General features: G+C 72.2%; 53 protein-coding genes, 1 pseudogene and 1 riboswitch (2 of these 55 running past the window's edge). Of the genes and pseudogenes, 27 read left to right on the plus strand and 27 right to left on the minus strand.

Annotated elements, in window-relative coordinates; all coding sequences use genetic code 11:
- The 3 genes from IAG44_RS31005 to IAG44_RS31015 form a co-directional block, all read left to right on the plus strand.
- Positions 1 to 75 carry the final stretch of a pectinesterase family protein gene (locus tag IAG44_RS31005; protein WP_187750382.1) on the plus strand. The gene continues 954 nt to the left of window position 1, outside the view, so 75 of the gene's 1,029 nt are visible here — the last part of the coding sequence; its start codon lies beyond the left edge, outside the window; its stop codon occupies positions 73 to 75.
- Positions 76 to 138: 63 nt separating this feature from the next.
- Positions 139 to 1,260, plus strand: coding sequence for a right-handed parallel beta-helix repeat-containing protein (locus IAG44_RS31010; RefSeq protein WP_187750383.1), 1,122 nt, complete (start codon positions 139 to 141; stop codon positions 1,258 to 1,260).
- 137 nt (positions 1,261 to 1,397) lie between these two features.
- Positions 1,398 to 2,297 carry a right-handed parallel beta-helix repeat-containing protein gene (locus IAG44_RS31015; RefSeq protein WP_187750384.1) on the plus strand — a complete coding sequence of 300 codons (900 nt, stop codon included), beginning with the start codon at positions 1,398 to 1,400 and terminating at the stop codon, positions 2,295 to 2,297.
- Here IAG44_RS31015 and IAG44_RS31020 read toward each other — a convergent pair.
- The 3 genes from IAG44_RS31020 to IAG44_RS31030 form a co-directional block, all read right to left on the minus strand.
- Positions 2,286 to 3,947: a rhamnogalacturonan lyase B N-terminal domain-containing protein gene (locus IAG44_RS31020; protein ID WP_187750385.1), complete on the minus strand. Its 1,662-nt coding sequence runs from the start codon at positions 3,945 to 3,947 to the stop codon at positions 2,286 to 2,288. The two genes, IAG44_RS31015 and IAG44_RS31020, sit on opposite strands and share 12 nt — an antisense overlap.
- Positions 3,948 to 4,078: 131 nt before the next feature.
- Positions 4,079 to 4,936, minus strand: coding sequence for a hypothetical protein (locus IAG44_RS31025; protein WP_187750386.1), 858 nt, complete (start codon positions 4,934 to 4,936; stop codon positions 4,079 to 4,081).
- Positions 4,933 to 5,499, minus strand: coding sequence for a SigE family RNA polymerase sigma factor (locus IAG44_RS31030; protein ID WP_187750387.1), 567 nt, complete (start codon positions 5,497 to 5,499; stop codon positions 4,933 to 4,935). Before IAG44_RS31030 ends, IAG44_RS31025 begins: the two co-directional genes overlap by 4 nt.
- A 247-nt stretch (positions 5,500 to 5,746) precedes the next feature.
- On the opposite strand from IAG44_RS31030, the gene IAG44_RS31035 reads away from it, so the two are divergent.
- A complete protein-coding gene (locus IAG44_RS31035; protein ID WP_187750388.1) occupies positions 5,747 to 7,204 on the plus strand; it encodes an NCS2 family permease in 1,458 nt (485 codons plus the stop codon).
- Between the two features lie 2 nt (positions 7,205 to 7,206).
- On the opposite strand, the gene IAG44_RS31040 is transcribed toward IAG44_RS31035, so the two are convergent.
- The gene (locus tag IAG44_RS31040) at positions 7,207 to 8,655 is read right to left on the minus strand and encodes a peptidoglycan D,D-transpeptidase FtsI family protein (RefSeq protein WP_187750389.1); all 1,449 of its coding nucleotides are present in this window, start codon (positions 8,653 to 8,655) and stop codon (positions 7,207 to 7,209) included.
- Between the two features lie 89 nt (positions 8,656 to 8,744).
- Positions 8,745 to 9,518, minus strand: coding sequence for an IclR family transcriptional regulator (locus IAG44_RS31045; protein WP_187750390.1), 774 nt, complete (start codon positions 9,516 to 9,518; stop codon positions 8,745 to 8,747).
- Between the two features lie 140 nt (positions 9,519 to 9,658).
- On the opposite strand from IAG44_RS31045, the gene IAG44_RS31050 reads away from it, so the two are divergent.
- From IAG44_RS31050 to IAG44_RS31065, 5 genes are all read left to right on the plus strand, one after another.
- Entirely contained in the window at positions 9,659 to 11,188 is a 1,530-nt protein-coding gene (locus IAG44_RS31050) for an aldehyde dehydrogenase (NADP(+)) (protein WP_187750391.1), read from the plus strand.
- Positions 11,189 to 11,259: 71 nt separating this feature from the next.
- Positions 11,260 to 11,868: a DUF1349 domain-containing protein gene (locus IAG44_RS43820; RefSeq protein WP_246562185.1), complete on the plus strand. Its 609-nt coding sequence runs from the start codon at positions 11,260 to 11,262 to the stop codon at positions 11,866 to 11,868.
- Complete coding sequence (locus IAG44_RS43825; RefSeq protein ID WP_246562186.1) at positions 11,865 to 12,335, plus strand: GNAT family N-acetyltransferase; 471 nt, start codon at positions 11,865 to 11,867, stop codon at positions 12,333 to 12,335. Before IAG44_RS43820 ends, IAG44_RS43825 begins: the two co-directional genes overlap by 4 nt.
- Before the next feature lie 118 nt (positions 12,336 to 12,453).
- Positions 12,454 to 13,176 (plus strand): DsbA family oxidoreductase, encoded by a 723-nt coding sequence (locus IAG44_RS31060; RefSeq protein WP_187750392.1) that lies wholly within the window; start codon positions 12,454 to 12,456, stop codon positions 13,174 to 13,176.
- An 85-nt stretch (positions 13,177 to 13,261) separates the two neighbouring features.
- On the plus strand, positions 13,262 to 14,314 hold the full coding sequence (locus IAG44_RS31065; protein ID WP_187752923.1) for an aminotransferase class V-fold PLP-dependent enzyme: 1,053 nt from the start codon (positions 13,262 to 13,264) through the stop codon (positions 14,312 to 14,314).
- A gap of 37 nt (positions 14,315 to 14,351) precedes the next feature.
- Here IAG44_RS31065 and IAG44_RS31070 read toward each other — a convergent pair whose 3' ends face one another.
- Positions 14,352 to 14,912, minus strand: a complete 561-nt coding sequence (locus IAG44_RS31070; protein WP_187750393.1) for a MarR family winged helix-turn-helix transcriptional regulator — start codon at positions 14,910 to 14,912, stop codon at positions 14,352 to 14,354.
- Positions 14,913 to 15,057: 145 nt separating this feature from the next.
- On the opposite strand from IAG44_RS31070, the gene IAG44_RS31075 reads away from it, so the two are divergent.
- Entirely contained in the window at positions 15,058 to 16,122 is a 1,065-nt protein-coding gene (locus IAG44_RS31075; protein ID WP_187750394.1) for an alkene reductase, read from the plus strand.
- A 215-nt stretch (positions 16,123 to 16,337) separates the two neighbouring features.
- On the opposite strand, the gene IAG44_RS31080 is transcribed toward IAG44_RS31075, so the two are convergent.
- Together IAG44_RS31080 and IAG44_RS31085 are read right to left on the minus strand one after the other, a co-directional pair.
- Positions 16,338 to 16,904 carry a DinB family protein gene (locus IAG44_RS31080; protein ID WP_187750395.1) on the minus strand — a complete coding sequence of 189 codons (567 nt, stop codon included), beginning with the start codon at positions 16,902 to 16,904 and terminating at the stop codon, positions 16,338 to 16,340.
- Positions 16,905 to 17,011: 107 nt separating this feature from the next.
- Positions 17,012 to 18,190, minus strand: coding sequence for a pyridoxal-phosphate-dependent aminotransferase family protein (locus IAG44_RS31085; RefSeq protein ID WP_246562189.1), 1,179 nt, complete (start codon positions 18,188 to 18,190; stop codon positions 17,012 to 17,014).
- Between the two features lie 226 nt (positions 18,191 to 18,416).
- Between IAG44_RS31085 and IAG44_RS31090 the strand changes: the two genes are divergently transcribed.
- The 5 genes from IAG44_RS31090 to IAG44_RS31110 all read left to right on the plus strand — a co-directional run bounded on the left by IAG44_RS31090 (position 18,417) and on the right by IAG44_RS31110 (position 23,038).
- On the plus strand, positions 18,417 to 19,313 hold the full coding sequence (locus IAG44_RS31090; protein ID WP_187750397.1) for an ABC transporter substrate-binding protein: 897 nt from the start codon (positions 18,417 to 18,419) through the stop codon (positions 19,311 to 19,313).
- On the plus strand, positions 19,310 to 20,113 hold the full coding sequence (locus tag IAG44_RS31095; protein ID WP_187750398.1) for an amino acid ABC transporter permease: 804 nt from the start codon (positions 19,310 to 19,312) through the stop codon (positions 20,111 to 20,113). Before IAG44_RS31090 ends, IAG44_RS31095 begins: the two co-directional genes overlap by 4 nt.
- Positions 20,110 to 20,892, plus strand: coding sequence for an amino acid ABC transporter ATP-binding protein (locus IAG44_RS31100; RefSeq protein WP_187750399.1), 783 nt, complete (start codon positions 20,110 to 20,112; stop codon positions 20,890 to 20,892). The genes IAG44_RS31095 and IAG44_RS31100 overlap by 4 nt, the downstream gene beginning before the upstream one ends.
- A 10-nt stretch (positions 20,893 to 20,902) precedes the next feature.
- Positions 20,903 to 21,994 carry an amidohydrolase family protein gene (locus tag IAG44_RS31105; RefSeq protein WP_187750400.1) on the plus strand — a complete coding sequence of 364 codons (1,092 nt, stop codon included), beginning with the start codon at positions 20,903 to 20,905 and terminating at the stop codon, positions 21,992 to 21,994.
- A 126-nt stretch (positions 21,995 to 22,120) separates the two neighbouring features.
- Positions 22,121 to 23,038: an SCO1860 family LAETG-anchored protein gene (locus tag IAG44_RS31110; RefSeq protein WP_187750401.1), complete on the plus strand. Its 918-nt coding sequence runs from the start codon at positions 22,121 to 22,123 to the stop codon at positions 23,036 to 23,038.
- Positions 23,039 to 23,166: 128 nt separating this feature from the next.
- Here IAG44_RS31110 and cobC read toward each other — a convergent pair whose 3' ends face one another.
- From cobC to cobM, 6 genes are read right to left on the minus strand one after another with little or no spacing between them, the layout of a single operon-like run.
- On the minus strand, positions 23,167 to 24,225 hold the full coding sequence (gene cobC / locus IAG44_RS31115) for an Rv2231c family histidinol phosphate aminotransferase CobC (protein WP_187750402.1): 1,059 nt from the start codon (positions 24,223 to 24,225) through the stop codon (positions 23,167 to 23,169).
- Positions 24,215 to 25,141, minus strand: a complete 927-nt coding sequence (locus IAG44_RS31120) for a sirohydrochlorin chelatase (RefSeq protein ID WP_187750403.1) — start codon at positions 25,139 to 25,141, stop codon at positions 24,215 to 24,217. Before IAG44_RS31120 ends, cobC begins: the two co-directional genes overlap by 11 nt.
- Positions 25,138 to 25,728, minus strand: a complete 591-nt coding sequence (locus tag IAG44_RS31125) for a precorrin-8X methylmutase (RefSeq protein ID WP_187750404.1) — start codon at positions 25,726 to 25,728, stop codon at positions 25,138 to 25,140. Before IAG44_RS31125 ends, IAG44_RS31120 begins: the two co-directional genes overlap by 4 nt.
- The gene (cobJ, locus tag IAG44_RS31130; RefSeq protein WP_187750405.1) at positions 25,725 to 27,413 is read right to left on the minus strand and encodes a precorrin-3B C(17)-methyltransferase; all 1,689 of its coding nucleotides are present in this window, start codon (positions 27,411 to 27,413) and stop codon (positions 25,725 to 25,727) included. Before cobJ ends, IAG44_RS31125 begins: the two co-directional genes overlap by 4 nt.
- Positions 27,410 to 28,645 carry a precorrin-6y C5,15-methyltransferase (decarboxylating) subunit CbiE gene (cbiE, locus tag IAG44_RS31135; RefSeq protein WP_187750406.1) on the minus strand — a complete coding sequence of 412 codons (1,236 nt, stop codon included), beginning with the start codon at positions 28,643 to 28,645 and terminating at the stop codon, positions 27,410 to 27,412. Before cbiE ends, cobJ begins: the two co-directional genes overlap by 4 nt.
- Positions 28,642 to 29,463, minus strand: a complete 822-nt coding sequence (cobM, locus tag IAG44_RS31140) for a precorrin-4 C(11)-methyltransferase (protein WP_187750407.1) — start codon at positions 29,461 to 29,463, stop codon at positions 28,642 to 28,644. Before cobM ends, cbiE begins: the two co-directional genes overlap by 4 nt.
- 148 nt (positions 29,464 to 29,611) lie before the next feature.
- On the opposite strand from cobM, the gene IAG44_RS31145 reads away from it, so the two are divergent.
- The gene (locus IAG44_RS31145) at positions 29,612 to 30,340 is read left to right on the plus strand and encodes a ZIP family metal transporter (RefSeq protein WP_187750408.1); all 729 of its coding nucleotides are present in this window, start codon (positions 29,612 to 29,614) and stop codon (positions 30,338 to 30,340) included.
- 68 nt (positions 30,341 to 30,408) lie between these two features.
- On the opposite strand, the gene cobI is transcribed toward IAG44_RS31145, so the two are convergent.
- The 9 genes and pseudogenes from cobI to IAG44_RS31190 form a co-directional block, all read right to left on the minus strand.
- On the minus strand, positions 30,409 to 31,140 hold the full coding sequence (gene cobI / locus IAG44_RS31150) for a precorrin-2 C(20)-methyltransferase (RefSeq protein WP_187750409.1): 732 nt from the start codon (positions 31,138 to 31,140) through the stop codon (positions 30,409 to 30,411).
- Positions 31,137 to 32,639 carry a cobyrinic acid a,c-diamide synthase CobB gene (locus tag IAG44_RS31155; RefSeq protein ID WP_187750410.1) on the minus strand — a complete coding sequence of 501 codons (1,503 nt, stop codon included), beginning with the start codon at positions 32,637 to 32,639 and terminating at the stop codon, positions 31,137 to 31,139. Before IAG44_RS31155 ends, cobI begins: the two co-directional genes overlap by 4 nt.
- Positions 32,633 to 33,232, minus strand: coding sequence for a cob(I)yrinic acid a,c-diamide adenosyltransferase (gene cobO, locus IAG44_RS31160; protein WP_187750411.1), 600 nt, complete (start codon positions 33,230 to 33,232; stop codon positions 32,633 to 32,635). Before cobO ends, IAG44_RS31155 begins: the two co-directional genes overlap by 7 nt.
- Positions 33,232 to 35,217 (minus strand): putative cobaltochelatase, encoded by a 1,986-nt coding sequence (locus IAG44_RS31165; RefSeq protein WP_187750412.1) that lies wholly within the window; start codon positions 35,215 to 35,217, stop codon positions 33,232 to 33,234. The genes cobO and IAG44_RS31165 overlap by 1 nt, the downstream gene beginning before the upstream one ends.
- Complete coding sequence (cobN, locus tag IAG44_RS31170; RefSeq protein WP_187750413.1) at positions 35,214 to 38,864, minus strand: cobaltochelatase subunit CobN; 3,651 nt, start codon at positions 38,862 to 38,864, stop codon at positions 35,214 to 35,216. The genes IAG44_RS31165 and cobN overlap by 4 nt, the downstream gene beginning before the upstream one ends.
- Positions 38,861 to 40,369: a cobyric acid synthase gene (locus IAG44_RS31175; RefSeq protein WP_187750414.1), complete on the minus strand. Its 1,509-nt coding sequence runs from the start codon at positions 40,367 to 40,369 to the stop codon at positions 38,861 to 38,863. The genes cobN and IAG44_RS31175 overlap by 4 nt, the downstream gene beginning before the upstream one ends.
- Before the next feature lie 215 nt (positions 40,370 to 40,584).
- A pseudogene (locus tag IAG44_RS31180) lies at positions 40,585 to 41,538 on the minus strand (cobalamin biosynthesis protein); the annotation flags it as partial.
- Between the two features lie 101 nt (positions 41,539 to 41,639).
- Positions 41,640 to 41,780, minus strand: a riboswitch (cobalamin riboswitch).
- Between the two features lie 101 nt (positions 41,781 to 41,881).
- Positions 41,882 to 42,103: a hypothetical protein gene (locus tag IAG44_RS31185; protein ID WP_055723602.1), complete on the minus strand. Its 222-nt coding sequence runs from the start codon at positions 42,101 to 42,103 to the stop codon at positions 41,882 to 41,884.
- 20 nt (positions 42,104 to 42,123) lie between these two features.
- The gene (locus IAG44_RS31190; RefSeq protein WP_187750416.1) at positions 42,124 to 43,347 is read right to left on the minus strand and encodes an inorganic phosphate transporter; all 1,224 of its coding nucleotides are present in this window, start codon (positions 43,345 to 43,347) and stop codon (positions 42,124 to 42,126) included.
- Positions 43,348 to 43,486: 139 nt separating this feature from the next.
- On the opposite strand from IAG44_RS31190, the gene IAG44_RS31195 reads away from it, so the two are divergent.
- From IAG44_RS31195 to IAG44_RS31205, 3 genes are all read left to right on the plus strand, one after another.
- Positions 43,487 to 44,158, plus strand: coding sequence for a class II aldolase/adducin family protein (locus tag IAG44_RS31195; protein WP_187750417.1), 672 nt, complete (start codon positions 43,487 to 43,489; stop codon positions 44,156 to 44,158).
- Between the two features lie 52 nt (positions 44,159 to 44,210).
- On the plus strand, positions 44,211 to 45,335 hold the full coding sequence (locus IAG44_RS31200) for an alpha/beta hydrolase (RefSeq protein WP_187750418.1): 1,125 nt from the start codon (positions 44,211 to 44,213) through the stop codon (positions 45,333 to 45,335).
- Positions 45,336 to 45,744: 409 nt separating this feature from the next.
- Entirely contained in the window at positions 45,745 to 47,196 is a 1,452-nt protein-coding gene (locus IAG44_RS31205; protein ID WP_187750419.1) for a hypothetical protein, read from the plus strand.
- Between the two features lie 10 nt (positions 47,197 to 47,206).
- Here IAG44_RS31205 and ypfJ read toward each other — a convergent pair whose 3' ends face one another.
- Positions 47,207 to 48,097 (minus strand): KPN_02809 family neutral zinc metallopeptidase, encoded by an 891-nt coding sequence (ypfJ, locus tag IAG44_RS31210; RefSeq protein ID WP_187750420.1) that lies wholly within the window; start codon positions 48,095 to 48,097, stop codon positions 47,207 to 47,209.
- Positions 48,098 to 48,285: 188 nt separating this feature from the next.
- Here ypfJ and IAG44_RS31215 point away from each other — a divergent pair, with 188 nt between their 5' ends.
- From IAG44_RS31215 to IAG44_RS31225, 3 genes are all read left to right on the plus strand, one after another.
- Entirely contained in the window at positions 48,286 to 49,884 is a 1,599-nt protein-coding gene (locus IAG44_RS31215) for an ABC-F family ATP-binding cassette domain-containing protein (RefSeq protein ID WP_187750421.1), read from the plus strand.
- A gap of 345 nt (positions 49,885 to 50,229) precedes the next feature.
- On the plus strand, positions 50,230 to 50,451 hold the full coding sequence (locus IAG44_RS31220) for a helix-turn-helix domain-containing protein (protein ID WP_004002281.1): 222 nt from the start codon (positions 50,230 to 50,232) through the stop codon (positions 50,449 to 50,451).
- A gap of 118 nt (positions 50,452 to 50,569) precedes the next feature.
- A complete protein-coding gene (locus tag IAG44_RS31225) occupies positions 50,570 to 51,361 on the plus strand; it encodes an enoyl-CoA hydratase/isomerase family protein (protein ID WP_187750422.1) in 792 nt (263 codons plus the stop codon).
- Between the two features lie 42 nt (positions 51,362 to 51,403).
- Here IAG44_RS31225 and IAG44_RS31230 read toward each other — a convergent pair whose 3' ends face one another.
- On the minus strand, positions 51,404 to 52,087 hold the full coding sequence (locus IAG44_RS31230; RefSeq protein WP_187750423.1) for a nucleopolyhedrovirus P10 family protein: 684 nt from the start codon (positions 52,085 to 52,087) through the stop codon (positions 51,404 to 51,406).
- A gap of 93 nt (positions 52,088 to 52,180) precedes the next feature.
- On the opposite strand from IAG44_RS31230, the gene IAG44_RS31235 reads away from it, so the two are divergent.
- The 5 genes from IAG44_RS31235 to amaP are packed head-to-tail and all read left to right on the plus strand — an operon-like array spanning position 52,181 to position 54,434.
- Positions 52,181 to 52,645: an Asp23/Gls24 family envelope stress response protein gene (locus IAG44_RS31235; protein WP_187750424.1), complete on the plus strand. Its 465-nt coding sequence runs from the start codon at positions 52,181 to 52,183 to the stop codon at positions 52,643 to 52,645.
- 25 nt (positions 52,646 to 52,670) lie between these two features.
- A complete protein-coding gene (locus tag IAG44_RS31240; protein WP_055722138.1) occupies positions 52,671 to 52,856 on the plus strand; it encodes a hypothetical protein in 186 nt (61 codons plus the stop codon).
- The gene (locus IAG44_RS31245; RefSeq protein ID WP_187750425.1) at positions 52,853 to 53,197 is read left to right on the plus strand and encodes an Asp23/Gls24 family envelope stress response protein; all 345 of its coding nucleotides are present in this window, start codon (positions 52,853 to 52,855) and stop codon (positions 53,195 to 53,197) included. The genes IAG44_RS31240 and IAG44_RS31245 overlap by 4 nt, the downstream gene beginning before the upstream one ends.
- Positions 53,194 to 53,850: a DUF6286 domain-containing protein gene (locus tag IAG44_RS31250; protein ID WP_187750426.1), complete on the plus strand. Its 657-nt coding sequence runs from the start codon at positions 53,194 to 53,196 to the stop codon at positions 53,848 to 53,850. The genes IAG44_RS31245 and IAG44_RS31250 overlap by 4 nt, the downstream gene beginning before the upstream one ends.
- 5 nt (positions 53,851 to 53,855) lie before the next feature.
- On the plus strand, positions 53,856 to 54,434 hold the full coding sequence (gene amaP, locus IAG44_RS31255) for an alkaline shock response membrane anchor protein AmaP (protein WP_187750427.1): 579 nt from the start codon (positions 53,856 to 53,858) through the stop codon (positions 54,432 to 54,434).
- Positions 54,435 to 54,467: 33 nt separating this feature from the next.
- On the opposite strand, the gene IAG44_RS31260 is transcribed toward amaP, so the two are convergent.
- Both IAG44_RS31260 and IAG44_RS31265 read right to left on the minus strand, forming a co-directional pair.
- Positions 54,468 to 55,223, minus strand: coding sequence for an SDR family oxidoreductase (locus tag IAG44_RS31260; protein ID WP_187750428.1), 756 nt, complete (start codon positions 55,221 to 55,223; stop codon positions 54,468 to 54,470).
- A 5-nt stretch (positions 55,224 to 55,228) separates the two neighbouring features.
- Positions 55,229 to 56,420, minus strand: the 3' portion of a protein-coding gene (locus IAG44_RS31265) for a glycoside hydrolase family 15 protein (RefSeq protein WP_187750429.1). The gene runs 596 nt beyond the window's last position; 1,192 of the gene's 1,788 nt are visible here — the last part of the coding sequence; its start codon lies beyond the right edge, outside the window; its stop codon occupies positions 55,229 to 55,231.

Here is a 56,420-nt window from a genome sequence, read left to right on the forward strand (position 1 = left end):
CTGACGGACGCGGAGGCGGCCGTCCACACCCCGCGCACCTACCTCGGCGACTGGCGTCCCCGAGCGCACCACTAGCACCACCGCGCAAGAGGCACCACCCAACTCCCCATCCCCCCACGGCGAAAGGGACCGCACTCCATGTCTCGTCGTACCGTTCTCACCCCCCTCACCGCACTCGCCGCCCTGACCCTCGGGGCCGGCGTCGCCGTCCTCCCCACCCAGGCCCAGGCCGCGACGGTGGTCGTCAGCAACGCCACCGACCTCGCCAACGCCGTCAAGAACGCCACCGCCGGCACCGTCATACAGGTCCGCGGCGGCACCTACTCCCCGGCGGCCACGCTCCAGTCGACGGCCAACGGCACCTCCTCCGCGCCGATCACGCTCACCGCGTACGGCTCCGAGACCGTGAAGATCGACGGGTCGGCGATGCCGGCGGGCTCCTGGATCTTCAAGCTGACGGCCGACTACTGGAACGTCTCCAACCTCACCTTCCAGAACGCCCGGGACAGCGCCGTCGTCTGCCAGTCCTGCACCGGCACCAACTGGAACAACGTCAAGACCATCAACGGCGGCGACTCCGGCTTCACGCTCACCGGGGACGGCACGGTCGACAACACCGTGCGCAACCTCGACTCCTACGGGCACTACGACGCCGCGAACCACGGCGAGAACGCGGACGGGATCGCCGTCAAGTTCGGTTCGGGCAGCGGAAATCTGATCACCGGGGCCCGTCTCTACAACAACTCGGATGACGGGATCGACCTCTGGTCCTTCTCCTCGCCCGTCACCGTGGAGCACACCTGGGCGTTCGGCAACGGCGTCAACCGCTGGGGCGACTCGGCGTTCGCGGGCGACGGCAACGGCTACAAGCTGGGCGGTGACGGCGAGGCCGTCGCCCACGTCGTCAACAACTCGGCGGCCTGGGGCAACGCGGGCAACGGCTTCACCGAGAACAGCAACACCGGCGCGATCGTCATCAACCGCACCACCGCGTACGCCAACAGCAAGTGGGGCTACTACTTCGCGACCGGCTCCGCGAAGCTCGGCAGGAACCTCGCCGTCGGCAACGGCGGCGGCGCGGTCAACAAGGGCTCCCGGGTGACCTCCGCCGGCAACAACTGGGACTCCGGCGTGAGCACACCGCCCTTCCGCTCCACGGACGCGTCCTCGACGTACAACTCCCGTAGCTCCAGCGGGACTCTGCCGGCGACGACGTTCCTGACGACGGGCTCGACGACCATCGGCGCGACGATGAACTGAGCCCCCCAGCCTCCCGGGAAGCCCGCGACCATCGCCGTCCCCGCGAAACGTGCGACTCTTTTCGCGGGGACGGCAACCTTTTCCCACCGCCGCGACGACTCGTTTCCGGTCCCGTACCCGAGGAAAGGAAACACCCCGTGCGGCTCAGCCCCGGACGCCATCGCCGGACCCGTACCCTCTCGATCGCGGCGGCGATTTCCCTCTCCGCCGGCGTCGGCGGTTTCTGTCTCGGCCTCTCCGACGACGGCGCCGAAGCCGCCGCCAGCACCGTCACCGTATCCGACACCGCCCACCTCGAATCCGCCGTCAAGAACGCCGTGCCCGGCACGACCATTCTCGTGCGCGGCGGAATCTACGCCCCGACGGCCACCCTCACCGCCACGGCCGACGGCACGAATTCCGCCCCCATCACCCTCAAGGCGTACGGAAAGGAAAAGGTGCGGATCGACGGCTCGAAACTCCCCGCCGGCGCCTGGCTCGCCCATGTCCACGGCAGCCACTGGACCGTGGAGAACCTCACCTTCCAGAACTCCCCGGCGCAGGGCCTGGTCGTCACCTCCTCCACCGGCGGCGTCTTCAAGGACCTGGTCACCGCCCACAACGGCGACACCGGCCTCACCCTGCGGGGCGACGGCACCGTGGACAACCTCGTCCAGAACCTGGACAGTCACGGAAACGCCGACGGAATCGCCGTCAAATTCGGCTCCGGAACCGGAAACAGGGTGACCGGCGCCCGCCTGTACGACAACACGGGCGGCGGCCTCGACCTGTGGCAGTTCTCGTCCCCGGTCACCGTCGAGAAAAGCCGCGCCTACCGCAATGGGAACGGTTTCGAACTCGGCGGCGGGGGAGTGTCCGTGGCGCATTCCGTCAACGACAACATCGCCTACGAGAACGCGCTCGACGGATTCACCGAGGACGCCAACACCGGCGCGATCCAGCTGAACCACAACACGGCCTACGGGAACAAGGGAGAAGATTTCCACTTCCCCGGCAAAAAGGCCCGGCTCACCGGAAACACGCAATCACGCCAGTAGATCGACGCAGTCGAACGACGTCCCCGGGCTCAGAAATGTCTCGCCGCTCGACCCGCTGACGATGTTCAGCGTCAGCACGTTGTCCGCCGCCAGCGCCGTCGCCGGAATCGTGTACGTGAAGGTGTGGTTGTTGCCCCGGTAGGAACCAGTCGTCAGGGACCGCGTCGACGGCTGCGCGGGCGCCGCCGGGATCGCCGACGTCCAGCCGTTCACCGTCACCCGGGGCCGCCCGCCCGCGAACGCGTCCGTCACCCCGATCCGCAACGTCCGTGCAGCGGAAGCCTGTTGAGGCGTCAGCTTGAAGTGGATCCGCACCCCGTCGTTGACGGCCTTCCACAGGTACGCCGGGAACGACGCCGCGTCCCCGGCGCCGATCGTCACATCGCCCGTCCACTTCGCCGCCCGGCCGTCGGAGGGGTGCGCGTACGTCATCAGCGTCGCGTTCTTGAACCCGTCCGGCGTCCCGTTCCAGTCCCCGAGCCGCCAGATGGTCCGTGCGACGGACGGATCACCGCTGACCGTCAGGGAGTTGAGCGCGGTCGTCGCCCCCGCCGTCACCTTCACGGACGTCCGATGCACGGCCAACTCGCCCTTGTAGACGGTCAGTTCGTACGTCCCCGGCAGCATCCCCGGGCAGGAGAACGCGCCGGTCCCGCTCGCCGCCTCCGTCCAGTACTGCGCGTCCGCGTTGGCGAAGCCCACGGTGTACGGGTGCGCCGCCGACATCCCCTTGAGCCCGACGCCCGCGACCTTGCCGCGCCCCTTCTTCCCGACCCAGCCGGTGATGCCGAGCCCGTCGACCCAGGACGTGTCGAGGTTCGCGTGGAACAGCGACGACGAGGGCGCGCCGCCGTCGGTGAACGCGAGGACGTACGGGCCCTGGAGCCCGAACCGCTCCGGCTCCGTCTGGGCCTGGTCGTAGTGCAGGATCTCGTACAGCCCGGCGCCGAGCTCGTTGGAGTGCCGCAGCAGCGAGCGGTAGAACGGGCCGCCCGACGCCTTCTCGTGGTTCGAACGCACCAGCCACAGCGCCGAGTTCGCGCCCTTGAAGCCGATGTAGTCGTAGTCGGCGACCCGCTTGCCCGAGTAGTGCTTGGAGCGGGTCGTACCGTCGGCGCGCCGCCAGACGTCACCGGCTTCGATGACCTTGTCCGACGCCTCGATCCAGGAGTCCGACCCCCCGCCCGGGAAGACACCGGGCCTCAGGCGGACGATGAAGCGGGTCGCCGTGAACGACGCGTCGGCCTTGTCCGTCCACAGGTACACGTTGTCCTGGCCGGCGCGCGCCGCGTACCACTGGGTGATCGGGCCGCGCACCGCCTTGACGAGGATCGTCGAGCCGGACTGCTTCACGGTGACGGCCGCGCTGCCGAGGCCCGACTCGACGTGCGAGTGCCGGCCCCCGTACCCCTCGTACTCCTTGCCCCGGTAGACCAGCGACGTGATGTCGCCGGTCGACTTGGACACCTTGAAGACCAGCGACGCACCCGTGGTGACCACGTAGTTCCTGCCGTCGTCGGCATACCCGAAGGCCGCTGCCGCCGCCGACGAGACGTACCCGGCGACCCCGGCCGCGCCCGCCGCGGCGACGCCGATCGCGGACGCGCCGAGGATCCGGCGCCGGGAGAGGTGCTTCCTGTGCGTGCTCAAGGGGGGTGCTCCGTCGTTCAGGGAGTGGTGCCGTCCCTGAAGTGGTCACCCGGGGCAGAAAGGTTGCCGTCGTTCCGGAAATTTTTCCGGAACCCCAGGAACCCCAGGAACCCCGGAAAATCCCAGGAACTTCAGGACCCGCCCTGGCCCGTCGCCGCGAAGTCCCCGCCCACGGCCCGCTCCTGGCCGTCCGCCGTCCCGACGGCGACGTACGTGTCCTTGCGCGCGTCGCGCCCGCCCCGGTCGTGGTCGTACTGCCCGGCGAAGACCCACTCCCCGGCAGGGACCTTCCGCCCGTCCTTGAGGACCCACGTGTAGACGAGGAACCCGTCCTTCTCGACGACCGTGGCCGTGAAGTCGCCCTCGGGCAGCGACCGCCAGGCACCCGTGTTCGTGACCCCGCCGGTCTGCGCGACCCTCAACTGCACGGTCAGCGCGGTGAGTTCCTTCGACGTCTTGAGCGTGATGTTGCTCTGCGCCCAGAACTCGTTGCTGTGCGGATCGACCGACCCGTCGGACCACACCGGCCCGTCCTCCTGGACGCCCACCGAAGGCAACGCGCTCACCCCGGGCGACGGCGAGGACGCCGCCGGAGGGGTCGGCGTCGGGCTCGGTTCGGTCTCCTTCGGCGCCCCGCCGCCCGAACCGGGGCTCGGCGTCGGGGAGTTCGGCGGACGGCTGGTCGCGTCCGGCGACTTCACCGGCGAGGGGGAGACCGCGACCGTCTGCTCGGCCGGCGGTTCGCTCTTCACCGCCGACGCCACCGCGTACCCGCCGACCGCGAGCATCCCGGCGACCGCCGCCGTCGCGCCCACGATCCGCGCCCAGCCGAGCACCGGCCGCGTCGCGCGGTGGCTCTGCCGGTCCGGCTCGGCCATCATGCCGCGCTCCACCCGGGCCAGGATGCGCGCGCGGTCGGGTTCGTGCTGCCCGGCCGCCTCGTGCAGCCGGGCGCGCAAGTCGTCGTGCACGTCCCGCCGCATCGTCATCGGTCCCTTCCTGCGGACTCTGTGGTGCGCGCCATGCCGACGCGCACCCGCTGCGGCGCTTTCTGAGCCCCGAGCAGTTTCTGCAACTCGGCCATTCCCTTGGAGGTCTGGCTCTTCACCGTACCGACCGAGATCCCGAGCGCGAGCGCGGTGTCCTTCTCCGAGAGGTCGAAGGCGTGCCGCAGGACGACACAGGCGCGCTTGCGGAACGGGAGTCTACGCAGCGCGGACTGTACGTCCACCACGCCCGCCACGTCCGGGTTCTCCGTCTTCTCCTCACGCTGTGACCAGAACAGCGCGATCCTGCGCCGTTCCCGTACCGCGCTGCGGATCTTCGTGCGGGCCAGGTTGGCGACGACGCCACGGGCGTAGGCCACCGGGTGGTCGGCCGCGCGCACCCGGTCCCAGCGGTGCCACAGCGCGAGCAGCGCGTCCGCCGCCAGGTCGTCGGCCGTGTCCGACTCGCCGGTCAACAGGAAGGCCAGACGCGACAGTTCGGCGTAGTGGCGGTCGAAGAAGGCATGGAACTCCACGGAGGCGGCGTCGTCCACGACTGTGCCCACGGGTGACCTCTTCCGGGTGTCATGTGAAAGACATGGGTGTGCCCCGGAGAGATTGCCGGGACGAGATGCGGAAGCGTAGCAGTGATCGACTTGTGTGTTTCGTACAGGTCTTCGAGCAATGCGTGGAGGACCTGTCGCCTCGGGGGTCCGAATCCGTAACACGTCGAAAACCTGAGGAGAGTTCAACGCGGGAACAATCCAGCCAGCATCCGCGCACTGATCCAACTGGCAACCAGGAGTGTCCGTCATGTCCGAAGCGCAGCAGAAGACCGACCGGCCCAGTGCCGCACCACCGGCGCTGAACAGTGTCGACCGGTTCTTCAAGATCTCCGAACGGGGGTCCACCTTCGGCCGGGAGATCCGCGGCGGCTTCGCCACGTTCTTCACGATGGCCTACATCCTTGTCCTGAACCCGATCATCCTGGGCAGCGCCAAGGACAAGTACGGACACACCCTGGACCCGGTCCAGCTGACCACCGCGACGGCCCTGGTCGCCGCCGTGATGACGATCGTCATGGGCGTCGGCGGCAACCTCCCGCTCGCCCTCGCCGCCGGGCTCGGCCTCAACGCGGTCGTCGCCTTCCAGATCGCGCCGCTGATGAGCTGGGACGACGCGATGGGCCTCGTCGTCCTGGAGGGGCTGCTGATCTGCGTCCTGGTCGTCACCGGGCTGCGGGAGGCCGTGATGCACGCGATACCGCAGCCGCTGAAGCAGGCGATCAGCGTCGGGATCGGGCTGTTCATCGCGTTCATCGGGTTCGTCGACGCCGGGTTCGTCACCCGGATCCCCGACGTGGCGAACACCACCGTGCCGGTTCAGCTCGGCGGCACCGGCACCCTCACCGGCTGGCCCGTCCTCGTGTTCTGCCTCGGGGTGCTGCTGACGATCGGGCTGCTCGCGCGCAAGGTGAAGGGCGCGATCCTGATCAGCATCGTCACCATGACCGTCGTCGCTATGGTCATCAACGGCATCGCCGACATCAAGAGCTGGGGCCTGACGACGCCGAGCTGGCCCGACAAGATCGTCGACACCCCGGACTTCGGGCTCATCGGGCACTTCAGCCTGTTCGGCGCGTTCGGGGCGCCCGGCGTCGGTGTGATCACCGTCGTCCTGCTGATCTTCACGCTGATCCTGTCGGACTTCTTCGACACCATGGGCACGGTCGTCGGGATCAGCGCGGAGGCGGGGCTGCTGGACGAGGAGGGGAAGGTGCCCGACCTCGGACGCGTCCTGCTGATCGACGGCGCGGCGGCCGTCGCCGGCGGGGCCGCCTCGGCGTCCTCCGCGACCTCCTACATCGAGTCCGCGGCAGGCGTCGGAGAAGGCTCGCGCACCGGGTTCTCCAACCTGGTCACCGGTGGTCTCTTCGCCCTGGCCCTGTTCCTCACCCCGCTCCTCACGATCGTCCCCCTCCAGGCCGCCGCGCCCGCCCTCATCGCCGTCGGCTTCCTGATGATGACCCAGGTCAAGCACATCGACTGGGACCGCTACGAGATCGCCATCCCCGCCTTCCTCACCATCGCCGTGATGCCCTTCACGTACTCCATAACGAACGGCATCGGCGCCGGGTTCCTCGCGTACGTGCTCATCAAGACGGTGCTCGGGAAGGCGCGGGACGTGCACTGGCTGCTGTGGGGGACGAGCGCGCTGTTCGTCGTGTACTTCGCGATCGACCCGATCGAGCAGGTGCTGGGGACCAAGTAGGTCTAGCCCTTGACGGCCGCCTCCATCATCGCCTTCGCGACGGGGGCGGCCAGCCCGTTCCCGCTGACCTCCGAGCGCGCCGCGTCCGACTGCTCGACCATCACCGCGACGGCGACCTCCTTGTCCCCGGCCTTCGCGTACGACGTGAACCAGGCGTACGGCGTCTTGCTGTTGTTCTCGCCGTGCTGCGCGGTACCCGTCTTGCCGCCCACGGTCGCCCCGCTGATCCGCGCGTTCGTCCCCGTGCCGTCCTCGACGACCGTCTGCATCGCCGACTGAAGCTGCTCGGCGGTCCGCGCGCTGACGACCTGCGTGGTCGACGTCTTCCCGTCGACGTCCTCCAGGACGTCCCCGCCGCTGTCGGTGACCTGCGCGACCATGTGCGGCGACAGGAGCTTGCCGCCGTTGGCGATCGCCGCCGACACCATGGCCATCTGGAGCGGCGTCGCCGTCACGTCGAACTGGCCGATGCCCGTCAGGCCCGTCTGCGCCCGGTCCATGTCCTTCGGGTACACGCTGGCGTACGCGCGCACCGGCACGTCCTGCGCCTGGTTGTTGAACCCGAACTTCTCCGCCATCGCGCGCACCTTGTCCTGGCCGAGCTGGACGGCCATGTGCGCGAAGACGTTGTTGCAGGAGTACTGGAGCGCGACCCGGATCGAGGCGTTCTCGCAGGGCGCGGACGCGTTCTCGTTGGCCAGCACCTGCCGCGTCCCCGGCAGGGTGTACGGGTTCTCGCTGTCGGTCCGCGCGTCGACGCTGTCGTACAGGCCGTCCTCCAGCGCGGCGGCGGCCACGACCAGCTTGAACGTCGACCCCGGGGGCAGCGGCTGGCGCAGCGCGCGGTTGACGAGCGGCTTGTCGGCGTCCGCGTTGAGGGTCTTCCAGGCGCTGCCGGCGGTGTTCGCGTCGGTCAGCGTCGACGGGTCGTACGACGGTGTCGAGACGACGCCCAGGATCCGCCCGGTCTTCGGGTCGATCGCGACGGCCGCGCCCTTCTTGTCGCCCAGCGCCGCGTACCCGGCCTTCTGGACCGCCGGGTCGATCGTCGTGATCACGTTCCCCGGGTCCGCGCGCGTGTCCGTCACCGTGTCCATGACGGTCTTCAGGCGCGTGTCCGTGCCGTTCAGGACGTCCGCGTAGATGCCCTCCAGCTGCGTCGGCGCGTACGCCTGCGACGCGTATCCCGTGACCGCCGCGTACAGCTCGCCGTCCGTGTACGTGCGCTTGTATCTGAGGTCACCGCCGGTCCGCGCGGACCCCGTCACCGACTTTCCGGCCACGATGATGTTCCCGAGCGGCGCCGAGTACGTCTCGATCGCGTTCCGCCGGTTCAGCTGATCGTCCGCGAGCGCCTTGCCCTCGTAGAACTGCACCCATGTGGCCCTCACCAGCAGGGCGAACACGAGCAGCAGCGCGAAGACGGCGGTACGCCTGATGGTCCTGTTCATACGAACAAACAGACGAACGGGACCCCGCCGAGAGTTCCCGTCCGTCCCGTTTTCTCATCGAACGCTCATGTACGTCAGAGCCTGCGGGGTCAGAGCCTGCGGGTCGCCAGCGTCAGGCGGTCGCGGGCGTCGAACAGGGCGTCCTTGACGAGCTGTTCGTGCGCGGGCGTGAGGCGGGCGACGGGGACGGAGCAGCTGATCGCGTCGCGCGCGGGCGTGCGGTAGGGGATCGCGACGCCGAAGCAGCGCAGGCCCAGCGTGTTCTCCTCGCGGTCGACGGCGAAGCCCTGCTCGCGGATGACGTGCAGTTCCTCGATCAGCTTCTCGCGGTCCGTGATGGTGTGCTCGGTCAGCGCCGGAAGCGTCTCGGGGAGCATCTTGCGGACCTGTTCGTCCGCGTACGTCGACAGCAGGGCCTTGCCGAGGGACGTCGAGTGGGCGGGGAGGCGACGGCCCACGCGCGTGAAGGGGCGCAGGTAGTGCTGGGACTGCCGGGTCGCCAGGTAGACGACGTTCGTGCCGTCCAGGCGCGCGAGGTGGATGGTCTCCGTGGTGTCGTCCGACAGCCGGTCCAGCGTCGGGCGGGCCGCCGCCACGACCTCGTCGCCGTCGATGTACGACGTGCCGACGAGCAGCGCGCGCACGCCGATGCCGTACCGGGTGCCCGTCGCGTCCGTCTCCACCCAGCCCAGCTCGACCAGGGTGCGCAGCAGCATGTAGAGGCTGGACTTGGGGTACCCGACCGCTTCCTGGACCGCCGCGAGGGAGTGCATCCCGGGCCGGCCCGCGAAGTACTCCAGCAGTTCGACCGTCCGCACCGCGGACTTGACCTGGGCCCCGCCCCCCGCCTCGCCTGCCGACATCGACTGTGACCCCTTCGTTCGACAAGAAGCTGAAGTTATAGTCTGCAACAGCATATTCACCATCAGAGACAGTGTTCAGTATATCGAACAGCCCTGGTGGTGACAGGACACCGCGGCACGACTTGTTGGAGGGACCCCCGGTGGCAGCAGCACCAGTCTGGAGTGTCGACCCCCGAACCGGGAAGCAGCGGGAGCAGGTGGCCGACGAGGCGACGCCCCAGGAGGTCGACGCCGCCGTCCGCGCCGCCCACGACGCGCGCGCCTCCCTCGCCGACCGCGCCGTCCGCGCGGCCTTCCTGCGCAGCGCCGCCGACCAGCTCGAAGTGGCCAAGGACGCCCTCGTCGAGACCGCCGACGCGGAGACCGCGCTCGGCCCGGTCCGCCTCGGCGGCGAACTCGCCCGCACCTGCTACCAGCTCCGCGCGTTCGCGGCCATCGTCGACGAGGGCGCCTTCCTCGACGTCGTCATCAACCACCCCGACGACACGGCCACCCCGCCGATCCCCGACCTGCGCCGCTACAAGGTGCCCCTCGGCGTCGTCGCCGTCTACTCGGCGTCCAACTTCCCCTTCGCGTTCTCCGTCGCCGGCGGCGACACCGCGAGCGCGCTCGCCGCGGGCAACCCCGTCGTCGTCAAGGCCCACCCCGACCACCCGGCCCTGTCCGAGCTGGTCGCCAAGGTGATCCGCCGCGCCGCCGCCGCGCACGGCATCCCGGACGGCGTCCTCGGCCTCGTCCACGGCTTCGAGGCCGGCGTCGAGCTGATCAAGCACCCGCTGGTCGCCGCCGCGGGCTTCACCGGCTCCATCCGGGGCGGACGCGCGCTCTTCGACGCCGCCGCCGCGCGCCCCACCCCGATCCCCTTCCACGGCGAGCTGGGCTCCCTCAACCCCGTCGTCGTCACCGAGGCCGCCGCGACCGAGCGCGCCGAGGCCATCGGCACGGGCCTCGCCGGGTCCATGACGCTCGGCGTCGGCCAGTTCTGCGTCAAGCCGGGCCTCGTCCTCGTGCCGTCCGGCGCGGCGGGCGACGGGCTGGTCAAGTCCCTCACGGACGCCGTCAGCGACACCGACGCGGGCGTCCTGCTCGACCACCGCATGCGCGACAACTTCATCGCCGGGGTCGCCGAACGCGCCCGCCTCGCCGACGTCGAGTCGCCGGTCACGCCCGGCGCGGGCGGCGAGCACACCGTCAGCCCCGGCTTCCTCACGGTGCCGGCCGCGCGCCTCGCCGCCGAGGGCGAGCACGACCTGCTCCTCGAGGAGTGCTTCGGCCCGGTGACCGTCGTGGTCCGCTACGAGGACGACGCCGAGGTCACCTCCGTCCTCTCCCGCCTCCCCGGCAACCTCACCGCCACCGTGCAGCTCTCCGAGGCCGAGGCGGCCGGTGAGGGCCGCGGCGCCGACCTCCTCGCCGAGGTGACGCCGCTCGCCGGACGCGTGCTCGTCAACGGCTGGCCCACGGGCGTCGCGGTGGCCGCCGCTCAGCACCACGGCGGGCCGTACCCGGCCACCACGTCCACCTCGACGTCCGTCGGCGGTACGGCCATCGAGCGCTGGATGCGGCCGGTCGTCTACCAGACCACGCCGGCCGCGCTGCTGCCGGTGGAGCTGCGCGACGAGAACGAACTGGGGCTGCCCCGGCGGTTCAACGGGGTCCTGGAGCGCTGAGACGGCAGGGGGCGCGGCAGGCACCGCCGCGCCCCTTCAGGTCCGTCGTTCTTCCCTGCGATGATGCGCGCATGGATCTTTCTGTACCCCAACTGCCCTTCCCCCTGCGGACCTACGGGCCCGACGGCCACTGGGCCTACGACGACGGTGTGCTCAGCGGATGGGCCGGGGCCCGGCAGGATCGCTTCGTCTCACCCACCGAGGAATCCCTCGAACCCGCCTCCGACGCCCCCCGGTTGCTGGGCGCCCCGGACGGCGACTTCCAGCTCATCGCCCGCGTGACCGTCGGCTTCAAGTCCGCCTTCGACGCAGGGGTGTTGTACGTCCACGTCGGCGACCGCGCCTGGGCCAAACTCTGCCTGGAACTCTCCCCGACCGTCCCCACCGTCTGCACGGTCGTCACCCGGGGCCACTCCGACGACGCCAACTCCTTCACCGTGGACGGCAGTTCCGTCTGGCTCCGGATCAGCCGCACCGGCCGCGCCTTCGCCTTCCACGCCTCCCGCGACGGCGAACACTGGACCTTCGTCCGCCTCTTCACCCTCGGCGACACGGACGAGACCGGCGCCGCGCTGGTCGGCTTCATGGCCCAGTCCCCGATGGGCGAACAGTGCGTCGTCACCTACGACCACATCGAGTACCGCCCTTACTGGCCCAAGGACTTGAGGGACGGCAGTTGATCCGCGAGGCGCACCTCTCCGACGCCGAGACGATCACGACCCTCCACCGCCGCGCCCGCGCCACCTACTACCCCGACGGCCTCCCGGACGACGGCACGGACTGGCTCGCGGCGTGGCGGACGGCCATCGGGAACCCGGACGGGCGGGTGCTGTGCGCCCTGGCCGGCGAGCGCATCGTCGGCATCGCCTCCTTCCGCCCACCGGGCGTCGCACAGACGCTCGTGAAACTCTTCCAGTTCCACATCGACCCCGACCACTGGCGCACCGGCCTCGGCACCGTCCTCCACGCCGCATGCGTACAGCACTGGCGAGCCGACGGGCGTGAGACCGCCGTCCTCGACGTCCACGTCGACAACCGGCGTGCCCAGGCGTTCTACGCGCGCCAGGGGTGGACCCCCGACCCGGAGAACCCGCCGGAGCCGGGGGACCACCACCTGTTCCTGCGCTACGCGGTACCCAGCGCGTGAGCCTCCTTGGCCTCGTGCACCCGGCAGACCCCCGGGAATGAAACCGGCTGGTTGAAGGTTCAGGTAAGCGACGGAGGGTGGCTTCGTCGTGGTGCGAGAGTGGAAAGAGCCGAGGAACATGCGCGTCGAGATCTGGAGCGACATCGCCTGCCCGTGGTGCTACGTGGGCAAGGCCCGCTTCGAGAAGGCGCTGGCGGCCTTCCCGCACAAGGGGGAGGTGGAGGTGGTGCACCGGTCGTTCGAGCTGGATCCGGGGCGGAGCAAGAGTGACATCGGGCCCGTTGTGCCGATGATCGCGAAGAAGTACGGGATCAGTGAGGCGCAGGCGCAGGCCGCCGAGGACAACGTGGGGGCGCAGGCGGAGGCCGAGGGCCTGGAGTACCGCACGCGGGGCCGGGACCACGGCAGCACGTTCGACATGCACCGGGTCCTGCACTTCGCGAAGGAGCACGGCAAGCAGGGCGAGCTGTTCCAGATCTTCTACCGCGCGAACTTCGCGGAGGAGCGCTCCGTGTATACGGAGGGTGACGAGCGCCTGGTCGAGCTGACGGTCGAGGCCGGACTCGACGCCGACGCCGTCCGCAAGGTGCTGGCCGACCCGGACGCGTACGCGGACGCCGTCCGTGAGGACGAGCGAGAGGCGGCCGAGCTGGGCGCGACCGGCGTCCCGTTCTTCGTCCTGGACCGGAAGTACGGCGTCTCGGGCGCCCAGCCCGCAGAGGTCTTCGCGCAGGCCCTGACCCAGGCGTGGGGCGAACGCCCGCCGCTGAAGCTGATCGCGCAGGACGACGACGCGGCGGCCTGCGGCCCGGACGGCTGCGCGGTCCCGCCGCGCGGCTGACGACCCGCTCGCGTTAGCGTCTGTTGCCGGTACGCCTTAGCGACCGGCGATGGACGCCACCGTCGGCGCCCCGCAGAGTGGAGGCATGGAGACGACCTTCGCAGCCCTCGTCCGCGCCGAGTTCACGCCCCGCACCACGTACCTCAACACGGCCGGCACCGGCCTGATACCCGCCCGAGGCGTCACCGCGATCCACGACGCGGTGACCCTGCGCGCCGAGGGACGCCCGCTGGACAGCCTGTGGGCGGACGTCGAGACCTGCCGGGCCGCCTACGCACGGCTGACCGGCGTGAGCGCGGACCGCGTCGCGGCGGGCGCGTCGGTCGCCGCGCACACCGGCCTGATCGCCGCGTCGCTGCCGCCCGGCGCCGAAGTCCTCACCGCCGAGGCCGACTTCGCGTCCGTGCTGAACCCGTTCCACGTCCGCGACGACCTCAAGATCCGCACGGTCCCCCTGGAAAGGATCGCCGAGTCCGTCCGCCCCGGCACCGCACTGGTCGCGGTCAGCGCGGCCCAGTCCGCGGACGGCCGCATCGCGGACCTGGACGCCCTGAGGGAGGCGGCCCGCACCCACGGCGCACGGACATACGTCGACTTCTCCCAGGCGGCGGGCTGGCTGCCGTTCAACGCGGACGACTACGACTACACCGCGTCCGTCACCTTCAAGTGGCTGATGGGACCGCACGGTTCGGCCTTCCTGACCGTCCCCGAGGACTTCGGCGACCTCGTTCCGCTGCTCGCCGGCTGGGTCGCGGGGGAGGAACCCTGGGCCAGCTGTTACGGCCCCGTCGCCGAACTCGCCCGCTCCGCCCGCCGGTTCGACACGACCCCGGCGCTGTTCAGCTTCGCGGGCCTGCGCGCCTCGCTCGAACTCGTCGAGGAACTGGGGGTGTCGGCGATCCACGCGCACGACCTCGCCCTGGCGGACCGCTTCCGCGAGGGCGTCACCGCGCTGGGCCACCGGGTGCTGCCCGCACCGGGGTCGGCGATCGTCTCCGTCCCCGAACTGGGGCATCGCCAGCCGGAGTTGGCGGAGGCGGGGATCCAGGTCTCCGACCGGGAGGGGAACTTGAGGGCGGCGTTCCACCTTTACAACACGCAGGACGACGTGGATCGCCTGCTGGGGGCGCTGAGTTGACGGACGTCGGTGGGCGCTGACGGATCCTGATGGCCCGTCAGCAGCTCTCCGGGCGGTCGCCCGTGCAGAGGTTGTCCTCGACGCGCCGCAGCAGCGAGAGGAACACCGCCCGCTCCTCCTCGCCGAACCCGGCCAAGGAGCGTTCCTCCAGCTCCGTCCACGCCCGCTCGACCTCGTCCAGGAGGTGCGAGCTGGTGTCGGTGGCCTCGACGAGGACCGCGCGGCCGTCCGCCGGGTCGGGCAGGCGCCGCACGTGACCGGCCTGCTCCAGGCGCTGGAGCATCTTGGTGACCGTCGAGGGGTCGAGGTCGAGGAGCTTCACGAGGTCGGACTGGCGGGCGGCGCCGCAGCCCCAGAGGTGCATCATCACCAGCTCCTGGCCCGGATGCAGGCCGAGGCCGCGCAGCAGCCGGGCGCTGACGTGCCGGTGCTGGCGGGCGGTGCGGATCAGGGCGTGGTTGACGGGGCCGCACTTGCGTGACCGGCCGGTACCCGGGTGTGCCCGGCTCGTGGCCGGGTGTGTCCGGCCCGCGTCCAGGGGGCCCCGGCTCGTGTCCGAGGGTGCCTGGCCGGCGTCCCCGTGCTCACCGTCCTCCATCGGCCACTCCCCGTCTCGTCGTGCGGTGCCCGGAAGTCTACCGGCGGGGTGTCCGGCGATGCTTGGCCGGCCAATTAAATGGCGGGTAGGGTGACGCTCGCCGACTTATTTGGTCGGCCATATAACTCGTTTTGTGGAGGCTTCCATGACCACCGCGTTCGACCCCGTCGACCTCTCCGGCACCCCCCTCGCCAACCGGATCGTCATGGCCCCGATGACCCGTAGCCGGGCCGGCGAAGGAGGGCTGGCCACCGAACTCACCGCCGAGTACTACGCCCAGCGGGCCACGGCCGGGCTGATCGTCACCGAGGGTATTCAGCCGTCCGTGGTAGGCCAGGGGTACCCCAGTACTCCGGGGCTGCACTCCGCCGAGCAGGTCGCCGCGTGGCGCGTGGTCACCGACGCCGTCCACGAGGCCGGCGGCCGGATCTTCGCCCAGCTCATGCACGCGGGGCGCATCGGGCACCCCTCGCTGCTGCCCGAGGGCCACCACAACGTCGGCGCCTCGCCGGTCGCCGCCGAGGGGCAGGTCTACACGGCCGAGGGTCCCAAGGACTTCGTCACGCCCCGCGAGCTGACCGACGCCGAGATCCAGGAGACCATCGCCGACTTCGCGAGCGCCGCCCGCAACGCCGTCGACGCGGGCTTCGACGGCGTCGAACTCCACGGCGCCAACGGCTACTTGATCCACCAGTTCCTCGCGCCCGGCTCCAACCTGCGCACCGACGACTGGGGCGGCTCGCCCGAGAAGCGCATCCGCTTCGCCGTCGAGGTGACCCGCGCGGTCGTGGCCGAGATCGGCGCCGCCCGCACCGGCATCCGCCTCTCGCCGGGCAACTCCCTCAACAGCATCTCCGAGCCCGACCCCGAGCCCGCGTACACGGCCCTGATCGCCGAACTCGACCGGCTGGACATCGCGTACGTCCATGTCCTGGAGACCGGTGACTTCCGCGAGCTGACCCCGGTGCTCCGCAAGGGCTTCCGCAACGCGTTCATCCTCAACCCCGCGACCGACGGCCCCACCGGCCCCGACGCCCTCGCCCTCGTCGAGAACGGCACCGCCGACCTCATCGCCTACGGCCAGCTCTTCCTCGCCAACCCCGACCTCCCCGCCCGCCTCAAGGCCGACGGCCCCTTCAACCAGCCCGACCCCTCGAAGTACTACGGGGGCGGCGTGGAGGGGTACACGGATTACCCGGCGCTGGGCTGAAGCAGTCGGTCGGGCGGGGAGCGGGGTGGGGGTGGGCTCGGAGCGGGCCCGCTGACGGAATCCGGGCGGGGTCGGGGCGGGTTCGCTGACGGACCCGGGCGGGCCGGTGTCCGAGGGTGAACCGGCGCTCACCCGGGCCGGCGTCCGGGGGTGAACCGACGCTCACCCGGGCCGGTGTCCGAGGGGTGAAGCCGGTCCATCCGGGCCGCCTCCGCTCAGAACCCCTTCGTCCCGTCGATCGCCTCCCGCAGGATGTCCGCGTGGCCGTTGTGCCGGGCGTACTCCTCGATGAGGTGGACGAGGATCCAGCGGAGGTTGATGGGGGTCCCGGCGAGCGGACCGTCCGGAACGTGTCCGAGGTCGTCCAGGGACCGCCCGGCGGTCAGCTCACGCCCTCGCGCGATCTCGCGCCGCCAGTCGGCCAGCGCCTCGTCGAGCCCCCGGTCGGGGGAGAGGGGGAACCCGGTCTCCTCCCCGTACACGTGCGGCACGTCGAGTCCCGCGAACGCCCGCTGGAACCAGTTCCGTTCGACCTCGGCGAGGTGTTGCACGAGCCCGAGCAGCGTCAACTCCGACGGCTCGGCTGCGGCTTGCCGCACCTGCTTGTCGTCCAGCCCGGAGCACTTCGTCGCCAGCGTGCCCCGGTGGAAGTCCAACCACCCCTCCAGCATCCCCCGTTCGTCGCCGGTCCACGGAGGAAGGGGCCGGCCGTCCGGGAGGGTGAAGGGCGCTTCGGGGGTGCCGGGGGAGGGGGCGCCGGGGGAGGGGGAGTCGGTCGTCATGCGCCGAGCATGGCGTAACCGGGGAGGACTCGCACGGGGGTTCGCCCGCCGCGAAGTGGCTCGGGGGTATTACGGGGCTACCCGTACTACCCGCGAGCCACCGCCCCTTACCCCCAAGCCGCCTCCGCAGCCTCCCGCACCGACTCCCCGGACCCCACCGGGACCCCCCGCTCGGCCAGCACATCCCGCAGCACGGACAGGCACCCCAGCACGACGGCGAGCGTCGCGTGCGCCCCGTAGTGGTTCACCCGGATCATCTCGGCGGCCAGGGCACCGCCGCCTGCGGCGAGGGGCAGCGAGGGGTCGATTTCGAGGGCGCGGGCGACCAGCTCGGAGGCGGGCACCCCGGCCGGCGCACGGAGCGTCGTGGCGACGGGCGCGGCCTCGGCGGCGTCGTGGACGTACGGCGCCAGGCCCCTGCCCGCCTCAAGCCCTCCACCCAGCTCCGGACTTCCACCCGCCTCAAGCCCCCTGCCCAGCTCCGAACCCCCACCCAGCGCCAGCGCGCCCGCGCGGGTCGCGGCGGCGGCGCGGGCATGGCGGGACATGACCGCGTCGAGCCCGTCCGTCTCGATCCGGGAGAGGCACGCCTCAAGGGCGAGCATCTCCAGCTGCGCGGGCGCGTGCAGGAGGACCTTGCGGCCCGCGTCGACCCACCGCTCCTTCCAGTCGAGCAGGGAGAGGTACGACCGGCGCGGCGCACCCGGGTTCGCCGCCATCCGCGCCCACGCCCGCTCGCTCACCGACACCGCCGACACTCCGGCCGGCCCGCCCATCGCCTTCTGCGCCCCGATGACGCACAGATCGACACCCCACGCCTCAGGTACTACGGGTTCCGCCCCGACGGAGGCCACCGCGTCGAGGTAGAACAGCGCCCCGTACTCCCGTACGACCTCCCCGATCTCCCCTACGGGATTCGTGTTCCCGGTCGCCGCCTCCGCGTGGACGAGCGACACGAAGTCGATCGACGGGTGCTCGGCGAACGCGGCCCGCACCTGCGCCGCCGTCACCGCCGTGTGGAACGGCACCGACAGGTCGATCACCGTCGCCCCGCAGTCCCGCAGCCAGTTCCCGAACGTCTGCCCGTAGGGGCCGGTGATGATGTTGAGGGCCGTCGTCCCGGGCCCGGCGGTCGCCCGGATCGCCCCCTCCAGCGGCAGCAGCGCCTCGCCCTGCATGATCACGACGTCCTGGGAGGTGCCCAGCAGCTTCGCCACCCGGTCCTCGATCGAGGCGAAGTGCGCGGCGCTCAGCGGGGCGAGGTCGAGGAAGGGATGGGAGGTCACGGCGCTGCTCTCTTCGCTGCTCACGGACGGACGACGCAGACGAGGGTAACCGGCCGCCGCCCCCGGCCCGAGCCCGCGCCCGTTCATCCGTACGGCCCCCACCGCCCCCGGCCCGATTTGAGAGACGGCCCGGCCTCCCTGATCGTCGACACAGGACGACGAACACCAGGCACCGCCGAACACCAGGCATCAGGGAAAAACCAGGGCAACCCCTACGGAGGTCCATGTGCACCCGCTCCCCGGCCGCCGTACCCCCCGCCCGGCCCGCCCCCTCACCGCAGCCCCCCCCACCGCAGCCCTCCTCCCCGCCCTCCTCCTCGCGACCCTCACCGCCTGCACATCGAGCGACGACGGCGCCGGCGCCTCCGCGACGGCCGCGGGCGGCGTGAAACTCGCCAAGGCCGGACAACTCACCACCTGCACCCACCTGCCCTACCCCCCGTTCCAGTCGGAGATCGACGGCAGGGTCCAGGGCTTCGACGTCTCCCTGATCGACCTCGTCGCCAAGGAACTCGGCGTCCGGCAGACGATCCTCGACACCCCCTTCGAGAACTTCAAGACCGGCGCCTTCCTCAACTCGGGCCAGTGCGACGTGGCCGCCGCCGGCATGACCATCACCGCCGAACGCAGGAAGAACGTCGACTTCTCCGACCCCTACTTCGACGCCACCCAGGCCGTCCTTGTCGACAGGAACAGCGGCCTCACCTCGCTCGCCGACGTGAAGGCGAAGGGTGCGCGGCTCGGCGCGCAGGCCCAGACGACCGGCGAGGACTACGCCAAGAAGCAGGGCTTCGACCCGGTCTCCTTCGAGTCCTCCGACGCCGTCCTCAGCGGCCTGCGCACCGGCCAGGTCAAGGCCGTCATCATCGACTACCCCGTCGTACAAGGGTGGTTGAAGACCAAGACGAACGCCGACGCCTTCCGGGTCGTCGACAACCTCAACACCGGCGAGCAGTACGGCTTCACGGTCCGGAAAGGCAACACGAAACTCCTCGCCGCCATCAACAAGGCGCTGACACAGGCTCGTTCGGACGGCACGTACAAGACGCTGTACGAGAAGTGGATCGGCCCGTACGACGCGACGGCGACATCATCACCGGCGGCGTCCCCGTCCGCGTCATGACCGAACTCGATGCTACGAAACGCAAATTGACGAGACGTCAGAAACAGCGGACCTCCCGCGCCGTCCAGTACGCCGTGTTCGCCGCCGCCGTCCTCGCCTTCGCGTTCGGCGCCGACTGGGGCCGTCTGCGCAACCAGTTCGCGCAGGGCGACATCGCCCGCCAGATGTTCCCGGACGTCATCACCCTCGCCCTCAGGAACACGGTCCTCTACACGCTCTCGGGGTTCGCCCTCGGACTCGTCCTCGGCCTGGTCATCGCGCTGATGCGACTGTCGTCCGTCGGCCCCTACCGCTGGGTCGCCGGCGTCTACATCGAGATCTTCCGGGGCCTGCCCGCCCTGCTCATCTTCGTCTTCATCGGCGTCGCCGTCCCCCTCGCCTTCCCCGGCACCGAGATCGTCGGCGGCACCTACGGCAAGGCCGCCCTCGCCCTCGGCCTGGTCGGCGCCGCCTACATGGCGGAGACGTTCCGCGCCGGCATCCAGGCCGTCCCCGAAGGGCAGACGGAGGCGGCCCGTTCGCTCGGTTTCAGCCCCGCCCGCGCGATGCTGTCCGTCGTCATCCCGCAGGCCGTCCGCATCATCCTGCCGCCCCTCACCAACGAGTTGATCATCCTCTTCAAGGACTCCTCCCTGGTCCTCCTCCTCGGCGTCACCCTGGAGGAACGCGAACTGTCCAAGTACGGACGGGACCTGGCGAGCACGACGGCCAACTCGACGCCGATCCTCGTCGCGGGCCTGTGCTACCTGCTGGTGACCGTCCCGCTCGGCTTCGTGGTCCGGCGGATGGAGGCCAAGTGAGCCCGCCCGAGATCCAACTCACCGGACTGCACAAGGCGTTCGGCGACAACGAGGTGCTGCGCGGCATCGACCTGGAGGTCGCGCGCGGCGAGGTCGTCTGCGTCATCGGCCCCTCCGGCTCCGGCAAGTCGACCCTGCTGCGCTGCGTCAACCTGCTCGAACAGCCGACGCGCGGAATAGTCGTCGTCCGCGGCGTCGAACTCACCGACCCCGACGTCGACATCGACGCCGCGCGGCGTCGGATCGGCATGGTCTTCCAGCAGTTCAACCTCTTCCCGCACCTCACCGTCACCGAGAACCTCACCCTGCCCCAACGCCGGGTCCTCAGAAGGGACAAGAGGGCCGCCGAACGCGTCGCCCACGAGAACCTGATCCGCGTCGGCCTCCAGGACAAGGCCCACGCCCGCCCCGCCTCCCTCTCCGGCGGCCAGCAGCAACGCGTCGCCATCGCACGGGCGTTGGCCATGGACCCCGAGGTCATGCTCTTCGACGAACCCACCTCCGCCCTCGACCCCGAACTCGTCGGCGACGTCCTCGCGGTGATGCGCATGCTCGCCGACGACGGCATGACGATGATGGTCGTCACCCACGAGATGACGTTCGCGAGCGAGGTCGCGGACCGGGTGGTGTTCATGGACGGCGGAGTGGTCGTGGAGGAGGGCACCCCGGCCCAGGTCATCGGCGCCCCCGGCCACGCACGCACCCGCCACTTCCTGTCCCGCCTGCTGGACCCGGCACGGGCGGACGTCGAAGAGGACACCGGAAACCCCGCTGGCTAGGGTGCCTCCCATGAACGATCAAGCGGTGCTGCACGTGAAGGGCCGGATCCTCGTCGGACCGGAGGACATCCGCGACGACCTCTGGATCATCGACGGCCGCGTCTCCCACGACCGCCCCACCGCCGTCCGCGACATCCGCACCGTCGAGGGATGGGCCCTCCCCGGCCTCGTCGACGCCCACTGCCACGTCGGCCTCGGCCCGCACGGCCCCGTCGAACGGGACGTCGCCGAACAGCAGGCCCTCACCGACCGCGAGGCCGGCACCCTCCTGATCCGCGACGCCGGCTCCCCCTCGGACACCCGCTGGACCGACGCCCGCGACGACCTCCCGACGATCATCCGAGCCGGCCGCCACATCGCCCGCACCCGCCGCTACATCCGGGGCTACGCCCACGAGATCGAACCGGAAGACCTCACCGCGTACGTCGCCCAGGAGGCCCGACGAGGCGACGGCTGGGTCAAGTTGGTCGGCGACTGGATCGACCGCGAGGTCGGCGACCTCACCCCCACCTGGCCGGCGGAAGCACTCCGAGCCGCCATCGCCGAGGCCCACCGACTCGGCGCCCGGGTCACCGCGCACTGCTTCTCCGAGGACTCCCTGCGCGACCTCGTGGAGGCCGGCATCGACTGCGTCGAACACGCCACCGGCCTCACCGCCGACACCATCCCCCTCTTCGCCGAACGCGGCGTCGCCATCGTCCCCACCCTGGTCAACATCGCCACGTTCCCCACTCTCGCCGCCAACGGCGAGGCCAAGTTCCCCAGTTGGGCCGCCCACATGCGCCGCCTGCACGAACGCCGCTACGACACCGTCCGCGACGCGTACGACGCCGGCGTCCCCGTCTACGTCGGCACCGACGCCGGCGGCACCCTCCCGCACGGCCTCGTCGCCGCCGAGGTCGCCGAACTCGTCACCGCCGGCATCCCGCCTCTCGAAGCGCTCGCGGCGACGACCTGGAAGGCCCGCGCGTGGCTCGGCCGCCCCGGACTCACCGAGGGCGCCCCCGCCGACCTCGTCGTCTACCCGCAGGACCCGCGTGCGGACGTCCGCGTCCTGGCCGCCCCGTCACACGTCGTGCTGAACGGCCGTGTCACGAGGTGACGTTGTGTCGAACGTGTGAGTGACGTACCCACGATCGTGTGAACTCGGTTCGGATCGCTGTCCGTTCGCTCGTACTGCGTAATTCTTTCGGGGTCCCGAGCAATCACTACTGGGGGTCCCACCACAGTGACAGGCACCAACTTCCGTATGCCCGCACGCCGTTTCGCCGCGCTGGCGACGGCCACGGCGTTGACCGCGGGTCCCGTGGTCCTCGCCGGCGCGAGCACCGCACACGCGACCGAACAGGGCCGCGCGAGCGCCGTCGTCCTGCGGACCGGGCTCGACGTCTCCCTCCTCAACAAGACGGTCCAGGTCCCCCTGACCGTCTCGCTGAACGAGGTCCAGGCGCCGGCGTCCGCGCAGAAGACGGCGCTCACCGCGACGCTGGACGGCGTCGACAAGGGGAAGCCGTTCCAGGTCCTGCGCGCGGACGTCGCCGAGGCGAGGGCGGACGTCTCCGACGGCAAGGCCGAGGCGTCAAGTCGGCTCGCCCACGCGCGACTTCACGTCCCCGGGCTGCCCCTGCTGTCCCTCATCGAGGTCGGCGCGGTCTCCTCCAAGGCGGTCTGCGAGACCGGCAAGGCGCCGGTCGCCGACGCGAATCTGCTCGGGGCGGTGACCGTCCTCGGAAAGAAGGTCACGGTGTCCGCCGGAGGGACCACCGCGGTGACCGTCCCCGGGGTCGGCGAGGTCCGGCTCGACCTCTCCAAGCGGGAGACCACGTCCCGGACGGCCGCGGCCACCGCGCTCGAACTCTCCGTCAGCGTCAACCCGTTGAGCCTCAACGTGGCCGAGGTGACGGGGAACGTGACGCTGGTGAAGTCGACGTGCGAGACCCCGACGGCCCCGGCACCGGCTCCGCCGAAGGAGGAGGGGACGGAACAGACCTCCGTCAAGCCGCAGGAGGCAGGGGCTCCCGTCGAGGCGAACCTCGCGGAGACCGGGGGGAGTTCGAGCACGCCGTACATCGCGGGTGGTGCCGCCGCGCTGTTGGCCGTGGGTGGGGGAGCGGTGTTTCTTGCTCGGCGGGGGCGTAGGAATTAGCGCCTAAGGGGGAGGGGTGCGGGGAAGTATGGCGTGTGCGGCTGCCGTTGTGGCTGGTCGCGCCCACGCGGCGGTAGCCGCACATCGACACAGCCCCGCGCCCCTTAAAAAACACAGCTCCCCGGCGATTATCCAGGCAGCGCCTTCTCCAAGGCTGCCAAGAAACCGTCCACCGTCTCCCTGCCCCGCACCGCCAGCCTCAACCACTCCCCACCCAGCCCCGGAAACGTGTCCCCCCTCCGCACCGCGAACCCCCCCTCCCGCAGCCGCCGCCGCACCACATCCGCCCCCGGCAGCCGGACAAGCACAAAAGGCCCCTCGGCCGGACCCGCGACCTGTACCCCCAACTCCCGCAGCCCGGCAACGAGATGAGCCCGATCCACGGCGGCCCGGCATGCTGCCTCCTCCGCCTCCCGAAGCGCCCGCGCAGACACACACGCCTCCGCAGCCGCCAACGCGGGCGTAGACACTGGCCACAACGGCTGAGCCCGCTCCAACTCCCGTACGACATCGGGCGAAGCCAACACGTACCCGATCCGCAGCCCCGCGAGCCCCCACGTCTTCGTGAGACTCCGCAGCACCACCAGCCCCGGCACGTCGACACGCCCCGCCAACGCCTCCCGCTCACCGGGCACGGCGTCCATGAACGCCTCGTCGACCACCAACACCCGCCCGGGACGGGCGAGTTCGGTGATGACGGACGCCGGATGCAGCACCGACGTCGGATTCGTCGGATTCCCGATGACCACCAGATCGGCGTCCTCGGGAACCAGGGAGGGATCCAGCCGGAACCCGTCCTCGCCCCGCAGCAGCACCCGCCCCACGGAGTGCCCGGCATCCCGCAGAGCCGCCTCCGGCTCAGTGAACTGCGGGTGGACGACGACAGGTTGACGGACCTTCAGGGCGCGCGCCAGCAGCACGAACGCCTCGGCCGCCCCCGCCGTCAACAGGACCCGCTCCACCGGCAGCCCATGCCGCCCGGCGACGGCCGCGCGCGCGGCGCGGCCGTCGGGGTAGGCGGCGAGCCCGGCGAGGGAGTCGGCGATGACCCCCCGCAACCACGAAGGCGGCGTGCCCGTACGGACGTTGACCGCGAGGTCGACGAGATCCGCACCGTCGTCACGGACCTCGGCGTCACCGTGATGCCGCAGATCGTGGCCCTCGCCGGGCACCCCCTCAGTGCGCATGGGAGTGCGAGTGCCCGTGGTGATGGTGATGATGATGCCCGTCGTCATCGGGATGGAAGTGCGGCTGCTGCGGCGCCCCCACCTTGTCCTCGAACCCGGGCAGCGCGATCCGGTACACGCACGAGTCGCAGTTCATCCGCAGGTCACCCTTGACGGCCTCCTCGTACCGCTCCATCACCAGATCCAGCAACTCCGGCTCGGGACCGATGACATCGGCCGAGAACACCTCCACCTCGGGATGCGCGGCGGCCCACCCCTCGGTCTGCTGCCGCACCCGGTCCGGAAGGATCCCGGTGAACAGGAAGTAGGGAAGGACGACGATCCGCCGCGCCCCCAGCTTCACGCACCGGTCGAGCCCGCTCGGCACGTCCGGCGCCGCGAGCGACACGAACGCCGTCTCGACCCCGGCGTACCCGCGCCCCTCCCACAGCAGCCGGGCCGCCTTGTGCACCTCGGCGTTGGCGTCCGGATCGGTCGACCCACGCCCGACCAGCAGCACCGTCACATCGGCCCGGTCCTCGGGGACACGCACGGACGACTCGCCCAGCGCCTCCTCCAACCGCCGCTCCAGCACCGACAGCAGCGCCGGATGCGGCCCCAACGGGCGCCCGTAGCTGTACGAGATACCGGGGTGCCGTTCCTTCTCCCGCGCCAGCGCGGCCGGGATGTCGCCCTTGGCGTGCCCGGCGGACACCAGCATCAGCGGCACGGCGGCGAACCGCCGCACCCCCTGTTCGACGAGTTCGGTCACGGCGTCACCGAGCGGCGGCGGGGACAGCTCGATGAAGCCGCCCGCGACGGGCAGTTCGGGGTTGCGGCGGCCCAACTCCCGTACGAAGTCGCGGAACGCCTCGGCACCGGCGTCGTCCCGGGTGCCATGGCCGGCGATGAGCAGGGCGGGCGGCGGGGTGGTCACTGATTCTCCTCGGAAGCGGAACTCGGGTGATACAACAGGGCGTTGAGCGCGGCGGCGGCGACCGCCGACCCGCCCTTCTCGGACACGTTGGACACGGCGGGCAGCCCGCTCTCGCGCAACGCGGCCTTCGACTCGGCCGCGCCGACGAAACCGACGGGCAGCCCGATGACGAGCGCGGGGGAGGCGTCCAGCGTCAGCAGCTCCTCCAGAGCGGTCGGCGCGCAGCCGATCACCCAGATCGCCCCCGGCCCGACCTGCTCGTACGCCAGCCGGACCGCGTGGGCCGAACGGGTCAGCCCAGGACCCGACTCGGCGTCCTTCAGCCGGCAGACGGTCTCCCGCCGGGTGATGCCGGCCGCGACCATCTCGACGTCGACGACGACGGGCGCCCCGGCGTGCAGCGCGGTGTGCGCCGCCGCCAACTCGCCCTCGTCCATGACGAGATCGGCCGCGTACTCCAGATCGGCGGCGGAGTGGATGACCCGCTCCACCACCGCCCGCGTCAGCGGCGGGAAGTGCGAGGTGTCCAGCCGGGCACGCAGCCGGCGGAAGGACTCCTGCTCGATGGGGTGGACCACACGGTTCACTTCGCCTCCTCCTGCCAGCGGTAGCCGCGCGGCGTCACCATGCGCCCCGCGATGATCCTGGTGGCCGTGTTGCCCACGGTCACGACGGTCATCATGTCGACCGTCGCCGGGTCGAGTTCACCCAGGGTGGTCACCCGGCTCGACTCGTCCACGCGCGACGCGTTGCGCACCACACCCACGGGGGTCGTCGGAGAACGGTGCTCGGACAGCAGCGTCAGCGCCTTCGGCAACTGCCAGTCCCGGCCCCGCGAACGGGGGTTGTAGAACGTGACGACCAAGTCCGCCTCGGCGGCGGCCCGTACGCGCCGCTCGATGACCTCCCACGGCGTGTGCAGGTCGGAGAGGCTGATCGACACGTGGTCGTGCCCGAGCGGCGCCCCCAGGATCGCCCCGGCCGCCAGCGCGGCCGTCACCCCGGGCACCCCGACGACGTCGATGTCGTCCGACGCCTCGGCCAGCGCGGGCGACGCCATCGCGTACACCCCGGCGTCCCCGCTCCCGATCAGCGCGACGGCCAGCCCCTTGCGCGCCTCGGCGACAGCCGTCCGCGCCCGCTCCTCCTCCGCGCCGAGCCCGGACTCCAGCACCAGTGTCCCCGGCCGCAGCAGGTCCCGGATCTGGTCGACGTACTGATCGAGCCCGACGACGACGGCCGCCCGTCGCAGCTCCTCGCGCGCCCGGGGCGTCAGCAGATCCCGCGCCCCGGGCCCGAGCCCGACGACGGCGAGCCGCCCGCGCGAGGGACGCCGCACCACGGCACAGGTCGCCATCGCGGGCGAACCGCCCGACTTCCGCTTGGGCACGAGGAGTTCACCCCCGCCGACCAGCGCGGCGGCCTCCGCGACCGACGGCGTGCCCACGGCGGCGAGCGGCGCGTCCGACGGGTTCGGCACCTCGACGCCCGCCAACTCCCCGGCGGAGTACGTGACGACGGGCACCCCGAGCCGCGCGGCGGCCTCCAGGATCCCCGGCTCCTCCGACTTGGCGTCCACCGTGGCGAGCCCCGCCACACTGCGCGCCGAGAGCCCCGCCTCAGCGAGCGCCCCCTCGATCACGTCCAGCACCTCACCGACGGGCGCCCCCTTGGACGCGCCCACCCCCACGACGAGGGACGGCGGACGCAACAGCACCTCACCGGACGCCGGTTCGACCGCGCGGTCCGTCAACCGCACCCGGTACGCGCCCTGTTCGGCGGCCGTGAACGGCAGAGCGGGCAACGGCCAGCCGACCTCCGCCTCCAGCACCACCGGCTCCCCGTCGAGCAGCGCCCGCGTCACCCCGGCCACGTCCCCCTCGACCGGCAGCCCCAGTGTGTCGAGCCCGGCCACCCCGACGGCGTCCGTCGCCGTCGTCACCACAGCCTGCGCACCCAGCAACTCCGCGACCTCGACGGCGAGTTCGTTGGCCCCACCGCCGTGCCCCCCGACGAGCGACACGGCGAACCGGCCGCCCTCGTCGACACACACGACCCCAGGATCCGCCCCCTTGTCCGACAGCAGCGGCGCGAGGATCCGCACCGTCGCCCCGGTCGCCAGGAAACACACCACCTGCGCGCACTCCCCGAACGCGGCCCGCAGGGTGTCTGCCACGGGCCCGTCGTACACCCGCGTACGGTCCGGCCAGGCCGCGGCCAGCCGGTCCCGCGCCGCAGCCCCCGCCGAGGTGGCGGAAATGAGGCCGATCACTGAGCAACTCCTTCGTCAGAAAAGGACGTTCGCACGCCCCACAGCAGAAAAACGGGATTGGTGGCCGCGAGCCGCGTCACATCCCCCGGCAGCGGCGCGAGCCGCGACGACTGCAACAGCACCCCGTCACAGCCGAACCCGGCCCCGGTGAGCGCCGCCCGCACGGCCGGCACCCGGTCCAGCGCCGCCAGGGCGACGACGACACTCCGCCGCGCCCGCCGCGCGCACTCGGCGACGATGGCGGGCAGCTCCGCGCCCCCACCGCCCACGAACACGGCGTCAGGATCGTCGAGTTGACCGAGCGCTCCCGGTGCCTCGCCGTGCACCACATGGACGTCGACCCCGTGTGCGGCGGCGTTCGCCCGCACCCGCGCCACCCCGTCCGCCGCCTTCTCGACGGCCGACACGGCGGCCCCGAACCGCGCGCACTCCACGGCCACGGACCCCGACCCGGACCCCACGTCCCACACCGACTCACCGGCCCGGGGCCCGAGTCGGGCCAGCGCGAGGGCCCGCACCTCGAACTTGGTGATCATCGAGTCCCGGTGCGCGAAGTCCCCCTCGTCGAGCGCCCAGCGCGCGGGAGACCCCAGCCCCCCGGCAACCGTCCGCATCCCGCCGGGAGTTCGCCGCGCGTCGAGACACAGCACGACACTCACCGCCGTCCCCCAGTCCCGCGCCGCCGCCTCCTCGGGCGTCACCCGCTCGACCCGCTCGAGCACCGGATCCCCCAGCGCCACCCCGACGACCAACTCCCGCTCGTACCCGAGCAGTCCGGCCCCCAGCTCGGCGGGCCCGCCCCCGGGCCCCGTCAACACGGCCACCTTGGGAAACGCCCGGCACACGTTCACCGCGACCCGAGGCGCCCGCCCGTGCGCGCTCACCACGACCGCGTCGTCCCACGCAACGCCCAGCCGTGCGAAGGCCGTTGCCACCGACGACACCCCGGGCCGCACATCCAGCGCACCGGGCCCGAACCGCTCGGCCAGCGCCCGCACGACTCCGAAGAACCCCGGATCACCGGAGGCGAGCACCACGACGCGCCGCCCCGCACGGACGTACTCCTCGACCGTGTCGAACGCGGGCGCGAGCGCCCCGAGCACGACAGCCGCCGCCCCCTCGGGCAGCTCGACCGCCGCCAGGTGCCGCCGCCCCCCGACGACCAACTCCGCGCCGTCCAGCACCTCCTGGGGAACCGGTGCCCCGGTCCCCGTACCGACGACGGTGATCACGTACTCGCACCCCGTTCACGCCGCAGCGCCTTGCGGGCCTCGGGGTCGGCCTTGCGGAACCCGTGGAAGTGACCCGGGTGGTAGAGGTGCGAGCGGGTGCCGCTGGCGCCGAGCGCGGGGCCCACCAGGAACAGCGTGTGCTTCCACAGCTTGTGCTCCTTGACGGTCTCCTCCAGCGTCTCGATCGTGCACCGCACCACCAACTCCTCGGGCCAGGTGGCCTGGTAGGCGACCACGACCGGCGTCGACGTCGGATAGCCGCCCTCCAGCAGCTCCCGCACGAGCTGCCCGCTGCGCGCCGCCGACAGGAACACCGCCATCGTCGTGCCGTGCCGCGCGAACTCCCGCACCTCCTCGCCGGGCGGCATCGGCGTCTTCCCGCCGCCCAGCCGGGTCAGCACCACGGACTGCGCGACCTCCGGGATCGTCAGCTCACGGCCCGCGATCGCCGCGACCGCCGAGAACGACGACACACCGGGCACGATCTCCGTCTCGATGCCGAGCTGCGCGCACCGGTCCAGCTGCTCCTGCGTCCCGCCCCACAGCGCCGGGTCACCCGAGTGGATCCGGGCCACCTTCAGACCGTCCCGCAGCGCCCGCTCGTACACCGCGACGACGTCCTCCAGCGACATCGTCGCCGAGTCCAGGATCTCGGCGCCCTCGCGCGCGTGGTCCAGGACGTCGGCCTGGACCAGGCTCGCCGCCCAGATCACCACGTCCGCCTCGGCGATGCGCCGCGCGGCGCGCAGCGTCAGCAGATCGGCGGCGCCGGGGCCGGCACCGACGAACGTCACCTTGCCGGTGGGGGCATCGGCCATGGGGGGAGTCCTTTCAGAACGGTTGCAGAGCGGGGACAGAGCGGGGATGCCGAGCGGGGGTTCAGGGCGCTGCCGGCACACCGGCGCACGCCCGAACCCCTGGCCTGCGGACATGCGCGAACAAGGGGTGATCGGATACGAAGTCCTCATGGCGGTCTTCGTCGCGCTCGGCGCGTTCCTGATGACGCTGGCCGGCGGCTGGACGGCACAGCGCGTGACCGACCGGCGCCACCTGGTGCTGGGCCTGGCGGGCGGCCTGATGCTGGGCGTCGTCGGCCTCGACCTGCTGCCCGAAGCGCTCGACGCCGCGGGCACGGAGGTGCACGGCGTCCCCGCCGCCCTCCTGCTCTTCGTCGCCGGCTTCCTGCTGGCCCATCTGGTGGAACGCCTCCTGGCCGCCCGCCAGGCCGCGCACGGCGCCGAGGAGCATGACGGCCGCACCCCCGAGGTCGGCCTCACAGCCGCCGCCGCGATGGTCGGTCACAGCGTCATGGACGGCGTCGCCATCGGCGCCGCGTTCCAGGTCGACGGCGGCATGGGGGCGGCCGTCGCGCTCGCCGTCATCGCCCACGACTTCGCCGACGGCTTCAACACGTACACGATCACCAGCGTCTACGGGAACGCCCGCCGCAAAGCCCTCGCGATGCTCTTCGCGGACGCCGCGGCCCCCGTGCTCGGCGCGCTCTCCACGACCTTCGTCACCATCCCCGAGCACTACCTCGGCGGCTATCTCGGCTTCTTCGGCGGCGCCCTCCTCTACCTCGCCGCCGCCGAGATCCTGCCCGAGGCCCACCACGACCACCCCGCCCGCTCGACCGTCCTGTGCACGATCGCGGGCGCGGCGTTCATCTGGCTGGTGGTGGGCCTGGCGGGCTGAAACCGCCCCAAAAGCACCACAGGCGGACGCCGGAACGCGGGCCCGCGCCCCCACCTCACCCATCCGTCTCACAACTTCCCGCCCCGCCCACTGTCCCGCCGCGCAGGCGAGATCAGCGTCGACAGATACGGCAACGGCGACCCGTCCAGCTCGGACGCGCCCCGCACGGTCTCCCCCTCAAGCCCCAGCGACGCCCCCCAGACGGCCCCCTCGACCCGCCCGGACTCCCGCAGCGCCTCGACGACCTCCCCGGCCTGCCGCCCGAACTTGTACGCGACGACCGTCCCAGGACCCGCCAGCGCCTCCTTGAGGACGGCCGACCCCGCGGTCACCGGCACCAGTGTCAGCGGCTCGGTCCCCTCGGTCAGCACGGCCCCCGACCGCGCCGCGAGATCCTGCATCGCGGTGATCCCCGGCACCGTCTCGACGACCGTCCCCGGCACCAGCTCGGACACCGTCTGCGCGAGATACGTGAACGTCGAGTACACGTTGGGATCCCCGATGGTCGCGAACGCAACGCACGCGTGCGCACGCAACAACGCCGCCACCCGCTCCCCGGCCGCGTCCCACGCCGCCTCCCGCCGCCCCCGGTCACTGCGCTCGTTCAACGCGAACACCACGCGGACGACCTTCTCGGCCGAGACGTAGTGCAGCACCGTAGCCTCGGCGCGCCCCCGCTCACCCGTGTCCATCACCGGCACGACGACGACGTCCGCGGCCCGCAGCGCGCCCACGCCCTTGACGGTCACCAACTCCGGGTCCCCGGGCCCCACCCCGACCCCGATCAACCTGCTGCTCATGACGTCCGGCACCTCTCCACGAACCGACGGGCCACACCGGGCTCGCTCGCCCAATGCGTATGCAAATAACTCGCGTGCACATTACGTGTCACGAACCCCTCCACACGACCCCGAGCCCCCCGAACCCCCCACGCGGGCGCCTCCCCGGCCCCCGGCTCCACCACCGTCCGGTGAAACTCGTGCCCCCGCATCCGCGTCCCGACCCCGGCCAGCACACTCTCACTGACGGCGACGGCATCCCGGTACCCCAGCGTCAACCGCTCCGACATCCGCGCCGACGCGTCGATCACCCCACACATCGGAACCCCGTCCAATTCCCGGCACAGATAAAGCAACCCCGCACACTCGGCCGCGACAGGCGCCCCCGCCTCCACCAACGCCACGACATCCTTCCGCAGCCCCTCATTGGCGGACAACTCCGCCCCATAAACCTCCGGAAACCCACCCCCGACAACCAACCCAGCAGTCCCCTCCGGCAACCCCTCATCCCGCAACGGATCAAACGTCACGACCTCCGCCCCAGCAGCGGCAAGCAATTCAGCATGCTCGGCATAGGAAAAGGTGAACGCGGCCCCACCGGCAACAGCGACAACGGGCCGCGCGCCCGGGGTTTTCGACAGAAGGCCCTCTTTCGCACCCTGCCCGACCAAATCCAGCCCGTCCGGCGCTTGAGGACGAGGCCCGTCCAGGGCCGAAGCGGGGGTCTGGGGGCGGCAGCCCCCAGGGTCGGGATTGGGAAGGGGCGGCGGGGGCGAAACCCTCAGGGCCGCACCCGCATCCCACCCGTCACCCCCCACGTCCCCGGCAGCCCGCGCCAACCCCATCAACGCCTCCAGATCACACCCCGCCTCCACCTGCGCCGCCATCGCCGCCACCGCCTCCACCGCCGCCCCCCGCCGCTCGGCGACCGGCACCAACCCCAGATGCCGGGACGGCACGTCCACCTGCCCCACCCGCCGCAACACCCCCAGCACCGGCACCCCGGCGGACTCCAGCGCCTCCCGCAACAACTCCTCGTGCCGGTCGGAGGCGACCTTGTTGAGAATCACACCCCCCACCCGAACCTCGGGATCCCAGGAGACGAACCCATGCACGAGCGCGGCCACGGACCGCGACTGCGAAGACGCGTCGACGACCAGCACGACCGGCGCCCGCAACAACTTCGCGACCTGCGCCGTGGACGCCAACTCCCCTTCCCCACCGGCCCCGTCGAACATCCCCATGACGCCCTCGACGACGGCGACGTCCGCCCCCCGGGCCCCGTGGAGGAACAGCGGAGCCACCAACTCCGGCCCACACAGATACGCGTCGAGATTCCGCCCCACCCGCCCGGTGGCGAGCGAGTGATACCCGGGATCGATGTAGTCCGGCCCCACCTTGTGCGCGGACACGACAAGCCCCCGCGCGGCGAACGCGGCCATCAACCCCGTGGCAACCGTGGTCTTCCCGCTCCCGGAGGACGGCGCGGCGATGACCAGCCGAGGAACGGACCTCACCACTCGATCCCCCGCTGCCCCTTCTGCCCCGCGTCCATCGGATGCTTGACCTTGGACATGTCGGTGACGAGATCGGCGAGTTCCACCAGCTTCTCCGGCGCGTTACGCCCGGTGATAACGACATGCTGGGTCCCGGGCCGATCCCGCAGCACGGAGACGACCTCATCGGTGTCGATCCACCCCCAGTGCATCGGATAGGCGAACTCGTCCAGCACGTAAAGCTTGTACGTCTCGGCGGCGAGATCCCGCTTGACCTGCTCCCACCCCTCCCGCGCCTTCTCCTCGTTGTCCATCTGGGCATCCCGCTGCACCCAGGACCACCCCTCACCCATCTTGTGCCAGTCGACCGAGCCCCCCTCCCCGGAAGCCCCCAGCACCCGAAGCGCGTTCTCCTCCCCGACCTTCCACTTCGCCGACTTGACGAACTGGAACACCCCGATGGGCCACCCCTGATTCCAGGCCCGCAACGCGAGCCCGAAAGCGGCGGTCGACTTCCCCTTGCCGATTCCCGTATGGACGACGACCAGTGGCCGATTCCTCCGCTGACGGGTCGTCAAACCGTCGTCCGGCACCACACTCGGCTGCCCCTGAGGCATTACGCGGCCCTCCTCTGAACGTCCTTGACCAGCCCGGCAATTGACTCCGCCCGCAATTCGTCGAGCGTGACGGCGGTCCCGCCCAACTCCCCCGCGAGCCGCCCCGCGAGCCCGAGCCGCACAGGACCCGACTCGCAGTCGACCACCACGGACGCCACCCCCTCGGCGGCGAACAGCCGAGCGGCCCGCCCGGCGAGCACCACCGGCTCGGGCCCCCCGGTCGCCCGCCCGTCCGTCACCACGACGACCAGCGCCCGCCGCGCCGGATCCCGCATCCGCTCCACCCGCAGCACGTCATGCGCCTTGAGCAGCCCGGCGGCCAGCGGCGTACGCCCCCCGGTCGGCAGCGACTCCAGCCGGGCGGCGGCGGCATCCACCGACGACGTGGGAGGCAGCGCGACCTCCGCCGACGCCCCCCGGAACGTCACCAGCCCCACCTTGTCCCGCCGCTGATACGCGTCCAGCAGCAACGACAACACCGCCCCCTTCACCGCGCTCATCCGCTGCCGGGCCGCCATCGACCCCGACGCGTCGACGACGAACAGCACGAGGTTGGACTCACGCCCCTCCGTCACCGCCTGCCGCAGATCGTCCCGCCGCACCACGAGCCCACGCCCGACCCGCCCCCGAGCCCGCTGATGCGGCGCGGCGGCCTGCACGGTCGCCGCCAAGTGCAGCTTGGTCAACGCCCCTTGAGGACGCCGCGCCCCGGTCGTCCGCCCCTGCTCGGTCCGCGCCCGGGACCGCCGCCCGGCAGCCCCCTCGCCGACTCCCGGCACACTCAACACCTTCGCCCGGAACGGCTCGGCAGCCCGCACGGCCGACTGCTCGCCACCACCCCCGACAGGCTCCCCACCCTCCCCGGCCTCAGGCTGAGCAGCGGCACCACCACCATCCCCCTGCCCACCCTCGGGCGCCGGCTGCCCACCACCCCCACCGGGCCCGTCCGGATCCGGATCGTCCTCGGGCGACTCCCCGGAAAACTCCTCCAACGTCTCGTCGAGCTTGTCCTCATCAAGTCCCGGCGCGTCAAACGGATTACGCCGACGACGATGAGGCAACGCCAACAGCGCCGCCTGCCGCACATCCTCGGCCAACACCTCGGTCCGCCCCGCCCAAGCGGCCAACGCGGTAGCGGTCCTGGCCATCACGATGTCCGCCCGCATCCCGTCGACCTCGAACGCCGCACAGGTCGCCGCGATCTGCCGCAACGCCCCGTCGCCCAGCCGCACCGACGGCAACAACTCCCGGGCCGCGACGATCCGTTGCCGCACGGCACGCTCCTCGTCGGCCCAACGCGCCGCGAACTCCGCCGGATTGTCGTCGTAGGCAAGCCGACGCCGCACGACCTCGACGCGCTGATCGGGCTCCCGGGAAGCGGCGACCTCGACGGTCAGCCCGAACCGGTCGAGCAACTGCGGCCGCAGTTCCCCCTCTTCGGGATTCATCGTCCCCACGAGCAGGAACCGAGCGGCATGCCGCACGGACACACCCTCACGCTCGACGTACGACGCCCCCATGGCAGCGGCATCGAGCAGCAGGTCGACAAGATGGTCATGCAGCAGGTTGACCTCGTCGACGTACAGAATCCCGCGATGCGCATCGGCCAGCAGCCCAGGCTCGAAAGCCTTCACCCCCTCGGCGAGCGCCCGCTCGATATCCAGCGCCCCCACAAGCCGATCCTCGGACGCCCCGACAGGCAACTCAACCATCCGAGCGGCCCGTTGAGCACCCCCGCCGACCTCATGCGGCCCATCAGGGCAAGCCGGATCAGGAGAGGCCGGATCACAGGAGAACCGACACCCCGCGACCACCGACACCTCCGGCAACAACGCCGAAAGCGCCCGCACGGCAGTGCTCTTCGCGGTCCCCTTCTCGCCGCGCACGAGCACACCGCCCACAGCGGGCGACACCGCGTTCAACAACAACGCGAGCCGCAGATCGTCCTGCCCCACAACTGCCGTGAACGGAAACGGAGTACTCACTGGTCGCCCTCCAAGTCGCCTTCCAGCTCCAGATACGTGGCACGCAGCCGCTCCAGCGTGTCCGCGTCGGGCTCCGCCCACAGCCCACGGTCGGCCGCCTCAAGCAGCCGCTCGGTGATCCCGCGCAGCGCCCACGGGTTGGACTTCTTCATGAAGTCCCGGTTCTCCGGGTCGAAGACGTACTCGGCCGACAGCTTCTCGTACATCCAGTCGTCGACCACGCCCGCCGTCGCGTCGTACCCGAACAGGTAGTCCACGGTCGCGGCCATCTCGAAAGCACCCTTGTACCCGTGCCGCCGCATCGCCGCCATCCAGCGCGGGTTGACCACCCGGGCCCGGAACACGCGGTGCGTCTCCTCGCCGAGCGTGCGCGTCTTCACCTGGTCCGGCGTCGCCGAATCCCCCACGTACGCCTCGGGGTTGGCCCCGGTGAGGTGGCGGACCATGGCGACCATGCCGCCGTGGTACTGGAAGTAGTCGTCGGCGTCGACGAGGTCGTGCTCTCGCGTATCCACGTTCTTCGCCGCGACCGCGATCCGCTTGAACGCCGTCTCCATGTCCCCCCGAGCCGCGCGCCCGTCCAGCCCCCGCCCGTACGCGTAACCGCCCCACACCGCGTACACCTCGGCGAGATCCGCGTCCGAGCGCCAGTTGCGGGCGTCGATCAGCGGCAGCAACCCGGCGCCGTAAGCCCCCGGCTTGGAACCGAAGATACGGGCGGTGGCCCGGCGTCGGTCGCCGTGCTCGGCCGTGTCCTCGTCGACGTGCGCGCGCACGAAGTTCCCCGAGGCGGGCTCGTCCAGCTCGGCCACGGCACGCACCGCGTCGTCGAGGAGCCCCACGACGTGCGGGAACGCGTCCCGGAAGAAGCCGGAGATGCGGACGGTGACGTCGATGCGGGGCCGCCCCAGCTCCTCCAGCGAGACGACCTCGAACCCGGTCACGCGGCGCGACGCGTCGTCCCACACCGGCCGGCACCCCAGCAGCGCGAGGATCTCGGCGATGTCGTCGCCCTGGGTCCGCATCGCGGACGTCCCCCACACCGTCAGCCCCACGGACTTCGGGTACTCCCCGGTGTCCGCGAGGTACCGCTGCACGAGCGAGTCCGCGAGCGCTTGCCCGACCTCCCAACTCAGCCGCGAGGGAATGGCCTTGGGGTCGACGGAGTAGAAGTTCCGGCCGGTCGGCAGGACGTTGACGAGACCGCGCGTCGGCGACCCGGAGGGCCCGGCGGGCACGTAACCCCCGTCCAGCGCCCGCAGGATGTGCCCGATCTCGTCCGTCGTCCGGGCGAGCCGGGGCACGACCTCCTCGCAGGCGAACGTCAACACGGCCACGGCGTCCGGCAGTTCGGTACCGATCACCTCACGCACCAGAGCGGGCACGCCCGCCACGGACCAGCCCCGCTCCTCCATCCCGACGGCGACCCGTCGGCACAGCTGCTCCAGCAGGTCGATCGCGTCGGCGGCGGTCCGCGCCGGCCCCTCCACCAGCTCGCTCAGCTCGACCGGCACCTTCACCGCGGCCCCCGGCTCGGCCAGCAACTCCTTCTCCACCAGCCCGAAATGGGCCGCGAAGGCGGACCGCAGCCCCGGCAGCGCGTTCGCTTGACCGCCCCACACCTGCGAGGCCCGCAGCACGGCGAGGACGAGGTTCACACGGGCCTCGTCGACCGGCCCGCCGCCGAGGATGTGCAGCCCGTCGCGGATCTGCACGTCCTTGATCTCGCAGAGGTAGCCGTCGATATGCATGACGAACTCGTCGAAGTCGTCGTCGTCCGGCTGCTCGTCCACATGCAGGTCGTGGTGCAGCTCGGCGGCCTTCACGAGCGTCCAGATCTGCGCCCGCACGGCCGGTGCCTTCACCGGGTCGAGATCGCTCACGAGCGCGTACTCGTCGAGCAGTTGCTCCAGCTTCGCGAGGTCCCCGTAGGTGTCCGCGCGCGCCATCGGCGGCACCAGGTGGTCCACCACGGTCGCGTGCCCGCGCCGCTTCGCCTGCGTCCCCTCGCCGGGGTCGTTGACGATGAACGGGTAGATCAGCGGCAGTTCACCCAGCACGGCGTCCGGCGCACAACCCCCGCTCAGACCAAGGCCCTTGCCCGGCAGCCACTCCATCGTGCCGTGCTTGCCCATGTGGACGATCGCGTCGGCGCCGAACGAGTTGTCCAGCCAGCGGTACGCGGCCATGTAGTGGTGCGATGGCGGCATGTCCGGGTCGTGGTAGATCGCGATGGGGTTCTCCCCGAACCCGCGCGGCGGCTGGATCATCACGACGACGTTCCCGAACTGGAGGGAGGCGAGAACGATGTCGTCCCCGTCGACGTACAGCGACCCCGGCGGCTCGCCCCACGCCTCGGTCATCGCGTCCCGCAACTCCGGGTCCAGCTTGTCGAACCACGCCTGGTAGTCGGCCAGCGGCACCCGCGCGGGCGCCGACGCCAACTGCTCCTCGGTCAGCCACTCGACGTCGTGCCCGCCCGCCTCGATGAGCCGGTGGATCAACTCGTCGCCCTCGGACGGGTATCCGCTCACCCCGTACCCGGCGTCCCGCAGCGCGTCCAGCACCCGCACCGCCGACGCGGGCGTGTCCAGGCCGACCGCGTTGCCGACCCGGGAGTGCTTCGTCGGGTAGGCGGTGAACACCAGCGCGACGCGCTTCTCCGCGTTCGGCTTGTGCCTCAACCGCGCGTGCCTGACGGCGATTCCGGCGACCCGCCCGGCCCGCTCGGGGTCGGCGACGTACACGGGGACGTCGTCCGGGCCCTGCTCCTTGAAGGAGAACGGGACGGTGATGAGCCGCCCGTCGAACTCGGGGATCGCGACCTGCATCGCCGCGTCCATGGGGGAGAGCGCGGCGTCGCTGGCGTCCCACGTCTCCCGCGACGACGTCAGGCAAAGCCCTTGCAGCACAGGGACGTCGAGGTCGGCGAGCGCGCCGATGTCCCACGCCTCCTCGTCGCCGCCGGCCGACGCCTCCGAGGCGTGCGTGCCGCCCGCCGCGAGGACCGTCGCCACCAACGCGTCGGCCCCGCCCAGGAGTTCGTAGAGCCCGGCGTCCGCGCCGCGCAGCGAACCGCAGTACACGGGAAGGGCGTTGGCGCCGCGCGCCTCGATCGCGTCGCACAGCGTGTCGACGAAGCCGGTGTTGCCGCTCAGCTCGTGGGCCCGGTAGAAGAGCACGCCGACGGTCGGCCGGCCCTCCCGCACCTCGTAGGACCCGTGAACCCCGAACTCCGGCATCTTCTGCGGCTCTTCGAAGCCCTCACCGGTCAGCAGCACGGTGTCGGACAGGAACCGGGCCAGCTCGACGAGGTTCGCGGGCCCGCCCTCGACGAGGTAGCGCAGCGCCTCCGCCACGACCCCGGCGGGCACCGACGACTCGGCCATCAGCTCCGCGTCCGGCACGGCCTCGCCGCCCAGCAACACGGTGGGAATCCCCGCCGACTTGAGCGCCGCGAGCCCGTCCTCCCACGCCCGCTTGCCGCCGAGGAGGCGGACGACGGCGATGTCGGCGCCCTCGATCAGCGCCGGCAGCTCCTCGGCAACGTCCACGCGTGTCGGGTTACCGATCCGGTACGGGGCGCCGCAGGCGCGGGCCGCCAGCAGGTCCGTGTCGGCGGTCGACAACAACAACACTGTGCTCATGCGGGCGCTCCTGGGGGGATGAAGGGCAGTCCTTGCGGTGCTCCGGACTCGATGAGCCGCCAGAGCGCGTCGGTGTCCGCGTGCTGTTCGATCAGGTCGCCGAGCAGATCGAGCTGTCGCTCGCGCAGGTCGGCGAAGGAGGTGTCGGCGGCGGGCACGAAGCGGCGGCCCGCGGTGGCCGCCACCTCCCGCAGAAAGGCCCGCCGGAAGCCGTCCGACTCCAGCGAACCGTGCCAGTGCGTACCCCAGACGGCGCCGACCCGGCAGCCGTCCAGGAAGGGTTCACCACCGTCGACGGAGGCGACCCCGTGGTGGATCTCGTACCCCTCGACCCGCTCGCCCAGGGCCTCGCCCACCGGCCGGGTCAGGGTCTTCTCGCGGGCGAACCGCACCCGCACGGGCAGCAGTCCGAGCCCGTCGACGACTCCGGCGCGCGACTCGACGTCGTCCTCGATCCGCTCGCCGAGCAGCTGGAAACCGCCGCAGATCCCCAGCACCGGCCGCCCCGCGGCGGCCCGGCGCGCCAGCTCGGTCGCCAGCCCCCGCTCCCGCAGCCACTCAAGTGCCTTCACCGTCCCGCGCGTTCCGGGGACGACGACCAGGTCCGCGTCGGCGAGTTCTTCCGGCCGGTCCACGAACCGCACGACGACGCCGGGTTCGGCGGCGAGCGCGTCGACGTCCGTGAAGTTCGACATCAGCGGCACCGCGCAGACGGCGACCCGCAGCACGTCCTCGCCGACCGGCGGCGCGAGCGACGACTCGCGGACGGCGCCCCGCAGGGACACCGCCATGCCGTCCTCCTCGTCGATCCCGAGGCCCGCGCGGAACGGCAGCACCCCGTACGACGACCGTCCGGTCAGCCCGCGCAGCATCTCCAACCCCGGTTCCAGCAGCGACACATCGCCCCGGAACTTGTTCACCAGGAACCCCGCGACCAGCGCCTGGTCCTCCGGCGCCAGCAGCGCGACCGTCCCGAAGAACGAGGCGAAGACCCCACCCCGGTCGATGTCGCCCACCACCAGCACCGGCAGCCCCGCGTTGCGGGCGATGCCCATGTTGACGATGTCGGTCCGCCGCAGGTTGATCTCCGCCGGCGACCCCGCACCCTCGCAGATGACGGCGTCATGCGTGGCCCGCAGCTCGGCCAGGCACTCCAGCACGGTCCCGAGCAACTGCTCCTGCCGCCCCCCGTGATACCGGCGCGCGTCCATCTCGCCGACGGGCTTCCCCATCAGCACGACCTGACTGCTCCGCTCCCCGCCGGGCTTCAGCAGCACGGGGTTCATCAGCGCCGACGGCTCGATCCGGCACGCCTGCGCCTGCATGGCCTGCGCCCGCCCGATCTCCGCCCCCTCCCGCGTCACGAAGGAGTTCAGCGACATGTTCTGCGCCTTGAACGGCGCGACCTTCACCCCCTGCCGCACCAGCCACCGGCAGATCCCCGCCGTGACGACACTCTTCCCGGCGTCCGAGGTGGTCCCGGCGACCAGCAGTCCGCCACTCATACGTCACCCCCCTTGTCGAAGAACCGCGCACCCATCCCGCGCCACAAGCCCACAACAGGCGCCACCCCGACACCGTTCCGCGCGGCACCCGAAGCGAGGCCCGCGCGGGCTGTCCCGGCCGGGGCAGCACCCGCCACCAGGGCCGCGCACACCGCACGTGCCGCCGTGCCCGAGCCCCGCCGCGGGCTCCCAGCCGATGAGGCCCCAGCCGCCCCTCGCCCCGAACCCCCGCTCAACGCCGCCCCGGCCACCATCCGCCCGGCGACCGTCGCCCCCAGCGCCAGCCAGCTCACCCGGCGGGACAGCCGCACCGCCCGCTCGATGTCCGGCACGCCGACGGCCCGCCCGTCCCCGTTCAGCACGGGCCGGTGCTCCACCCGCCCCGCGTACGACAGCGTGCCGCCCATCCGCACCCCGAGCGCCCCGGCGAACGACGCCTCCACGGGCCCGGCGTTGGGGCTCGGATGCTTCCCGGCGTCCGCCCGCCACGCCCGTACGGCCCCCCGGGGATCGTCCCCGGCGGCACAGGCCAGCACGGCCGTCAGCCGCGCCCCCGGCCACCCGGCGACGTCGTCGAGACGCGCGGACGCCCACCCGAACCGCCGCAGGCGGGGCGACTTGTGCCCGACCATCGCGTCGAGCGTGTTGACGGCCCGGAACCCGAGCAGCCCCGGCACTCCGCCGACGGCCCCCCACACCAGCGCGCCCACGACCGCGTCGGACGTGTTCTCGGCGACCGACTCCACGACGGCCCGCGCGATCCCGTCCGCGTCCAGCGCCTGCGGGTCGCGCCCGCACAGGTGCGGCAGCCGGGCCCGCGCCGCCTCGACGTCCCCGGCCTCCAGCGCCCGCCCGATGTGCCGGGCCTCGCGCGCCAGCGAGGTGCCGCCGACGACCGCCCAGGTGGCGGCGCCGGTCAGGGCGAGGGAAGCGGCGGGGGAGCGGCGTACGGCAGCGGAGGCCGCCGCGCCGAGCAGGACCGCGCCGCCCGCGCAGACGGCCGTGTGCAGCGCACCCCACCCCCGGTGGTCGCGCCACAGCGCCTTCTCCACAGCGCCCGCGGCACGCCCGAACGCGGCGACCGGATGCCCCCGGCGGGGATCGCCGAGCACCAGGTCACCGAGGAGTCCGGCGGCGGCGCCGTACGCGTAGAGGCGATCGGCACCCATCGGCTCAGCCGGCCGCGGGGGCGGGCAGCGGTCGGGGGCGGTACCTCAAACGGCGGCCGAGCATCGCGTTATGTCCTCACTCAGGGTGTCCACGCCCTGGTTCGACGAGACCGGCGGTGGGAGTTCCTGGCTCCCGGGGATGACTACCCCGGTCACAGTGGCGGGACCGCGCCGGATTCGCACCGGTCTTCCTCCCTGGCCGCCGTACATGGCCCCGGCAGTCCACCACGCCCCTCAAACAGCCGTCAACTCACCGTTGACCTGCGAGAGCGGAGTGTGCAGAACCCCACATGAAACCCCGCACGGCATACACCGTGCGGGGTTTGGGAAGGCGCCGTGCGGCTCAGGCCACGATGAGGCTGATGCCGTACGCCACGGCCCCCAGGCACGCCGCGAAGCACGCGTACGCGCCCGTGACCGCGAGCGCCGCCGAGCCGCCGTCGGCCTGCGCCCGCTCGTGCCGGGACAGGCCCATCACGCCGAGGGTGAAGAGGGTCACGAGCCCGACGGTGACGACGAGGCTGACACCGAAGACGGAGCCGAGTGCGGACCAGTCGATCTTCATGGTTGCGGTGTCCTTCGGGGTCAGACGGTCGCGGCCGGGGGAGCGGCCGGGTCGGTGGTGGCGACGGGGGAGGGGATGACGACCTTGATCTCACCGGCGTCGGTACCGGCGTCGGACCCGCTCGCGGCACCCGCGCCGTCGTCGTCCGTGTCGTTGACGTTGTTGTGGTCGACGACCTCGCGCCGCGAGATCTTCCAGATCGCCGCGCTGGAGGCGACGAGGAAGACGGCGACGGCGGCCGTGCCCCAGTCCCCGAGGTCCGTGACGGTCTCGGCGAGCGCGCCGACCAGCGCGGCGGCCGGCAGCGTCAGCCCCCAGGCGACGAACATGCGCGTGGCCGTCGACCAGCGCACGACCCCGCCCTTGCGGCCGAGCCCCGCGCCCATCACGGACCCGGAGACCGCGTGCGTGGTGGAGAGGGAGAAGCCCAGGTGGGAGGAGGCGAGGATGACCGTCGCGGCGGACGTCTGCGCCGCGAAGCCCTGCTGCGGCTGGAGGTCGGTGAGGCCCTTGCCCATCGTGCGGATGATGCGCCAGCCGCCCAGGTAGGTGCCCAGCGCGATCGCGAGGCCCGCGGAGAGGATGACCCAGGTGGGCGGGTCCGAGTCGGGCGCGAGGGAGCCGCCCGCGACGAGCGCGAGGGTGATGATGCCCATCGTCTTCTGCGCGTCGTTCGTGCCGTGCGCGAGGGAGACCAGGCCGGCCGAGGCGATCTGCCCGAACCGGTAGCTCTTCTCGGCGGCCTTGCCTTCGGCCTTCCTGCCCAGGGTGTACGAGAGCCGCGTGGCGAGCATCGCGGCGAGACCGGCGACGATCGGGGCGGCGACCGCCGGGATCAGCACCTTCGTGACCAGCACGTCACCGTGCACCGCGCCCGAGCCGGCCGAGGCCAGCGTGGCGCCGATCAGGCCGCCCATGAGGGCGTGCGAGGAGCTGGAGGGCAGGCCCACCAGCCAGGTCAGCAGATTCCAGAGGATCGCGCCGACGAGGGCGGCGAAGATCACCTCGGGACGTATACCGCTTTCGTCGACGAGCCCCTTGGAGATCGTGTTGGCGACCTCCACGGAGAGAAACGCTCCCACAAGGTTGAGCGCGGCGGACATGGCCACCGCCACCTTGGGCCTCAGTGCGCCGGTCGAGATGGTGGTGGCCATCGCGTTGGCGGTGTCGTGGAAACCGTTCGTGAAATCGAACGCGAGAGCGGTGATCACCACTATCGCGAGGATCAGCGAGAAGTTTTCCATTTACCCAGGCAATCGTTCGAAGTCATTGGCCGGTCGACCGTAGGAAACCTGGGTGAACGGAAGATGAACTGAACAGGGCGTCACGGTGTCGCTCAGGGCAGGACTGTCTACGCGCGCCCACCCCGGCAGAATCCCCCGTATGGCAGAGCAGAGACGAGCACGCCCCGAAGAGGCCGCCGCGTGGCGGGACCTCACCGCCACGGCCCGCCGCACGGTCACCGACGGACTGGTCGTGGGGACGTCAGGAAACGTGTCGGTCCGCGTCGGCGAGGTGGTCCTCGTCACCCCCACCGGCGTCCCCTACGACCGCCTGGGCCCCGACGACATCACCGGTGTCGACCTCGACGGCCACCAGGTCCTCGGCACCCTGAAGCCGACCAGCGAACTCCCCATGCACCTCACGGTCTACCGCGCGACCGACGCCGGCGCCGTCGTCCACACCCACTCCGTCCACGCCACGGCCGTCTCCACCCTGGTCCCCGAACTCCCCCCGGTCCACTACATGACCGGCGCCCTCGGCGGCCCCGTCCGCGTCGCCCCCTACGCGACCTACGGAACCGAACAGCTCGCCGAGCACATCCGGACGGCCCTGGAGGGGCGCACGGCGTGCCTGATCCAGAACCACGGCACCCTGGCGTACGCCCCCACCCTGGAGCGCGCCTTCAACGACTCCGCGCAACTCGAATGGATGGCCCGCCTCTGGCTCCTCGCCTCCTCGGTCCCCGGCCGCACCCCGAGCCTCCTGACCCCGGACCAGGTACGGGAAGCGGGCGACAAACTGAGCCGCTACGGCCAGCGGGCGACGCCCTGACGGCCCCGGACGTCCACTGGCCCCACCCGCGAACCACCCGGACACTGGACGGGTGCGCCCAGTCAGAGCGACGGCCGTCGCCGTCTCCGCAGCAGTGGCAGCCGGCGCGGCGAGCGTCGCCGTGGGCCGGGTGGCGAGCGACGCCGCGCTGAAGGCCCCGCCCGGCCGCCCCCTGCCGACCGAACCGCGCCTGACGGTCCACGGCACGGCGGCCGGCCAGGTCACCCTCACCCGTGACCTGGCCGCCCTGCGCCCCGGCACCTACGGCCTCACCGGCGACGGCGTCCACGCCGTCACCGGCCCCGTCCTCCCGCACGCGCCCCACGACGCCGACACGGTCGTCCGCCGCCTGGAACGCGTCTCCCACGGCGCCCTGACCCCCGGCACGGCCGTCCGCCTCACCCCGGACCTCCACACCGGCGACCCCACCACGGCCCTCGGCCTCGACCACACGGACGTCGAGATGCCCGGCGAACTCGGCGCGCTGCCCGCCTGGTTCGTGCCCGGCGCCCGCCGCACCTGGGTGATCGCCGTGCACGGCCTCGGCGCGGGCCGCGCGCACGCCCTGAACGTCCTCGGCTTCCTGCACCGGCGCCGCTTCCCCGTCCTCGTCCCCGCCTACCGGGGCGACGAGGGCGCGCCCCGCCCCGCCGACGGCCTCAACCACCTCGGGACGACCGAGTGGCGCGACGTCGACGCGGCGATCCGGTACGCCCTCGGGCGCGGCGCCGACCGCGTGATCCTCCTCGGCTGGTCGACCGGCGCGGCGATGGCCCTGCGCGCGGCCACGCACTCCGGCGCCGCCGCCCGGATCTCCGGCCTCGTCCTCGACTCCCCGGCGCTCGACTGGCGCACCACGCTGCGCTCGCTGGCCGCCGCCCGCCACACCCCGGGCGCGCTGCTCCCGCTCGCGGTCCGCGCCGCGCAGGGCCGCCTCGCCGACCACGAGGCGCCCCCGACCGACGAGTTGGCCCTCCCGGCCGGCGTCCCCACCCTCGTCCTCCACGGCCCCGGCGACACCGTCGCCCCCTGGGACCTCTCCCGCCGCCTCGTCGCCCGCACCCCCGGCCTCGCCACCCTCCACGAGGTGCGCGACGCACCGCACGGGGCGATGTGGAACGCCGATCCCGGCGCGTACGAGGAGACCCTGCGGAGGTTTCTGACGCCGCTGATGTGACAGACGCACGGCAGGCCCCCGAGGTTGATGTGCGCGGCGGCGCGGGCGAGTTGACGGCGTGACCCCGCCGGGCCCGCGCACCCCGGCAGTGTGAGTCCCGGCACACCCGACAGCCCCGGTAGCGGGGATTCCGCTTTGCCTCGTCCCCGTTCCGAGCACCCCCTCCACCCTCTCCCCGCGCCTCGTGCGTTGGCCAGTCCCATAGCCGCCCGTGACATTCCGTTTGGGTTTTCGGACCGTCAACCGGAAGACTGCACGTGTGACGTCCCGTATCCCGCGCGACTCCAGGCTTCGACTCGTCCGCCCGCGACCCCTGGCCGCCGCCCCCTCAGCAGTGAACCAGCGGCGCCCGCGCCGCGCCGCGCCCCGCCCCCCGGAGGGCACACCGGCCCCGGCGGAACTGGCCCGCATGGCTCGCTCGGGCCTGGCCGCCGCCGCCCGCGTGGCCCGCTGGGCGGACAACGCCCTCGGACCGGGCAAGGACGCCGCGACCATCGACGACCGGGCGACCCTCTCCGACGCGACCGCGCAGCGCGCGGCGAGCGATCTCGGGCTGACCCCCGACCGCGTCCGCGCCGACTGGGACACCGCCCGGCTGGCCGGCCTCATCGAGGTGCACGGCGCGAGCGCCCGCCCCGGCTGGCGCCTGCGCGCCTGGGACCGCGACGACAGCGCCGTCCTGCGCGGCTGGGTCGCCCTCTTCGACGCGTGGTCCCTCGCGACGCCCGAACCGGCCGACGAGGAGCCCTCCACGGTCGCCGAGGTCGTCTCGGCCATGCCGCAGGTCCTCTCCTTCCTCCAGCTCTCCGCCGGTCCCGTCCCGGTCGACCAGCTCCTCGACCTCCTCGCCCAGCGCGTGACGGAACTCCGCACGGAACGCTGCGAGGTGCCCTACGGCCAGAGCGCCGGCCTCGGTGAGACCGAGGGGACCGGCGAGGACATAGACGCGGCCGCAGACACGACCGGAGACACGGCGGGGGAGGCCGTCGTACCCGCCGGGTTCATCGGACTCGCCCAGGACGCCCAGGACACGGACACGACCGCCGCCGCAGTCGGCGCGCCCGGAAGCACCGTCGCGCCCGCCGGCCTCGCCACCACCGCCGGCACCCCCGCCGAGACGGCCCCCGCGCTCGACCCCGCCGAACTCGCCCCCCTCCTCGACTGGGCCCTCCACGCCCTCGCCTCCGTCGGCGCGCTGACCTGTGGCGAGGGCCAGGCGACCCTGACCCCGCTGGGCAGCTGGGCGACCTGGGTGAAGCTGGAGCAGATCTGCGTGGCCGCGCAGAGCCCCGCCGGGAACATCGAGCAGGCCGCCGAGGACATGCTGCGCGGCTGCGCCCAGCTCCGCCCGAACGCGGCCCGCGCCGAGTACCGCGCCTGGTTGGCGGCGCGCACCGTGGGCAGCGCGGTGACGGAACTCCTGGTCGCCGCGCGAGGCGAGGACGCCCTCCTGCGGGGCCTCGCCTTCGAAGCCCTGCGCGTCGTGGGCGCCCCCGCCGAACCGGACGTCCGCGCCGTCGTCGACGAACCCGCCCTGCGCCCCTACGCGCTCCTGTGGCTCGCCGAACACGACGGCGTCGACCCCGAGGACGCCCACGAAGTCCTCACCCGGGAGGAAGCCACCTGGCTCTGGGTGGACACGGCGGCCGCGGTGGCCGACCACGGCGAGGCCCCCATGCTGGTCCGCCACCTCGAATCCGCCCTCCAGCCCACCGTCCCCGCCCTCCTCACCGAGGTCCGGGCGGTCGGCCACCCCCGCACCGTCCAGGTCCTGGTGGCCCTGGCGGCGGCCCACCCGGACCCGGCCCTGGCCAAGGCGGTCCGCAGGGCGGCCTTCCAGGTCCACACCGGCGGCAGCTGACCGGCCCCGCTCAGCGGAACGTGTCGCAGCGGTCCATGTCACCGCTCCGGTACCCGGTGGCGAACCACTGCTGCCGCTGGGCAGCCGAGCCGTGCGTCCAGGACTCGGGCGTGACCCGGCCCTGGAACCGCTCCTGGATGCGGTCGTCCCCGACGGCGGCGGCCGCGTCCAGCCCGTCCTGGACGTCCGCGTCCGTGAGCCGGGCGATCAGCGGGCGCCCGGTGGCCGGGTCCGGCGTCGTGGTGGCGTGGTGGGCCCACACCCCGGCGTAGCAGTCGGCCTGCAGCTCGACCCGTACGGCGTTGCTGTCCGCGCCCGTGCGCCCGTCCTGCGCGCGCGTGAGGGTGCCCAGCAGATCCTGGACGTGGTGCCCGTACTCGTGCGCGACGACGTACGCCTGCGCGAAGGAACCCCCGCTCGCCCCGAACTTCGTCCGCAGCTCGTCGAAGAACCCGAGGTCGAGATAGACCTTGCGGTCCCCGGGACAGTAGAACGGCCCGACGGCGGAGGAGGCGGCCCCGCACGCGGTGCTGACCCGCCCACTGAACAGGACGGTCGGCGACGCCGTGTACGCGCGCCCCCGCGCACGGAATTCCGTACGCCAGTAGTCCTGCACGCTGTTGACGACGGCGACGATCCGGCAGTCGTCCCGCGTGTTCGCGTCCCGCCCGCTGCGGCAGGTCTCCTGCACCTGCGCGAGCGGGGACGCGACGGAGCTGGGTCCGTCACCTCCGGAGGAGAGCCCGAGCTGGTCGGGGCCGACCCCGAGGAACAGCGCGAGCAGGAGGGCGATCACCCCGGCGATCCCGCCGCCCACGGTGGCCCGCCCGCCGGGGATCCGGCTTCCGCGCACGTCCTGCACCTCGGAGGTGTCCAGCGGCGCGTCGTCGTCGAACTGCATGCCCCCAGCCTGCGCCCCGCGCCCCGCCCCCGCCCGCCCGGTACACCCGGACGGCGCACGCCCCGCCGCCGCCAAAACCGCTTGCGGGCCCCCGTTAGACTGAACCCATGGCCATTCTCCTCGCGCATTAGACGACGGGATCGTCCGCACACCCTCGTCCAGCCCCCATTCAGCCCTGGAGTCTGTCCGTGATCTCCGCCTCCGGTATCGAACTGCGCGCAGGCGCCCGCATCCTCATCGAGAACGCCACCTTCCGCGTCGCCAAGGGCGACCGCATCGGCCTCGTCGGCCGCAACGGCGCGGGCAAGACGACCCTGACGAAGGTCCTGGCCGGCGAGGGCCAGCCCGCCGCCGGCCAGGTCGCCCGCTCCGGCGAGGTCGGCTACCTCCCCCAGGACCCCCGCACCGGCGACCTCGACGTCCTCGCCCGCGACCGCATCCTCTCCGCGCGCGGCCTGGACACCCTGATCCGCAAGATGCGCGACAACGAGCAGCGCATCGCCAACGGCACCGGCGCCACCCGCGACAAGGCCCTGCGCCAGTACGAGCGCCAGGAGACCGAGTTCCTGACCAAGGGCGGGTACGCGGCCGAGGCGGAGGCCGCGACGATCGCCGCCGCCCTGAACCTCCCCGACCGCGTCCTCGGCCAGCCCCTGCACACCCTCTCCGGCGGCCAGCGCCGCCGCGTCGAGCTGGCCCGGATCCTGTTCTCGGACGCCGACACGCTCCTGCTGGACGAGCCCACGAACCACCTCGACGCCGACTCCATCGTCTGGCTGCGCGACTACCTGAAGACGTACCGGGGCGGCTTCATCGTCATCTCCCACGACGTGGACCTCGTCGAGACGGTCGTCAACAAGGTGTTCTACCTGGACGCCAACCGCGCCCAGATCGACGTCTACAACATGGGCTGGAAGCTCTACCAGCAGCAGCGCGAGGCCGACGAGAAGCGCCGCAAGCGCGAGCGGCAGAACGCCGAGAAGAAGGCCGCCGCCCTGCACTCGCAGGCCGACAAGATGCGCGCCAAGGCCACCAAGACGGTCGCCGCGCAGAACATGGCCCGCCGCGCCGACAAGCTGCTCGCGGGCCTGGAGGCCGTCCGCGTCTCCGACAAGGTCGCCAAGCTCCGCTTCCCCGAGCCCGCGCCCTGCGGCAAGACCCCGCTGATGGCGGAGGGTCTGTCGAAGTCGTACGGCTCCCTGGAGATCTTCACGGACGTCGACCTCGCCATCGACAAGGGTTCCCGCGTCGTCATCCTGGGCCTCAACGGCGCCGGCAAGACGACCCTGCTGCGCCTGCTCGGCGGCGTCGAGAAGCCCGACACCGGCCAGGTCGTCCCCGGGCACGGCCTCAAGCTCGGCTACTACGCGCAGGAGCACGAGACGCTGGACCCGGAGCGCTCGGTCCTGGAGAACATGCGCTCCTCCGCGCCGGACCTGGACCTCGTCGAGGTCCGCAAGGTGCTCGGCTCGTTCCTGTTCTCCGGGGACGACGTCGACAAGCCGGCCGGCGTGCTGTCCGGCGGTGAGAAGACCCGCCTCGCGCTCGCGACGCTGGTCGTCTCCTCGGCGAACGTCCTGCTGCTCGACGAGCCCACCAACAACCTCGACCCGGCCTCGCGCGAGGAGATTCTGGGCGCGCTGCGCACCTACAAGGGCGCCGTCGTCCTCGTCACCCACGACGAGGGCGCCGTGGAGGCGCTGCAGCCCGAGCGGATCATCCTGCTGCCGGACGGCGTGGAGGACCTGTGGGGCGCGGACTACGCGGATCTCGTCGCCCTGGCTTGATCGAATGGATGATCCACTGAGTATGGATCATTCGGCCTACCGGTGATCCATCATCTGTGTGAGATCTCCTCGTATCGAGGTGTGTCCGTTCCGCTTTTCCCGGCCGACCCCTTTGGCGACGCACGTTGCCGAGGGGTCGGCTTTCTTGTCTCTCTGACCTGCGTATTCACGCAATGTGGCGTTCGACCGGGCGGACACGGCCGTGCGGAAGTCAAGATTCCGATTGTGGAGACGGACTCCTGTCGTCAAAACCGTCGCCCACGGACCTTGCCGAATGGGTGGCCAGGAAGCCCGGGAGGGGTGATCATGAGGGGACCAGAGCGCACTTCCCATGAGGAGGCACGGGTGGCCGAGACTCTGAAGAAGGGCAGCCGGGTGACCGGCGCCGCGCGCGACAAGCTCGCGGCAGACCTGAAGAAAAAGTACGACTCCGGTGCGAGCATCCGGGCGCTGGCCGAAGAGACCGGCCGCTCGTATGGCTTCGTCCACCGGATGCTCAGCGAGTCGGGCGTCACGCTCCGTGGGCGTGGCGGCGCGACCCGGGGCAAGAAGGCCGCCTCGTCCTGAGGTCGGGTGGGCCGTCGTTCTCGATGGTGACCACCCGGTCGGCGTACTGACCGACCGGGTGGTTACTGTGCAGTCACTTACGTTTCACTGAGGTGACCGCACCCATCGGAGGCGCCCCATGGCTTCGCTCGCACCGGCACTGGACAAGGACGGCGTACGGCTCACCGTCGACGACACGCTCGCCACGGTGACGCTGACCAACCCGGCCAAGCGCAACGCGCAGAGCCCCGCGATGTGGCGGGCGCTCGCCGAGGCCGGGCGTGCCCTGCCGGGCACCGTCCGCGTCGTGGTGCTGCGCGGTGAGGGCAAGTCCTTCTCCGCCGGCCTCGACCGGCAGATGTTCACGCCCGAAGGCATCGAGGGCGAACGCTCCTTCATCGATCTCGCACGCGGTGACGACGCCGAACTCGACGCCGCCATCGCCGAGTTCCAGGAGGGCTTCACCTGGTGGCGGCGCAGCGACGTCGTGTCCGTCGCCGCTGTCCAGGGACACGCCATCGGTGCGGGCTTCCAGCTCGCCCTCGCCTGTGACCTGCGCGTCGTCGCCGACGACGTGCAGTTCGCCATGCGCGAGACCAGCCTGGGCCTGGTCCCCGACCTCACGGGCACCCACCCCCTGGTCTCCCTGGTCGGCTACGGCCGCGCCGCCGAGATCTGCCTGACGGGCCGTTACGTCCACGCCGAGGAAGCCCTGCGCATCGGCCTGGCCAACACGGTCGTCCCGGCGGCCGGCCTGGACGCCGCCGTCAAGGACCTGACGGCGGCCCTCCTGGCGGCCCCGCGCGACGCCGTCGTGGAGACCAAGGCGCTGCTCCAGGGCGCCGCCGGACGCTCCTACGACGAACAGCGCGCCGCCGAACGCGCCTCCCAGGCACGCCGGCTGAGGGACCTGGCGGGGCTGGGGGAGTAGCCCCCGGGCTTCGGGGCGCTTCGGGGTTTCCCGGCGTCTCCGTCACCCCACGGCCGTCACCAGCACCGCCGCCGTGGGGCTCCCCGGCAGCCGCTGTACCGCCGCGCGAGCCGCTCTGGCGACGTCCAGGATCCGCAGGTCCACGCGGACGGCGAGCTCCACGCGCGCGTGGAGCCCCGGCAGTGACTGGGTGCCGGCCCGCTCCTCGTTGTGGACGGTGCCGCCCAGGACACCCGGTACCCCGGCGAGCGCGTCGTCCTGAGGGCCCGTCCAGGCGGGGAGCGGCGCGAGGGCACCCTCTGGATCGCCCTCCGGTTCAGGGACGTCGTCCAGGGGGCCCGTCACGTGGAGGTCGATCTCCGTGACGACGAGACCGACCCGTTCCGACGTCGCTGCCGCGAGGGCGGCACGCAGGCGGGCGGCGGCCGTGGGGAGGGGGTCCGTCGGGCGGGAGGAGAACTCGGCGGACAGGCGCAGCGGGCCCGGCGGGAGGGCGCTCGCGGGTGGCGGGACGACAGGGGCGGGCGCGTCCTGGGGGTCCGTCAGGGACAGGCGCAGGGGGCCCAGGCGCACGCCGGACACCTGGCCCGCGAGCGCCCGCCGCAGGGCCGTCTCCGCCGCGCTCTCCGCGATCCAGCAGCCGTCGCGCGGGCCGCCCAGCGGGAGGTACCTGCCGAGTCCGAGGTGATGGCGGACCGTCTGCCGCCAGTGCTGCTCCGCAGTCATTCCTCCAGCCTGCCGCATCCCCGGAGCGCGAGCGGGCAACCGCGCTTACGGTGGGACAGGTCGAGGCAGACCGACCGGAAGGGACGTGCGGAGATGACCGACACGACACAGAGCCCCGTCGGCGAGACCGAACAGACGGCGCGCAAGACCGTCAAACGGGGCGGCGGCGACCCGGCGACCAGGGGCCGCACGACGATCGCCGACGGCGTCGTGGAGAAGATCGCGGGGCTCGCCGCGCGCGACGTCGTCGGCGTGCACGCCATGGGCAGCGGCCTCAGCCGCACCTTCGGCGCCGTGCGCGACCGCGTGCCCGGCGGCTCCAAGTCCGTCTCGCGCGGCGTGAAGGCCGAGGTCGGCGAGGTGCAGACCGCGCTGGACCTGGAGATCGTCGTCGACTACGGCGTCTCGATCGCCGACGTCGCGCGCGCGGTGCGCGAGAACGTGATCGCCGCCGTCGAGCGGATGACCGGCCTCGAAGTCGTCGAGGTCAACATCGCGGTGAGCGACGTCAAGCTGCCCGAGGAAGAGGACGACGAGCCGGAACCCCGGATCCAGTGACGTCCGCGACGCGGAGGGAGCAGACATGAGCAGGGCCGTGATCGGCATGATCGCCGGCATGGCGCTGGGCTTCGCCGGGTACTTCGGCGGATTCGGCGCCTTCCTCCTGGTGGCCGCCCTCGGCGCCATCGGGTTCGTCGTCGGCCGGTTCCTCGAAGGGGACCTGGACCTCGGCGACTTCCTGCGCTCGCGCGACGACCGGCGCCGATGACGTCCGCCGTCGCGGCGGGGGAGCGCGGGGCGACCCGGATCGCCGACCGGGTCGTCGCGAAGATCGCCTCCCAGGCGGCCCGCGAAGCCCTCGGCCCCCTCCCGCCCGACGCCGCCCCGCCGCACGCCATGGTGGTCGTCACGCACGACCGCGCGCGCGTACGCGTGTCCCTCGAACTCGACTACCCCACCGACATCGCGGCGCGCTGCCGCGAGGTGCGTCGACTCGTGGTCGAGCGGGTACGCGCGTTGGTGGGAATGGAGGTGCCCGAGGTCGCCGTCACGGTCGAACGGCTCCACCCGGCACCGGTACCTGGCGAGGCACAGGGGAGGACGCGATGAGCGAACCCCACGGCAGCGAGGGCACGACCCAGCGGCTGCCGGTGATCCTGGAGAAACCCGACAGCGGGCCACAGACGCCCCCGCACGAGCCCGGGGCACCGGCGGCGGCCGTCCGCCGCTTCTGGTCCGTGCGGCGCGCGCCGGCCGCCCTCACGGCCCTCGCCGTCCTGGCCGTCGCCGGCGTCTTCCTGTACGACATCGCCGCCGTGCGCGCCGACCGGCCCGCGATGCGCTGGCGCCGCGAACTCGCCCACCAGCTCGCCCAGCGGCCCCTGGACGACACCTGGGTGCTGACCGGCGCGGGTGTCGCCGCCGCCCTGGGCCTGCTGCTCCTGGTGCTCGCGGTGACGCCGGGCCACCGCGACGTCCTGCCGATGCGCCCGACCCACCCGGACGTCCGCGCGGGCCTGCACCGCGACGCCGCCGCCCTCGTCCTGCGCGACCGCGCGATGGAGGTCTCCGGCGTCCAGTCCGTCCACGTCAGGATGGGACGGCGCCGTATCGACGTCCGTGCGGTGTCCCACTTCCGGGACCTGGACGACGTCCGCGCGGACCTCGAAGCGACCCTGGGGGCCGCGCTCGACGGGCTCGCTCTCGCGCATCCGCCGGCCCTCTCGGCGCACGTGCGCCGGCCGCCACGGAAGAAGGGGTGACCCCGATGCTCCGCACCGTCAACCGCGTCCTGATCGGCCTCACCGGGCTCGCCCTGCTCACGCTGGGCGGCGCCGTCCTGGCCGTCGGCCTGGGCGCGAACCCGCCGTCCTGGTGGCTCCACGACGGCCCCCACGACGTCCTGCTCAGCACCGCCGAACGCACCCGTTGGCGCGAGGAGAGCTGGTGGTGGCCGGTCGTCCTCGGCGGCCTCGCGCTGCTGGTGCTGCTCGCCCTGTGGTGGCTGACGGCCAACCTGCGCCGGCGCCGCCTGGGCGAGGTCCTGATCAACACCGGCGACGGCGAATCGGCCCTCCTGCGCGGCAGCGCCCTGGAGAACGTCCTGGCGACCCAGACCGCCCACCTCGACGGCGTCTCCCACGCGCGCGTGCACCTCACGGGCCGCCGGGACGCCCCGCAGACCCAGGTCCACCTGAGGGTGGAACCCCACGCGTCCCCGGGCGAGGCACTGCGGCACTTCATCACCGAGTCCCTGGCCCGCGCGCGCGACTCGGCCGCGCTGAAGGCGCTCCCAGCGGAGGTGCGGGTGCGCGCGATGAAGCACAAGGCGGAACGGGTCAGCTGAGACCCGGCCGGAAACCGTGCCGCCGATGCCCGCTCAGAAGCCGTGCCGCATCCCGCCGTCCACCGGAAGCATGATCCCCGTCAGGTAGGAGGCGGCCGGCGACAGCAGGAACGCGCCCGTGCGCCCGAACTCCTCCGGCCGCCCGTACCGGCGCAGCGGGATCCGCGACTCGTTCGCGGCCCGCGTCGCCTCCGGGTCCGCCGACAGCGCGTCCAGCTCCCGCACCCGGTCCGTGTCGATGCGCGCCGGCAGCAGCCCCACGACCCGGATCCCGCGCGGCCCCAGCTCGTCCGCGAGGGACTTGGCGAACCCGGCGAGACCGGGCCGCAGCCCGTTGGAGATGGTCAGCCCCGGGATCGGCTCGTGCACGGACCCCGACAGCACGAACCCGATCACACCCCCGTCCTCCAGCTCGGCGGCGGCCGCGCGCGCGAGGCGCACGGCACCGAGGAACACGGACTCGAACGCGGCCTCCCACTGCTCGTCCGTGTTGTCCGCGACGAACCCCGGCGGCGGCCCGCCCACGCTGACGAGGATCCCGTCGAACCCCCCGAACGCCTCGCGCGCGGCGCCGATCAGCCGCTCCGGCGCGCCCGCGTCCGCGTTGTCGACGGCGACCCCGACGACGTCCGGGCCCAGCTCCGCCGCGGCGGCGGCGGCCCGATCGGCGTCCCGCCCGGAGACGACCACCTTCGCGCCGTCCGCCAGCAGCTCGCGCGCAACCGCGTTGCCGAGCCCGCGCGTGGCCCCCGTGACGACGTACACCCGGTCCTTCAGTCCAAGATCCATGGCCCCTATCCTGCCTGCTCGCCGTCGAACAGGGCGAGGGCCGAGTTGACCAGCCCGATGTGGCTGAACGCCTGCGGGAAGTTGCCGAGCTGACGGCCGCTGACGGGGTCGTACTCCTCGGCGAGCAGGCCGACGTCGTTGGTGAGGCCCACCAGGCGCTCGAACAGGGCGAGGGCTTCCGCGCGGCGGCCCGTGAGGTCGAGGGCGTCGACGAGCCAGAACGAGCACACCAGGAACGTCCCCTCGGAGCCGGGGAGGCCGTCGACGGTCGTGCCGTCGGTGCTGTAGCGGCGCAGCAGCCCGTCGTGGCCCAGCTCCTCGCGGACGGCGTCGACGGTGCCGACCACGCGCGGGTCGTCGGGCGGGAGGAAGCCGACGCGGGGGATCAGCAGGAGGGCCGCGTCGAGGTCGGGCGAGCCGTAGGACTGCGTGAAGGTGTTCCGCCCGGCGTCGTAGGCGCGCTCGCACACCTCCCGGTGCACGGTGTCGCGCAGCTCGCGCCAGCCGTCGAGGTCGCCGCGCAACTGCGGATGGGCCTCCAGCGCGCGTACCGCGCGGTCGGCGGCCACCCACACCATCACCTTCGAGTGCGTGAAGTGCCGCCGCCCGCCCCGCACCTCCCACAGCCCCTCGTCGGGCTGCCGCCAGTTCTCACGCAGCCACTCCATGAGCGAGTGCTGCAACGCCCACACGTGCGGGCGCGCCCGCATCCCCGAGTCGCGCGCGAGCGCGAGGGAGTCCATGACCTCGCCGTACACGTCCAGCTGGAGCTGGTCGACGGCGCCGTTGCCGACCCGGACGGGGCGCGAGCCCTCGTAGCCCGACAGCCACGGCAATTCCTCCTCGGGCAGGCGGCGTTCACCCGCCACGCCGTACATGATCTGGAGGTCCGCCGGATCACCGGCGACCGCGCGCAGGAGCCAGCGGTGCCACGCCTCGGCCTCCTCGTGGTACCCGGCCGACAGCAGCGCGCCCAGGGTGAGCGTCGAGTCGCGCAGCCAGCAGTGCCGGTAGTCCCAGTTGCGGACGCCGCCCAGCTCCTCCGGCAGCGACGTCGTGGGCGCGGCGACGATGCCGCCCGTCGGCGCGTACGTCAACGCCTTCAGCGTGATCAGGGAACGCGTCACAGCGGCCCTGTAGGGCCCCTTGTAGCGGCAACGGGCCGACCAGGCGCCCCAGTCCTCCAACGAGGCCGCC

Origin of the sequence: Streptomyces roseirectus, from assembly GCF_014489635.1 — a bacterium.
Lineage (GTDB): Bacteria > Actinomycetota > Actinomycetes > Streptomycetales > Streptomycetaceae > Streptomyces > Streptomyces roseirectus.

Excerpts from the sequence above, each read along its gene's own strand:
- IAG44_RS31010 (WP_187750383.1), top strand. The coding sequence starts at position 139 with ATGTCTCGTCGTACCGTTCTCACCCCCCTCACCGCACTCGCCGCCCTG.
- IAG44_RS31025 (WP_187750386.1), bottom strand. The coding sequence starts at position 4,936 with ATGACGATGCGGCGGGACGTGCACGACGACTTGCGCGCCCGGCTGCAC.
- IAG44_RS31035 (WP_187750388.1), top strand. The coding sequence starts at position 5,747 with ATGTCCGAAGCGCAGCAGAAGACCGACCGGCCCAGTGCCGCACCACCG.
- IAG44_RS31040 (WP_187750389.1), bottom strand. The coding sequence starts at position 8,655 with ATGAACAGGACCATCAGGCGTACCGCCGTCTTCGCGCTGCTGCTCGTG.
- IAG44_RS31045 (WP_187750390.1), bottom strand. The coding sequence starts at position 9,518 with ATGTCGGCAGGCGAGGCGGGGGGCGGGGCCCAGGTCAAGTCCGCGGTG.
- IAG44_RS43820 (WP_246562185.1), top strand. The coding sequence starts at position 11,260 with ATGGATCTTTCTGTACCCCAACTGCCCTTCCCCCTGCGGACCTACGGG.
- IAG44_RS31060 (WP_187750392.1), top strand. The coding sequence starts at position 12,454 with ATGCGCGTCGAGATCTGGAGCGACATCGCCTGCCCGTGGTGCTACGTG.
- IAG44_RS31065 (WP_187752923.1), top strand. The coding sequence starts at position 13,262 with ATGGAGACGACCTTCGCAGCCCTCGTCCGCGCCGAGTTCACGCCCCGC.
- IAG44_RS31070 (WP_187750393.1), bottom strand. The coding sequence starts at position 14,912 with ATGGAGGACGGTGAGCACGGGGACGCCGGCCAGGCACCCTCGGACACG.
- IAG44_RS31075 (WP_187750394.1), top strand. The coding sequence starts at position 15,058 with ATGACCACCGCGTTCGACCCCGTCGACCTCTCCGGCACCCCCCTCGCC.
- IAG44_RS31080 (WP_187750395.1), bottom strand. The coding sequence starts at position 16,904 with ATGACGACCGACTCCCCCTCCCCCGGCGCCCCCTCCCCCGGCACCCCC.
- IAG44_RS31095 (WP_187750398.1), top strand. The coding sequence starts at position 19,310 with ATGACCGAACTCGATGCTACGAAACGCAAATTGACGAGACGTCAGAAA.
- IAG44_RS31105 (WP_187750400.1), top strand. The coding sequence starts at position 20,903 with ATGAACGATCAAGCGGTGCTGCACGTGAAGGGCCGGATCCTCGTCGGA.
- cobC (WP_187750402.1), bottom strand. The coding sequence starts at position 24,225 with ATGCGCACTGAGGGGGTGCCCGGCGAGGGCCACGATCTGCGGCATCAC.
- cobM (WP_187750407.1), bottom strand. The coding sequence starts at position 29,463 with ATGGCCGATGCCCCCACCGGCAAGGTGACGTTCGTCGGTGCCGGCCCC.
- IAG44_RS31145 (WP_187750408.1), top strand. The coding sequence starts at position 29,612 with ATGGCGGTCTTCGTCGCGCTCGGCGCGTTCCTGATGACGCTGGCCGGC.
- cobI (WP_187750409.1), bottom strand. The coding sequence starts at position 31,140 with ATGAGCAGCAGGTTGATCGGGGTCGGGGTGGGGCCCGGGGACCCGGAG.
- cobO (WP_187750411.1), bottom strand. The coding sequence starts at position 33,232 with ATGCCTCAGGGGCAGCCGAGTGTGGTGCCGGACGACGGTTTGACGACC.
- cobN (WP_187750413.1), bottom strand. The coding sequence starts at position 38,864 with ATGAGCACAGTGTTGTTGTTGTCGACCGCCGACACGGACCTGCTGGCG.
- IAG44_RS31175 (WP_187750414.1), bottom strand. The coding sequence starts at position 40,369 with ATGAGTGGCGGACTGCTGGTCGCCGGGACCACCTCGGACGCCGGGAAG.
- IAG44_RS31185 (WP_055723602.1), bottom strand. The coding sequence starts at position 42,103 with ATGAAGATCGACTGGTCCGCACTCGGCTCCGTCTTCGGTGTCAGCCTC.
- IAG44_RS31190 (WP_187750416.1), bottom strand. The coding sequence starts at position 43,347 with ATGGAAAACTTCTCGCTGATCCTCGCGATAGTGGTGATCACCGCTCTC.
- IAG44_RS31195 (WP_187750417.1), top strand. The coding sequence starts at position 43,487 with ATGGCAGAGCAGAGACGAGCACGCCCCGAAGAGGCCGCCGCGTGGCGG.
- IAG44_RS31205 (WP_187750419.1), top strand. The coding sequence starts at position 45,745 with ATGGCTCGCTCGGGCCTGGCCGCCGCCGCCCGCGTGGCCCGCTGGGCG.
- ypfJ (WP_187750420.1), bottom strand. The coding sequence starts at position 48,097 with ATGCAGTTCGACGACGACGCGCCGCTGGACACCTCCGAGGTGCAGGAC.
- IAG44_RS31225 (WP_187750422.1), top strand. The coding sequence starts at position 50,570 with ATGGCTTCGCTCGCACCGGCACTGGACAAGGACGGCGTACGGCTCACC.
- IAG44_RS31230 (WP_187750423.1), bottom strand. The coding sequence starts at position 52,087 with ATGACTGCGGAGCAGCACTGGCGGCAGACGGTCCGCCATCACCTCGGA.
- IAG44_RS31235 (WP_187750424.1), top strand. The coding sequence starts at position 52,181 with ATGACCGACACGACACAGAGCCCCGTCGGCGAGACCGAACAGACGGCG.
- IAG44_RS31240 (WP_055722138.1), top strand. The coding sequence starts at position 52,671 with ATGAGCAGGGCCGTGATCGGCATGATCGCCGGCATGGCGCTGGGCTTC.
- IAG44_RS31245 (WP_187750425.1), top strand. The coding sequence starts at position 52,853 with ATGACGTCCGCCGTCGCGGCGGGGGAGCGCGGGGCGACCCGGATCGCC.
- IAG44_RS31250 (WP_187750426.1), top strand. The coding sequence starts at position 53,194 with ATGAGCGAACCCCACGGCAGCGAGGGCACGACCCAGCGGCTGCCGGTG.
- amaP (WP_187750427.1), top strand. The coding sequence starts at position 53,856 with ATGCTCCGCACCGTCAACCGCGTCCTGATCGGCCTCACCGGGCTCGCC.
- IAG44_RS31260 (WP_187750428.1), bottom strand. The coding sequence starts at position 55,223 with ATGGATCTTGGACTGAAGGACCGGGTGTACGTCGTCACGGGGGCCACG.